The 57,671-nt window shown below is 73.2% G+C and carries 52 protein-coding genes and 1 pseudogene (1 of these 53 cut by a window edge); 44 read left to right on the top strand and 9 right to left on the bottom strand.

What is annotated here, in order from left to right:
- Both OCT49_RS06310 and OCT49_RS06305 read left to right on the top strand, forming a co-directional pair.
- Positions 1–781, top strand: partial view of an HAD hydrolase-like protein gene (locus tag OCT49_RS06310; protein ID WP_283850903.1) — the 3' portion only. 248 nt of this gene lie to the left of the window's left edge; 781 of the gene's 1,029 nt are visible here — the last part of the coding sequence; its start codon lies beyond the left edge, outside the window; its stop codon occupies positions 779–781.
- A gap of 231 nt (positions 782–1,012) precedes the next feature.
- The gene (locus OCT49_RS06305; RefSeq protein ID WP_283850902.1) at positions 1,013–1,852 is read left to right on the top strand and encodes an ABC transporter ATP-binding protein; all 840 of its coding nucleotides are present in this window, start codon (positions 1,013–1,015) and stop codon (positions 1,850–1,852) included.
- Positions 1,853–2,018: 166 nt separating this feature from the next.
- On the opposite strand, the gene OCT49_RS06300 is transcribed toward OCT49_RS06305, so the two are convergent.
- Entirely contained in the window at positions 2,019–2,366 is a 348-nt protein-coding gene (locus tag OCT49_RS06300) for an SCP2 sterol-binding domain-containing protein (protein ID WP_283850901.1), read from the bottom strand.
- Between the two features lie 42 nt (positions 2,367–2,408).
- On the opposite strand from OCT49_RS06300, the gene OCT49_RS06295 reads away from it, so the two are divergent.
- The 6 genes from OCT49_RS06295 to OCT49_RS06270 all read left to right on the top strand — a co-directional run bounded on the left by OCT49_RS06295 (position 2,409) and on the right by OCT49_RS06270 (position 8,489).
- Positions 2,409–2,738: a hypothetical protein gene (locus OCT49_RS06295; RefSeq protein ID WP_283850900.1), complete on the top strand. Its 330-nt coding sequence runs from the start codon at positions 2,409–2,411 to the stop codon at positions 2,736–2,738.
- Between the two features lie 7 nt (positions 2,739–2,745).
- Positions 2,746–3,561: a TlyA family RNA methyltransferase gene (locus tag OCT49_RS06290; RefSeq protein ID WP_283850899.1), complete on the top strand. Its 816-nt coding sequence runs from the start codon at positions 2,746–2,748 to the stop codon at positions 3,559–3,561.
- Between the two features lie 17 nt (positions 3,562–3,578).
- Positions 3,579–4,484, top strand: a complete 906-nt coding sequence (locus OCT49_RS06285) for an NAD kinase (RefSeq protein ID WP_283850898.1) — start codon at positions 3,579–3,581, stop codon at positions 4,482–4,484.
- Positions 4,485–4,610: 126 nt separating this feature from the next.
- A complete protein-coding gene (recN, locus tag OCT49_RS06280) occupies positions 4,611–6,338 on the top strand; it encodes a DNA repair protein RecN (protein ID WP_283855687.1) in 1,728 nt (575 codons plus the stop codon).
- Positions 6,339–6,439: 101 nt separating this feature from the next.
- Positions 6,440–7,180, top strand: a complete 741-nt coding sequence (locus OCT49_RS06275) for a hypothetical protein (RefSeq protein ID WP_283855686.1) — start codon at positions 6,440–6,442, stop codon at positions 7,178–7,180.
- A gap of 208 nt (positions 7,181–7,388) precedes the next feature.
- Positions 7,389–8,489, top strand: coding sequence for a glycosyltransferase family 4 protein (locus OCT49_RS06270; protein WP_283850897.1), 1,101 nt, complete (start codon positions 7,389–7,391; stop codon positions 8,487–8,489).
- An 8-nt stretch (positions 8,490–8,497) separates the two neighbouring features.
- Here OCT49_RS06270 and OCT49_RS06265 read toward each other — a convergent pair whose 3' ends face one another.
- Positions 8,498–10,123 carry a PucR family transcriptional regulator gene (locus OCT49_RS06265; RefSeq protein WP_283850896.1) on the bottom strand — a complete coding sequence of 542 codons (1,626 nt, stop codon included), beginning with the start codon at positions 10,121–10,123 and terminating at the stop codon, positions 8,498–8,500.
- A gap of 190 nt (positions 10,124–10,313) precedes the next feature.
- Here OCT49_RS06265 and OCT49_RS06260 point away from each other — a divergent pair, with 190 nt between their 5' ends.
- Positions 10,314–11,204, top strand: coding sequence for a sulfurtransferase (locus tag OCT49_RS06260; RefSeq protein WP_283850895.1), 891 nt, complete (start codon positions 10,314–10,316; stop codon positions 11,202–11,204).
- Between the two features lie 81 nt (positions 11,205–11,285).
- Here the strand turns inward: OCT49_RS06260 and OCT49_RS06255 are convergent, their stop codons facing one another.
- Entirely contained in the window at positions 11,286–13,112 is a 1,827-nt protein-coding gene (locus OCT49_RS06255) for a glycoside hydrolase family 15 protein (protein ID WP_283850894.1), read from the bottom strand.
- Between the two features lie 378 nt (positions 13,113–13,490).
- Between OCT49_RS06255 and pyrG the strand changes: the two genes are divergently transcribed.
- The 14 genes and pseudogenes from pyrG to OCT49_RS06185 all read left to right on the top strand — a co-directional run bounded on the left by pyrG (position 13,491) and on the right by OCT49_RS06185 (position 29,114).
- On the top strand, positions 13,491–15,152 hold the full coding sequence (gene pyrG / locus OCT49_RS06250; protein ID WP_283850893.1) for a CTP synthase: 1,662 nt from the start codon (positions 13,491–13,493) through the stop codon (positions 15,150–15,152).
- 89 nt (positions 15,153–15,241) lie between these two features.
- The gene (locus OCT49_RS06245) at positions 15,242–15,868 is read left to right on the top strand and encodes an NUDIX domain-containing protein (RefSeq protein ID WP_283850892.1); all 627 of its coding nucleotides are present in this window, start codon (positions 15,242–15,244) and stop codon (positions 15,866–15,868) included.
- Between the two features lie 234 nt (positions 15,869–16,102).
- Positions 16,103–18,169 carry a tetratricopeptide repeat protein gene (locus tag OCT49_RS06240; protein WP_283850891.1) on the top strand — a complete coding sequence of 689 codons (2,067 nt, stop codon included), beginning with the start codon at positions 16,103–16,105 and terminating at the stop codon, positions 18,167–18,169.
- 134 nt (positions 18,170–18,303) lie between these two features.
- Positions 18,304–19,428: an alanine dehydrogenase gene (gene ald, locus OCT49_RS06235; protein ID WP_349632780.1), complete on the top strand. Its 1,125-nt coding sequence runs from the start codon at positions 18,304–18,306 to the stop codon at positions 19,426–19,428.
- A 402-nt stretch (positions 19,429–19,830) separates the two neighbouring features.
- Entirely contained in the window at positions 19,831–20,949 is a 1,119-nt protein-coding gene (locus OCT49_RS06230) for a ParA family protein (protein ID WP_283850890.1), read from the top strand.
- Positions 20,946–21,535: pseudogene (locus OCT49_RS06225) on the top strand (hypothetical protein). The gene OCT49_RS06230 and the pseudogene OCT49_RS06225 overlap by 4 nt, the downstream one beginning before the upstream one ends.
- A gap of 435 nt (positions 21,536–21,970) precedes the next feature.
- Positions 21,971–22,921 carry a segregation and condensation protein A gene (locus OCT49_RS06220; RefSeq protein ID WP_349632823.1) on the top strand — a complete coding sequence of 317 codons (951 nt, stop codon included), beginning with the start codon at positions 21,971–21,973 and terminating at the stop codon, positions 22,919–22,921.
- Positions 22,918–23,565, top strand: coding sequence for an SMC-Scp complex subunit ScpB (gene scpB / locus OCT49_RS06215; protein ID WP_283850888.1), 648 nt, complete (start codon positions 22,918–22,920; stop codon positions 23,563–23,565). The genes OCT49_RS06220 and scpB overlap by 4 nt, the downstream gene beginning before the upstream one ends.
- Positions 23,565–24,668, top strand: coding sequence for a pseudouridine synthase (locus OCT49_RS06210; RefSeq protein ID WP_283850887.1), 1,104 nt, complete (start codon positions 23,565–23,567; stop codon positions 24,666–24,668). Before scpB ends, OCT49_RS06210 begins: the two co-directional genes overlap by 1 nt.
- 123 nt (positions 24,669–24,791) lie before the next feature.
- Complete coding sequence (gene pnuC / locus OCT49_RS06205) at positions 24,792–25,445, top strand: nicotinamide riboside transporter PnuC (protein WP_283850886.1); 654 nt, start codon at positions 24,792–24,794, stop codon at positions 25,443–25,445.
- Complete coding sequence (locus OCT49_RS06200) at positions 25,442–26,521, top strand: AAA family ATPase (protein ID WP_283850885.1); 1,080 nt, start codon at positions 25,442–25,444, stop codon at positions 26,519–26,521. Before pnuC ends, OCT49_RS06200 begins: the two co-directional genes overlap by 4 nt.
- A complete protein-coding gene (locus OCT49_RS06195; RefSeq protein WP_283850884.1) occupies positions 26,518–27,303 on the top strand; it encodes an NUDIX hydrolase in 786 nt (261 codons plus the stop codon). The genes OCT49_RS06200 and OCT49_RS06195 overlap by 4 nt, the downstream gene beginning before the upstream one ends.
- Positions 27,300–28,322, top strand: a complete 1,023-nt coding sequence (locus OCT49_RS06190; RefSeq protein WP_283850883.1) for an ADP-ribosylglycohydrolase family protein — start codon at positions 27,300–27,302, stop codon at positions 28,320–28,322. Before OCT49_RS06195 ends, OCT49_RS06190 begins: the two co-directional genes overlap by 4 nt.
- A 3-nt stretch (positions 28,323–28,325) precedes the next feature.
- A complete protein-coding gene (locus OCT49_RS06185; protein WP_283850882.1) occupies positions 28,326–29,114 on the top strand; it encodes a nucleotidyltransferase domain-containing protein in 789 nt (262 codons plus the stop codon).
- A 69-nt stretch (positions 29,115–29,183) separates the two neighbouring features.
- On the opposite strand, the gene OCT49_RS06180 is transcribed toward OCT49_RS06185, so the two are convergent.
- Positions 29,184–29,894, bottom strand: coding sequence for a nucleotidyltransferase domain-containing protein (locus OCT49_RS06180; protein WP_283850881.1), 711 nt, complete (start codon positions 29,892–29,894; stop codon positions 29,184–29,186).
- 144 nt (positions 29,895–30,038) lie between these two features.
- On the opposite strand from OCT49_RS06180, the gene OCT49_RS06175 reads away from it, so the two are divergent.
- The 6 genes from OCT49_RS06175 (at position 30,039) to der (ending at position 35,121) form a co-directional block, all read left to right on the top strand.
- Positions 30,039–30,488 (top strand): YidB family protein, encoded by a 450-nt coding sequence (locus OCT49_RS06175; protein WP_283850880.1) that lies wholly within the window; start codon positions 30,039–30,041, stop codon positions 30,486–30,488.
- Between the two features lie 156 nt (positions 30,489–30,644).
- Positions 30,645–31,007 (top strand): chorismate mutase, encoded by a 363-nt coding sequence (gene aroH / locus OCT49_RS06170; protein ID WP_283850879.1) that lies wholly within the window; start codon positions 30,645–30,647, stop codon positions 31,005–31,007.
- Positions 31,004–32,089 (top strand): prephenate dehydrogenase, encoded by a 1,086-nt coding sequence (locus tag OCT49_RS06165; RefSeq protein WP_283850878.1) that lies wholly within the window; start codon positions 31,004–31,006, stop codon positions 32,087–32,089. Before aroH ends, OCT49_RS06165 begins: the two co-directional genes overlap by 4 nt.
- A 131-nt stretch (positions 32,090–32,220) precedes the next feature.
- Entirely contained in the window at positions 32,221–32,922 is a 702-nt protein-coding gene (gene cmk, locus OCT49_RS06160) for a (d)CMP kinase (RefSeq protein WP_148833871.1), read from the top strand.
- Positions 32,880–33,587 (top strand): lysophospholipid acyltransferase family protein, encoded by a 708-nt coding sequence (locus OCT49_RS06155; RefSeq protein WP_502963339.1) that lies wholly within the window; start codon positions 32,880–32,882, stop codon positions 33,585–33,587. Before cmk ends, OCT49_RS06155 begins: the two co-directional genes overlap by 43 nt.
- A 64-nt stretch (positions 33,588–33,651) precedes the next feature.
- Entirely contained in the window at positions 33,652–35,121 is a 1,470-nt protein-coding gene (der, locus tag OCT49_RS06150) for a ribosome biogenesis GTPase Der (protein ID WP_283850876.1), read from the top strand.
- 68 nt (positions 35,122–35,189) lie between these two features.
- Here der and OCT49_RS06145 read toward each other — a convergent pair whose 3' ends face one another.
- On the bottom strand, positions 35,190–35,537 hold the full coding sequence (locus OCT49_RS06145; protein WP_283850875.1) for a hypothetical protein: 348 nt from the start codon (positions 35,535–35,537) through the stop codon (positions 35,190–35,192).
- A gap of 137 nt (positions 35,538–35,674) precedes the next feature.
- Positions 35,675–36,457 carry a DUF8842 C-terminal domain-containing protein gene (locus tag OCT49_RS06140; RefSeq protein ID WP_283855684.1) on the bottom strand — a complete coding sequence of 261 codons (783 nt, stop codon included), beginning with the start codon at positions 36,455–36,457 and terminating at the stop codon, positions 35,675–35,677.
- 357 nt (positions 36,458–36,814) lie between these two features.
- Between OCT49_RS06140 and OCT49_RS06135 the strand changes: the two genes are divergently transcribed.
- The 4 genes from OCT49_RS06135 (at position 36,815) to OCT49_RS06120 (ending at position 40,885) form a co-directional block, all read left to right on the top strand.
- Entirely contained in the window at positions 36,815–38,098 is a 1,284-nt protein-coding gene (locus tag OCT49_RS06135) for a glycosyltransferase family 4 protein (protein WP_283850874.1), read from the top strand.
- A complete protein-coding gene (locus OCT49_RS06130; RefSeq protein ID WP_283850873.1) occupies positions 38,095–38,949 on the top strand; it encodes a transferase in 855 nt (284 codons plus the stop codon). The genes OCT49_RS06135 and OCT49_RS06130 overlap by 4 nt, the downstream gene beginning before the upstream one ends.
- Positions 38,950–39,271: 322 nt before the next feature.
- Positions 39,272–40,249 (top strand): helix-turn-helix transcriptional regulator, encoded by a 978-nt coding sequence (locus OCT49_RS06125; RefSeq protein ID WP_283850872.1) that lies wholly within the window; start codon positions 39,272–39,274, stop codon positions 40,247–40,249.
- A 420-nt stretch (positions 40,250–40,669) separates the two neighbouring features.
- Entirely contained in the window at positions 40,670–40,885 is a 216-nt protein-coding gene (locus OCT49_RS06120; protein WP_283850871.1) for an I78 family peptidase inhibitor, read from the top strand.
- A 217-nt stretch (positions 40,886–41,102) separates the two neighbouring features.
- Here the strand turns inward: OCT49_RS06120 and OCT49_RS06115 are convergent, their stop codons facing one another.
- On the bottom strand, positions 41,103–42,128 hold the full coding sequence (locus tag OCT49_RS06115) for a phosphatase PAP2 family protein (protein WP_283850870.1): 1,026 nt from the start codon (positions 42,126–42,128) through the stop codon (positions 41,103–41,105).
- 533 nt (positions 42,129–42,661) lie between these two features.
- Here OCT49_RS06115 and OCT49_RS06110 point away from each other — a divergent pair.
- Together OCT49_RS06110 and OCT49_RS06105 are read left to right on the top strand one after the other, a co-directional pair.
- A complete protein-coding gene (locus tag OCT49_RS06110; protein WP_283850869.1) occupies positions 42,662–44,383 on the top strand; it encodes an MFS transporter in 1,722 nt (573 codons plus the stop codon).
- Between the two features lie 73 nt (positions 44,384–44,456).
- Positions 44,457–45,668, top strand: coding sequence for an acyl-CoA dehydrogenase family protein (locus OCT49_RS06105; protein ID WP_283850868.1), 1,212 nt, complete (start codon positions 44,457–44,459; stop codon positions 45,666–45,668).
- 109 nt (positions 45,669–45,777) lie between these two features.
- Here the strand turns inward: OCT49_RS06105 and OCT49_RS06100 are convergent, their stop codons facing one another.
- Entirely contained in the window at positions 45,778–46,218 is a 441-nt protein-coding gene (locus tag OCT49_RS06100; RefSeq protein WP_283850867.1) for a cell division protein SepF, read from the bottom strand.
- A 307-nt stretch (positions 46,219–46,525) separates the two neighbouring features.
- Here OCT49_RS06100 and OCT49_RS06095 point away from each other — a divergent pair, with 307 nt between their 5' ends.
- The 7 genes from OCT49_RS06095 (at position 46,526) to OCT49_RS06065 (ending at position 55,228) form a co-directional block, all read left to right on the top strand.
- Positions 46,526–47,758 (top strand): DUF5685 family protein, encoded by a 1,233-nt coding sequence (locus tag OCT49_RS06095; protein ID WP_283850866.1) that lies wholly within the window; start codon positions 46,526–46,528, stop codon positions 47,756–47,758.
- A gap of 530 nt (positions 47,759–48,288) precedes the next feature.
- Positions 48,289–50,142 (top strand): FAD/NAD(P)-binding protein, encoded by a 1,854-nt coding sequence (locus OCT49_RS06090; RefSeq protein WP_283850865.1) that lies wholly within the window; start codon positions 48,289–48,291, stop codon positions 50,140–50,142.
- 51 nt (positions 50,143–50,193) lie between these two features.
- A complete protein-coding gene (locus OCT49_RS06085; RefSeq protein WP_283850864.1) occupies positions 50,194–51,261 on the top strand; it encodes an LLM class flavin-dependent oxidoreductase in 1,068 nt (355 codons plus the stop codon).
- Complete coding sequence (locus OCT49_RS06080) at positions 51,258–52,559, top strand: NtaA/DmoA family FMN-dependent monooxygenase (protein ID WP_283850863.1); 1,302 nt, start codon at positions 51,258–51,260, stop codon at positions 52,557–52,559. Before OCT49_RS06085 ends, OCT49_RS06080 begins: the two co-directional genes overlap by 4 nt.
- Before the next feature lie 4 nt (positions 52,560–52,563).
- A complete protein-coding gene (locus tag OCT49_RS06075; protein WP_283850862.1) occupies positions 52,564–53,379 on the top strand; it encodes a DUF1684 domain-containing protein in 816 nt (271 codons plus the stop codon).
- Positions 53,380–53,636: 257 nt separating this feature from the next.
- Positions 53,637–54,536: a S1 family peptidase gene (locus tag OCT49_RS06070; RefSeq protein ID WP_283850861.1), complete on the top strand. Its 900-nt coding sequence runs from the start codon at positions 53,637–53,639 to the stop codon at positions 54,534–54,536.
- Between the two features lie 212 nt (positions 54,537–54,748).
- Positions 54,749–55,228 (top strand): hypothetical protein, encoded by a 480-nt coding sequence (locus OCT49_RS06065; protein ID WP_283850860.1) that lies wholly within the window; start codon positions 54,749–54,751, stop codon positions 55,226–55,228.
- 96 nt (positions 55,229–55,324) lie between these two features.
- Here OCT49_RS06065 and OCT49_RS06060 read toward each other — a convergent pair whose 3' ends face one another.
- Entirely contained in the window at positions 55,325–56,251 is a 927-nt protein-coding gene (locus OCT49_RS06060) for a DUF4231 domain-containing protein (RefSeq protein ID WP_283850859.1), read from the bottom strand.
- 281 nt (positions 56,252–56,532) lie between these two features.
- Here OCT49_RS06060 and OCT49_RS06055 point away from each other — a divergent pair, with 281 nt between their 5' ends.
- Together OCT49_RS06055 and fxsA are read left to right on the top strand one after the other, a co-directional pair.
- A complete protein-coding gene (locus tag OCT49_RS06055) occupies positions 56,533–57,222 on the top strand; it encodes a hypothetical protein (protein WP_283850858.1) in 690 nt (229 codons plus the stop codon).
- Positions 57,223–57,473: 251 nt separating this feature from the next.
- Positions 57,474–57,641, top strand: coding sequence for an FxSxx-COOH cyclophane-containing RiPP peptide (fxsA, locus tag OCT49_RS06050; protein WP_283850857.1), 168 nt, complete (start codon positions 57,474–57,476; stop codon positions 57,639–57,641).
- Positions 57,642–57,671: the final 30 nt, after the last annotated feature.

Here is a 57,671-nt window from a genome sequence, read left to right as displayed (position 1 = left end):
CGACGTGATCACCTCGGCGCAGGCGGTGGCGCGGCTGATGGCCGACCAACTGCCCGCCGGGGCGAGGGTGTTGGTGGTGGGCGGTGAGGGGCTGCGGGTCGCGCTGCGGGAGCGGGGCCTGGTGCCGGTGGAGTACGCCGACGACGAACCGGTCGCGGTGGCGCAGGGGTACGGCGGGCCGGACATGGCCTGGGGGCGGTTCGCCGAGGCCGCGTACGCGATCGCGCGCGGGGCGGTGTGGTTCGCGTCCAACACCGACCTGACGATTCCGGGTGCCCGGGGCATCGCGCCGGGCAACGGGGCGGCGGTGGAGGTCGTACGGATCGCCACCGGGGCCGAACCACAGGTGGCCGGGAAGCCGCTGCCGCCGATGCACCGGGAAACGGTGCTGCGGACCGGGGCCGAGCGCCCGCTGGTGGTCGGGGACCGGCTGGACACGGACATCGAGGGTGCCTTCAACGGCGGTGTGGACTCCCTGCTGGTGCTCACCGGAGTGACGGACGCGGCGCAGCTGGTGGCCGCCGGGCCGAGGCACCGCCCCACCTACGTGGACGCGGACCTGCGGGGGCTGCTCACCGCCCAGCCCGAGGTGACGGAGACCGGCCGCGGCTTCGTGTGCGGGGACTGGACGGCGTCGGCGCGCGGGGACGAGCTGGTGCTGGAGGGGGACGGGGACGCGCTCGACGGACTGCGGGCGCTCTGCGGGGCGGCCTGGTCGCACGCCGGGGACGGCTCGTGCGGGCTGGATGCCGGCAAGGCGGTCTCGCGGCTGGGATTGTGATGGGGGCCGGGCCCGAGAGCAGGAGCAGGACCGGGAGCGGGAGCGGGGCGCGAGGGCGGCCCGGAGCCAAGACCTGAGAGAGGGTAGGCTAACCTAACTTCGCTCTGTTGGGTGGGGCCTCGTCCGGACGACGACCCGCCGCGCGGGCGGAACCGGGTCCGGCCCGGCCGCCGCCCGGGTGCGAAGGACGCCCCCTCGCACCCGCCCGCCTCCGACTCCGGGAGTACGACCATGCAGCGCCTCACCGCGGACTCGGTGACCCTCGGCTACGACCGGCGGGTCATCGCGGAGAACCTGTCGGTCGAAATACCCGACAACTCGTTCACGGTGATCGTCGGCCCCAACGCCTGCGGCAAGTCGACCCTGTTGCGGGCGCTGGCCCGGATGCTGAAGCCGGAGAGCGGGCGGGTGCTCCTGGACGGGCAGGCGATCCACTCGATGCCCGCGAAGAAGGTCGCCAGAACGCTGGGGCTGCTGCCGCAGTCTTCCATCGCGCCGGACGGCATCACCGTCGCCGACCTCGTCGGGCGTGGCCGGTACCCGCACCAGGGGCTGTTGCGCCAGTGGTCGCCGGACGACGAACGCATCGTCGGGGAATCGATGGCCGCGACGGGGGTCGACGCGCTGGCGGATCGTTATGTCGACGAATTGTCCGGCGGGCAGCGGCAGCGGGTGTGGATCGCCATGGCGCTCGCCCAGCAGACACCTTTGCTGCTGCTCGACGAGCCGACGACGTACCTCGACATCCAGCACCAGATCGATGTCCTCGACCTCTGCGCGGAGCTGCACGAGACGCAGGGGCGCACCTTGGTGGCCGTGCTGCACGACCTGAACCACGCCGCGCGGTACGCCACTCACCTCGTCGCGATGCGGGACGGCGAGGTGGTCGCCGAGGGGGCGCCGGGCGAGGTCGTCACCGCGGAGCTGGTGGAACGGGTCTTCGGGCTGCGGTGCCAGGTCATCGACGACCCGGAGACCGGGACCCCGCTGGTCGTGCCCGCCGCGCGCAGGCCGCGCGGCGGCGGGGTGGAGGTGTCCGGAGCGCCGGCCGGGGCGGTCGCCGGGGGCTGAGGCCCCCGCACGGGCCCTTCCCGGCCCTTCGCACCGCACCCGCCCCATCGCCGTGGCTCCGGCCGTCGTCACAGCGGCCGCAACAGTGACCCGCGGCCGCAGCAGTGACCGTGGCCACAGCCGTGATCTGCCGCCGCAGCAGTGACCCGTCGGCGCAAGCGAGGCGCTACAGCAGGGATCTGAGCCTCAGCAGGTCCCGGAAGCCGGCTTCCAGCCGGACCCGGCCCGAGCCCCAGGCCCTGGCGAAGTTCAGGTCGCCGTCCACCATCGCCACCAGGTCGTCCCCGGTCATAGCGAGCCGGATCTCGGCCTTCTCCCGGGGCGGACCGTCCACCGTGTCCAGGACCTGGATCCGGCCATCGGCCAGCCGGCCGGTGAACGTGACGTCGAGGTCCTTGATGTGGCAGCTCAGCGAGCGGTCGAGGGCCGCCGCGGCGCGCACGTCGCCGTCGGCCCCCGAGAGGTTGTCGGAAAGTCTGTCGAGCGCGCTGCGGCACTCAGCCATGGTCGCCATCGTGACCGACGGTACCCCAGCCCTTCGCGGTAGCGTTTCCGCATGAGCGACTCGATGCCGGAACAGGGGACGACCACAGCGCCGACGGCGTCCGGGGGAGCGGCGCGGGGCCCGTCCGGCGAGGACCCGGTCCCCGGCGCGGGGGCGCCGCTCGACCCGGCCGCGCCCGCCCCCCTCGGCGTCCCGCGCACCGCCACCGGCGACGCCGGGGTGGACGCGGGGCTGGAGCGTCTCGCCGACGCGGACCACCTCCCGACGGAGGGACACGTCGAGGTGTACGAGGATGTACACCGCGGACTGCGCGAGACGCTGACCGCGCTGGACGCCGGGCCCGTGCCCGCGCCGGTCCCCCCGTACGACCACAGGAGCTGAACCGAACGTGGCAGGAGTGGCACGTCGCCGTCTCGACGCCGAACTGGTGCGCCGCAAGCTGGCGCGCTCGCGCGAACACGCGAGCCAGTTGATCGCCGCCGGGCGGGTGACCGTCGGCGGGAACACCGCGACCAAACCCGCCACCCAGGTCGAGACCAGTGCGGCCGTCGTCGTCATCAAGGACGACAGCGACCCCGAGTACGTCTCGCGCGGCGGGCACAAGCTCGCGGGCGCCCTCGCCGCCTTCGTGCCCCTCGGGCTGACGGTCGAGGGACGGCGGGCCCTGGACGCCGGGGCCTCGACCGGCGGCTTCACCGACGTGCTGCTGCGGGCCGGGGCCGGCCATGTCGTCGCCGTGGACGTCGGCTACGGGCAGCTCGCCTGGTCGCTCCAGTCCGATGCACGCGTCACCGTCAAGGACCGTACCAACGTCCGGGAGTTGACGCTGGAGGCGATCGACGGGCAGCCGGTGGACCTGGTGGTCGGCGACCTGTCGTTCATCCCGCTGGGCCTGGTCCTGCCGGCCCTGGCGCGCTGCGCCGCCCCCGACGCGGACCTGGTCCTCATGGTCAAGCCGCAGTTCGAGGTCGGCAAGGAACGGCTCGGCAGCGGCGGCGTGGTGCGCAGCCCCGAACTGCGGGCCGAGGCGGTCCGGGAAGTGGCGCGCCGGGCCTGGGAGCTGGGGCTCGGGGTGCGGGGAGTGACGGCGAGCCCGCTGCCGGGCCCGTCGGGGAACGTCGAGTACTTTCTGTGGCTGCGGGCCGGAGCACCTGAACTGGATCCCGCGGATGTCGACCGTGCAGTGGCGGAGGGGCCTCGTTGACGACGAATGCAGCACGAATGACGACGAACACGGCACGAACCGTTTTTCTTCTGGCACACACCGGCCGTCCGGCCGCGATCCGCAGTGCCGAACTGGTCGTACAGGGACTGCTGCGCAACGGCCTGGGCGTACGGGTGCTGGCCACCGAGGCGGCCGATCTGCCGCTGCCGCCGTCCGTCGAGACGGTCACGGACACCACGCCCGGGGCCGTGGACGGCTGTGAGCTGCTGATCGTGCTCGGCGGGGACGGGACGCTGCTGCGCGGCGCCGAGTTCTCCCGCGCGTCCGGGGTGCCGATGCTCGGGGTCAACCTCGGCCGGGTCGGTTTCCTCGCCGAGGCCGAGCGGGACGACCTGGACAAGGTCGTCGACCGGGTCGTCACCCGGGCGTACCAGGTCGAGGAACGCATGACCCTCGACGTCCTCGTGCACAGCAACGGAGACCTCGTCCACACCGACTGGGCGCTCAACGAGGCGGCCGTGCAGAAGGTGTCGCCCGAGCGGATGCTGGAGGTCGTCCTGGAGATCGACGGCCGCCCCGTGACCGGATTCGGCTGCGACGGGATCGTCTGCGCCACCCCGACCGGATCGACCGCCTACGCCTTCTCGGCGGGCGGCCCCGTCGTCTGGCCCGAGGTGGAGGCGCTGCTGATGGTGCCGATCAGCGCCCACGCGCTGTTCGCCAAGCCGCTGGTGACCTCGCCCACCTCGGTGCTGGCCGTCGAGGTCCAGCAGCACACCCCGCACGGGGTGCTCTGGTGCGACGGGCGCAGGACCGTGGAGCTGCCCGCCGGGGCGCGGGTCGAGGTGCGCCGCGGCGCGGTGCCCGTACGGCTCGCCCGGCTGCACCACGCCTCGTTCACGGACCGGCTGGTCGCGAAGTTCGCCCTGCCGGTCTCCGGGTGGCGGGGCGCACCGCACTGAGCGACGGACATTCCCCCGGAGGTGTTGCGAATCCTTCGTGTACACACGGGAGAGTGAGGGCACGGGGGCGGGGTCCGTCGCACATCGGGGCCCGGACCTCGTAAGGTCGTCTCCGTGTTGGAGGAGATGCGGATACGGTCGCTCGGAGTCATCGACGACGCGGTGGTGGAGCTGTCACCCGGCTTCACCGCGGTGACGGGTGAGACCGGCGCGGGCAAGACCATGGTCGTCACCAGTCTGGGGCTGCTGCTCGGCGGGCGCGCCGACCCGGCCCTGGTACGGATCGGGGCCAAGGCCGCCGTCGTCGAGGGCCGGATCACGGTGTCCGAGGGCGACGCCGTCGCCCTGCGGGCCGAGGAGGCCGGGGCCGAGATCGAGGACGGGGCGCTGCTGATCAGCCGCACGGTTTCCGCGGAGGGGCGCTCCCGGGCGCATCTCGGCGGCCGGTCCGTGCCGGTCGGGGTGCTCTCCGAACTCGCCGACGAACTCGTCGCCGTGCACGGCCAGACCGACCAGCAGGGGCTGCTCAAGCCCGCCCGGCAGCGGCAGGCGCTCGACCGGTACGCGGGCGACGACGTCGCCGTGCCGCACGCCGAGTACGCCGCGGCGTACCGGCGGCTGCGGGCCGTCGTCACCGAACTCGACGAGCTGACCACCCGGGCCCGGGAACGCGCCCAGGAAGCGGATCTGCTGCGCTTCGGGCTGAACGAGATCGCCGCGGTCGAGCCCCTGACCGGTGAGGACGCCGACCTGGCGGCCGAGGCGGAGCGGCTCGGTCACGCCGAGGCGCTCGCCTCCGCGGCGTCCCTCGCGCACACCGCGCTCGCGGGCAACCCCGAGGACCCCGAGGGCATCGACGCGACGACCGTGGTCGCGGCGGCGGGGCGGGCCCTGGAGGCGGTGCGCAACCACGACCCGGCCCTGGCGGCGCTCGCCGACCGGATCGGCGAGATCTCGATCCTGCTCGCCGACGTGGCGGGCGAACTGGCCGGTTACGCCGACCAGTTGGACGCGGACCCGTTGCGGCTCGCCGCAGTCGAGGAGCGCCGCGCCGCGCTCACCGCGCTCACCCGGAAGTACGGCGAGGACATCACCGCCGTGCTCGCCTGGGCCCGGGAGGGCGCCGCCCGGCTCACCGAGCTGGAGGGGGACGACGACCGCATCGGCGAGCTGACGGCGGAGCGGGACGCGCTGCGCGCCGAACTCTCCGTCCTGGGGCAGTCGTTGACCGATGCGCGCAACCGTGCCGCGGCGCTCTTCGCCGAGGCCGTGACCGCGGAGCTGGCCTCGCTCGCCATGCCGCACGCCCGGGTCTCCTTCGCCATCCGGCAGATCGAGGCGCCCGACGAGGCGTCCGGCATCGAGATCGACGGCCGGAGCGTGGCCTACGGACCGTCCGGCGCCGACGAGGTCGAACTGCTGCTGGCCCCGCACCCCGGGGCCCCGCCGCGGCCGATCGCCAAGGGGGCCTCGGGCGGCGAGCTGTCCCGGGTGATGCTGGCGGTCGAGGTGGTCTTCGCGGGCGCCGACCCCGTGCCCACGTACCTCTTCGACGAGGTCGATGCGGGTGTCGGCGGCAAGGCCGCGGTCGAGGTCGGACGGCGGCTCGCCAAGCTCGCCAGGTCCGCGCAGGTCGTCGTGGTCACGCACCTGCCGCAGGTGGCGGCGTTCGCGGACCGGCAGCTGCTGGTGGAGAAGACCGTCGACGGGGCGGTGACCAGCAGCGGGGTCAAGGTCCTGGAGGGCGAGGACCGGGTACGGGAGCTGTCGCGGATGCTCGCGGGCCAGGAGGACTCCGAGACGGCACGGGCCCACGCGGAGGAACTGCTGGCCGCGGCACGGGTGGAGGGCTGAGGCGCCCCGTGCGCGGTTCCATCGGTGCCGGGCACGACCGACGCGGGCCCGGCGTCGCCCTGCGCGGCCCGGCGCGCAGGGGAGGGGCGTTCGGCGGGGTCATGGTGTCCGGCGCGGCCTCGGCGGCCGTCGCGACGGGCGTGTACCGGGCGTTGCGGCTCCGGCCGCGCGGGCGCTGGCAGCGCGTCAACCAGGCGGGCCGGACCGTCGATCTGTACGCCGGACCCGCCGCGGTGCTCGGTACCGCGGCCGGAGCGGCGCTGCTGCCCCGGCCGGCCCGCACCCGGTGCGCCGCCGTGCTCGCCGTACTGGCGGCCGGTGGCTGTGGTGCGTACGACGACTTCGCGGGTGCGGGCGACCCGCGCCGCGGATTCCGCGCCCACCTGGGCGCGCTGCGCGACGGCGAGGTGACCAGCGGCGCGGTGAAACTCCTCGGGATCGGGGCCGCCGGGCTCGCGGCCGGTGCGCTGCTCCGGGAACGGCCCGTCGACCGGGTGCTCGCCGCGGTCGTGATCGCCGGGAGCGCACACCTCGTCAACCTGACGGACGTACGGCCCGCGGCCGCCGCCACGACCGTGCTCGCCCTCGGCGCGCCGGGGCTGTGGCGCGGCGGGCTCACCGCCGCACCGCTGGGGGCCGTGGCGGCGCTCGTCGCCGACGACCTGGGAGAACGGACGATGATCGGGGACGCCGGGGCCCACGCCCTGGGGGCGGCCCTCGGGGTCGCGGCCGTCGCAGCCGGGGGCCGGGCCGGACTCGTCGCCCACGCGGCCGGGCTCGTCGCGGCGGCGGTGCACGGGGACCGGATCAGCCGGCTCGCCCGGACGCTGCCGGACCGCTGACGGAGGGGGTTTCTCCCGTCGGCGGGACCCGTCCTCCTGACCACTGGTCAACATTGCGCCAATTTCTCGCCCGTGAGGGTGATAGGGCGTGTGCCGTTGTTGCGATGTGGGCAGGAACGGCGCCTCGACCGTGCCGGAACGTGCGTACGGACTGGCATCCTTGGCGGTGCAATCACCGCCGACTCGGGAGCCCCGGGAGCCATTCAACGTGTCACAGCTGCGTACGGTCCAAGTCCTGGGGGGCGGCAGCGCGGGCAGCAGTGCCCACGTCGGTTCGCTGACCGCGGGACTGGTGGCGAGGGGCGTGCACGTCACCGTCTGCGCCCCCTCCGAACTGGACCGCACCCACGACTACTCCGGCACGGGAGCCCTCTTCGCCCCCGTGCCGCGACGCAGCGACCCCGCCGCCGTCGCCGCCCTGCGCGCCGCCTGCGCGACGGCGGACGTGGTCCACGCGCACGGCCTGCACGCCGCCGTGCGCGCCTCCCTCGCGCTCGGCGGCCTGGACATCCCCCTGGTCGTCACCTGGCACGCCCGGGCCCTCGCCGGGGGCGCCCGCGCCCGGCTGCTGCGCCTGATGGAACGAAGGGCCGCCCGCGCGGCCGCGGTCGTGCTCGGCACGACGTCGGAACTGGTCGACCGGGCGCGGCGCCGGGGCGCGCGCGACGCCAGGCTCGCCCCCGTCTCCGCCCCCGCGCCCCGCCGGCCCGAGCCGAACTCCGGGGAGGCCGACAAGGCGAGGGCCGAACTCGGCGTGGTCGAGCGGCCGTTGATCGTGTCGTACGGGAGCCTCGTACCGCATCACGGGTACGGCACCCTGCTCGACGCCGCGCGGCTGTGGTGCGACCTCGATCCCGCGCCGCTGCTGGTCATCGCGGGCGAGGGGCGGGAGCGGGCCGCCCTGCAGCGCCGGATCAGGAACGAGGAGCTGTCCGTCCGGATCGTCGGCGACCACGACGACCCCACCGGGCTCCTCGCCATGGCCGACCTGGCCGTGCTGTCCAGCAGCTGGGAGGCGCGTTCGGTGCTGGCCCAGGAGGCGCTGCGGCTCGGGGTGCCGCTGGTCGCCACCGCGGTCGGCGGGGTGCCCGAACTCGTCGGCGACGCCGCGGAACTCGTGCCGTGCGAGGACCCCGGGGCGCTCGCGCGGGCGGTGGCCGGACTGCTCTGCGATCCGCGCCGGCGCGCGCAACTGGCGGCGGCGGGGCCGGTACAGGCCGCGACCTGGCCCACCGAGGACGACACCATCGCCCAAGTGCTCAGCATCTACGACGAGTTGACCCAGCCACTGGCGACGCGGGGGCGATGACCCCGGTCCTAGGGGGTGTGGCGGCGGGCCCGCAGGGCCAGGCTCAGGGCCAGCACCGCCTGCGGGTCGTCCAGATCGGTGCCGAGCAGCTCGCCGATCCGGGCCAGCCGGTTGTACAGCGTCTGACGGTTCAGATGCAGCTCCCGCGCGGTCTCCGCCTTGCGGCCCGCGTGGGCCAGGTACGTCTCCAGCGTCGGCAGCAGCGGGGGGCGCGAGGTGCGGTCGTGATCGCGCAGCGGACCGATCGCCCGGTCCACGAACGCCGCCAGGTCCGGGTGGTCCCGCAACCGCCACAGCAGCAGGTCGATGTCCAGGCGCCGGGCGTCGTACCAGGGCCGGTCGCCGAGCCCGTGCGCGGCCGTCGCCGTCTCCGCCGCGTGCCGCAGCCCCGCACCGGCCGCCGCCCAGCCGCCCGCCACCCCCACCACCACGACCGGCGGATGCGACCCGGCGCGCTCCAGACCGGCCCGCTCCACCCCCGCCCGCAGTGCCGCCGCGACCCGGTCCGCGACCGCCGTGCGCTCCGTCTCGGACCGCAGCCCGAGCAGCACCGGGACCCGGCCCTCCACGGGGCGCACGCCGAGCAGCACCGGCACCCCCACGGACGCGAGCTCCTCCAGCACCGCCCGCGCCAGCAACGCCCAGTTCCCCGACACGGACAGCTCGGGCGCCAGCCGCATCACGACCGGCAGCAGCGGTATGTTGCCCGGCTTGAAGCCCAGGACGCGGGCCTGCGCCGGGGCGTCCTCCGGGGTGATCCGGCCCTCGGCGAGATCCGTGAGGAAGTCGCCCCGGCCGCGGGCCGCGAGCTCCTCCTCCTGACGGGCCTGCATCAGCACGACGGCCAGGATCCCCGCCGCCCGCTCCGCCGCCATCCGGTGCACGGTCACCAACGGCCCGGACACCGCCAGCAGCACCAGCCGGGCCCGTACCGAACCCGTCCCGGGGCCGCCGCCCGGCACGTCCACCAGCACCGAACCGGTGGGCGGGGTCTGCCGGGCCGCCCGGTCGCCGCGCATCCCCTCCCACACCTGGAGCGGATCGGCGCCGACCGTGCCGGAGCCGGGGCCCGCCGCGTACAGCAGCTGGCCGTCCGCCGTCTCCAGGAAGACCGGGTTGGCGGTGAAGTCCGCCAGGATGCCCAGCACCTGGGGCACCCCGCCACCGTCGAGGAGCGCCTCCGTGCACCGGCGGTGCACGTCCTCGGCCTGCCGCAGCAGGGCGTAGTGGCCGTTGACGATCTCGGTGTGGATCTCCTCGGTCACCGTCACGAACGGCACCTCGCGGTGCAGCTGCACCAGCGGCAGCCCCGCGGCCCGGGCGGCGTCCACTATCGACGCGGGCAGCCTGCTGAAGCGCGGCCCGAGTTCGACCACCAGGGCGGCGATCTTGCGCTCGGCGAGCCTGCGGACGAAGGCGCGCTGCTCGGCGGGGCGGGTACCGAGCCCCAGGCCGGTGGTCAGCAGCAGCTCACCGCCCTTGAGCAGCGAGGCGATGTTGGGGACCTCGCCCGCGTGCACCCAGCGCACCGTACGGTTCAGCCGGTCCGCGCCGGCCACCACCTCCGGGAGCCCGCTGCGCAGCCCCGGCAGCTCCAGGGCCCGCTGCACGGTGATTCCGCCTTGCGTCTCCACTGCCTCTGGCCTCGCGCTTCCACTCGGATCGGACGGGCGATCGCCCTGCTCAGGAAGGTACCCGGTTCCGGACGGCCGGGGGACGGGAGAGGCCGGGGAGGCTGTTGACAGGGGCGGGCACCGCTGCGATCTTGTGACCCCCGCCCGGTTCCGGCCGAGCGGCCCCATCGGGAGCGGACCTGGAGCAGACGTGGACGACGACGCACCGGCGGGCACGAGCGGCCCGGGGCTCTTCGGCCCCCTGGTCGGAGCCGACTGGCTGGGGCCGCGGCTGAACCGGCCGGGACTGGTGGTCCTCGACGCCTCCGTGGGCGCGCACCGGGGATCGGAGCTGCGGATCCCGGGCGCGAGGACCTTCGACATCGACGGGGCGCTGTCCGACCACGACGGACCCCTGCCCCACACGATGCCCGCCCCCGACCGGTTCACCGAGGAACTGCGCTCCCTGGGCGTGCACGACACCGACACCGTCGTCGTCTACGACTGCGCGGGCATCTACTCCAGCGCCCGCGCCTGGTGGATGCTGCGCGCGATGGGCTTCGACCGGGCCGCGGTGCTCGACGGCGGCCTGCCCGCCTGGACGGACGCCGGACTGCCGGTGGAGGCCACGGAGCCCGCGGGGTCCGGCCCGGCGGTGGCCCGCGGCGACTTCACCGCCCGGCCGCGCCCGGAGCTGTTCGCCGACGGCGCGCAGGTGGCGGCGGCCCTGTCCGACCCCGGCGCGGCCGTCCTCGACGCCCGGTCCCGGGAACGGTTCGCCGGCATGGTCCCCGAGCCCCGGCCGGGACTGCGCGCCGGACACATGCCGGGCGCGGTCAACCTGCCCTTCGACGAGGTCCGGCGCGAGGGCCGGATGCGCCCGGCGGACGAACTGCGCGCGATGTTCACCGCCCTCGCCGGGGAGCGCGAGCGGCTGCTGTTCAGCTGCGGATCGGGCGTCACCGCGTGCGTCGTGGCGCTCGGCGCCGTACTGGCGGGCTACGACGACACGGCCGTGTACGACGGGTCCTGGAGCGAATGGGGGCTGCCGTCGGAACGCCCCGTCGTGACCGGGACGGACGACGCCGCCCCACTGCGCTGAGCCGCACCCCCCGCCCCGTCGGCCGTGCGGTGGACGTCACCGGGGCCGACCGGGCAGGGGGTACGGACAGTCACCGCCGGTTCAACCGGCGTACGCCCCGCTCGCCGTCAGCCGCAGCGCGGTGTCGATCAGCGGCACGTGGCTGAACGCCTGGGGGAAGTTGCCCACCTGGCGCTGGAGCCGGGGATCCCACTCCTCCGCGAGCAGGCCCAGGTCGTTGCGCAGGGCCAGCAGCCGCTCGAAGAGCTGGCGCGCCTCGTCGACCCGGCCGATCATCGCCAGGTCGTCCGCCAGCCAGAACGAACAGGCCAGGAACGCGCCCTCGTCGCCCTCCAGACCGTCGACGCCCGCGTCCTCGCCCGCGGTGGGGTAGCGCAGCACGAAGCCGTCCTCGGTGGACAGCTCGCGCTGGATCGCCTCGATCGTGCCGATCACGCGCTTGTCGTCCGGCGGCAGGAAGCCCATCTGCGGGATCAGGAGCAGGGAGGCGTCCAGCTCCCGCGAGCCGTAGGACTGGGTGAAGGTGTTGCGCTCGGGGTCGTAACCCCGTTCGCAGACGTCCCGGTGGATCTCGTCGCGCAGTTCCCGCAACCGCTCCAGCGGGCCCTCCGCGTCCCCGGACTCGATCAGCTTGATGGTGCGGTCGACGGCGACCCAGGCCATCACCTTCGAGTGGACGAAGTGCCGGCGCGGGCCGCGCACCTCCCAGATGCCCTCGTCCGGCTCGTCCCAGTGCTTCTCCAGGTACTCGATCAGCTTGAGCTGGAGGCCGGTCGCGTAGTCGTTGCGGGTCAGCCCGGTCATGTGGGCGAGGTGGAGCGCCTCGGTGACCTCGCCGTACACGTCCAGCTGGAGCTGGCCCGCCGCGCCGTTGCCGACCCGGACCGGGGCCGAGTTCTCGTAGCCGGGCAGCCAGTCCAGCTCGGCCTCGCCCAGCTCCCGCTCGCCCGCGATCCCGTACATGATCTGCAGGTTCTCCGGGTCTCCGGCTACCGCCCGCAGCAGCCACTCGCGCCAGGCACGGGCCTCTTCCCGGTAGCCGGTGCGCAGCAGCGAGGAGAGGGTGATCGCGGCGTCGCGCAGCCAGGTGTAGCGGTAGTCCCAGTTGCGGGAGCCGCCGATGTCCTCCGGCAGCGAGGTGGTCGGCGCGGCGACGATGCCGCCGGTCGGTGCGTACGTCAAAGCCTTGAGGGTGATCAGGGAACGGACCACGGCCTCCCGGTAGGGCCCGTGGTACGTGCACTGTTCGACCCACTCGCGCCAGAAGTCCGCGGTGGCGTCCAGCGACCCCTCCGGGTCCGGCAGGCCCGGCGGCTCGCGGTGCGAGAGCTGCCAGCTGATCGTGAACGCGATCCGGTCGCCCGGCGCGACGGTGAAGTCGGAGTACGTCGTCAGGTTCTCGCCGTAGGTGTCGGCGGGGGTGTCCAGCCAGACGGAGTCCGGGCCCGCGACGGCGACCGTGCGGCCGTCGACCTTGTGGACCCAGGGGGTGACCCGTCCGTAGCTGAACCGCATCCGCAGCTCCGAACGCATCGGCACGCGGCCGCTGATCCCCTCCACGATCCGGATCACCTGCGGCGCTCCGTCGCGCGGCGGCATGAAATCGGTCACCTTCACCGTTCCGCGCGGTGTGTCCCACTCCGATTCCAGGATGAGGGAGTCACCGCGGTAGCGACGGCGGTCCGCGGCCTGCGGTTCGGCGCCGTCCGCCCGCGCGGGACCCAGGCGCCAGAAGCCATGCTCCTCAGTACCCAGCAGTCCCGCGAAGACGGCGTGTGAATCGAAGCGGGGAAGGCACAGCCAGTCCACTGTGCCGTCCCGGCAGACCAGGGCGGCGGTCTGCATGTCTCCGATGAGTGCGTAATCCTCGATGCGCCCGGCCACGTGCGTCTCCAGTCGAACGGCCATGTCGCCCCGTAGGGCATTACTGCGGGTCAAGAGGTCGTCGCAAGGGGTGTGGTGGGAACCTGCGAACGTGTCACCTCGCCCGGGGCAAGTGTCCGAGCAGGATACGACGCACTCCGATGATCTGCGCGACTGTCTTGACAACCGGGCTGACCCGAACGGGTGTGTGCGCGGACACTCGTGGTGATCATGCGAGGTGGGGGTCGGGGCGACGCCGGAAGCGGGCCCCCCGCCGCGCTGATACCCTGGTAGCCCGTGGACCGGTGGTCGTCCGCAACCGCAGACGAGGCCCCCGAACCGCAGCGACGGCACCTCCGGAGTCTCCGGACGAGAACGCCGGTACGCACCTCACGATCGCGACCACGGGAGCCCCCTTTGGCTATGCAGCCCACATCCACGACGACCAAGCACATCTTCGTCACCGGGGGTGTCGCCTCTTCCCTCGGCAAGGGTCTGACTGCCTCCAGCCTCGGTGCCCTGCTCAAGGCGCGTGGCCTCCGGGTCACCATGCAGAAGCTCGACCCGTACCTGAACGTCGACCCGGGCACGATGAACCCGTTCCAGCACGGTGAGGTGTTCGTCACCAACGACGGCGCCGAGACCGACCTGGACATCGGCCACTACGAACGCTTCCTCGACGTCGACCTCGACGGTTCCGCCAACGTCACCACCGGCCAGGTCTACTCGCAGGTGATCGCCAAGGAGCGGCGCGGCGAGTACCTCGGTGACACCGTGCAGGTCATCCCGCACATCACCAACGAGATCAAGCACCGCATCCGCCGCATGGCCACCGACGACGTCGACGTCGTGATCACCGAGGTCGGCGGCACGGTCGGCGACATCGAGTCGCTGCCGTTCCTGGAGACCGTCCGCCAGGTCCGCCACGAGGTCGGCCGGGACAACGTCTTCGTCGTGCACATCTCGCTGCTGCCCTACATCGGCCCGTCCGGCGAGCTCAAGACCAAGCCGACCCAGCACTCCGTCGCCGCCCTGCGCAACATCGGCATCCAGCCCGACGCCATCGTGTTGCGCGCCGACCGCGACGTGCCGACCGCCATCAAGCGCAAGATCTCGCTGATGTGCGACGTCGACGAGGCCGCCGTGGTCGCCGCCATCGACGCCAAGTCGATCTACGACATCCCGAAGGTGCTGCACACCGAGGGCCTGGACGCCTACGTCGTGCGCAAGCTCGACCTGCCGTTCCGCGACGTCGACTGGACGACCTGGGACGACCTGCTGGACCGCGTCCACAACCCCGACCACGAGATCACCGTCGCGCTCGTCGGCAAGTACATCGACCTGCCCGACGCCTACCTCTCGGTCACCGAGGCCATCCGGGCCGGCGGCTTCGCCAACAAGGCGCGGGTCAAGGTCAAGTGGGTCGCCTCGGACGACTGCAAGACCCCGGCCGGCGCCGCCCGGCAGCTCTCCGACGTCGACGCGATCTGCGTCCCCGGCGGCTTCGGCGACCGCGGTGTCAACGGCAAGATCGGCGCCATCCAGTACGCCCGTGAGAACAGGGTGCCGCTGCTCGGCCTCTGCCTCGGCCTGCAGTGCATCGTGATCGAGGCGGCGCGCAACCTCGCCGGGATCCCCGACGCCAACTCCACCGAGTTCGACGCCGCCACCGCGCACCCCGTCATCTCGACGATGGAGGAGCAGCTGGCGTACGTCGAGGGCGCGGGCGACCTGGGCGGCACCATGCGGCTCGGGCTGTACCCGGCGAAGCTCGCCGAGGGCTCGGTGGTCCGCGAGGCGTACGACGACCAGCCGTACGTGGAGGAGCGCCACCGCCACCGCTACGAGGTCAACAACGCCTACCGGGCCGAGCTGGAGAAGAAGGCCGGTCTGGTCTTCTCCGGCACCTCCCCGGACAACAAGCTCGTCGAGTACGTCGAGTACCCGCGCGAGATCCACCCCTACCTGGTCGCCACCCAGGCCCACCCGGAGCTCCGCTCCCGCCCGACCCGCCCCCACCCGCTCTTCGCGGGCCTGGTCAGGGCGGCCGTCGAGCGCAAGGTCGCCGCGGCCTCGGGCAAGTAGTCCGGCGCCGCACAGGCATTAACGTTGACCGGGGTACGGATCCACCGAGGATGCGTGCCCCGGTTTCTGTTTTTCGTGGGAGGACGTAGATGGGTTTCCAGGACACGCCCGAGGAGTGGCAGGTCATCGCGACCGAGACACCCTTCACCGGCAACAAGACCAGCGTCCGCACCGACGAAGTGGTGATGCCGGACGGCACGGTCGTGCGCCGCGACTACCAGGTCCACCCGGGCTCGGTCGCCGTGCTCGCGCTCGACGGGGAGGGCCGGGTCCTCGTCCTGCGGCAGTACCGCCACCCGGTGCGCCACAAGCTCTGGGAGATCCCGGCCGGACTGCTCGACGTCCCCGGCGAGAACCCGCTGCACGCCGCCCAGCGCGAGCTGTACGAGGAGGCGCACGCCAAGGCCGAGGACTGGCGGGTGCTGACCGACGTCTACACCACGCCGGGCGGCTGCGACGAGGCCGTACGGATCTTCCTGGCCCAAAACCTCTCCGAGGCCGACGGGGAGCGCTTCGAGGTCTCCGAGGAGGAGGCGGACATGGAGCTGGCCCGGGTGCCGCTCCAGGAGCTGGTGCGGGGCGTGCTCGCGGGGGAGCTGCACAACAACTGCCTCGTCGTGGGCGTCCTCTCGCTCGCGGCGGTGCTCGCGGGCGACGGGATCGACTCGCTGCGCCCGGCCGAGGCGCCGTGGCCGGCCCGCCCGTTCGAGGCCTGACGGGGCGCGGACAGCGGGCCGCGGCCACCGGGGCCGATCGCGGGCCCGGGGTGTCCGGGCCCCGGTGCTCCGCCGCACGGGCCGACGAAACCCCTTGATCGGAAAAGATGATGATCCGATCGAGGGACCTCCGCGCCCTGCTCCACCGAAATCGCCCACGCGTCTGAACTACGCTCGGAACGCCCTGTCCGGAGCCCCGGCGGGCGACGCGTGCAGCGAAGTGGAGCGTGGCCCGTGACGGATCAGGCGGTGGACACCAGCGGCCCGGCCGAGGCGGCGGGCAGCGAGGAGCCGTCCGGCACCGCCCCGCCCCGACTCCTGGGCCGCGAACGCGAGTTGAAGCAGCTGCGGGCCGACATCGAACGGACCGGCCTGGACACCCTGGCCGGCCGCAAGGCCGCCCGCGCCCGGGTCCTGCTGATCGCCGGACGCCCCGGCTCCGGACGCACCGCGCTCGCCGCCGAACTCGCCCGCGGGCTGCTCGCCGACGGCGGCCACCCCGACGGACTGCTCCGCGCCAGACTCACCGACCCCGACGGCATGCCGGTCCCCACCGAGCGCACCGCCCGCGAACTGCTCGGCCGACTGGGAGTGACGGGGCCGCCCGGCGCGGACGGCGACGAACTCTCCGAGCTGCTCCGCCGGGAGCTCGCCGGCCGCCGCGTCCTGCTGCTCCTGGACGACGCGGCGGACGCGGAACAGGTGGACCCGCTGCTGCCCGACAACCCGGACTGCCTGGTCGTCGCCACCTCCGGGGGCCCGCTGACCGGGATTCCCGACGTCCGCCCCTGCACCATCGGCGGTCTGGACCCGGGCGCCGCCGTGAAGATGCTCGCCCGCACCATCGGACAGGTCAGGATCACCGTCGACCCGCGGACCGCCGAGAGCCTGGCCGAGGAGTGCGGCGGGCTGCCGGCCGCCCTGGTCATGGTCGCCGGGCTGCTCGCCGCCCAGCCCATGGCGTCGGTCGCCGACATCACCGGACAGCTGCGCGAGCTGCCGGAGGAGGACACCGACCGGTCCGCCGGCTCCCGCCCGCTGGCCCGGGTCTTCCGGCTGGTCCACGAATCCCTGCCGGCCACCGCCGCCCGGATACTGCGCCTGCTCGCCCTGGCCCCCGCCGGACTCGTCGACGCCCACACCGCCTCCGCGCTGGCCGGCTGCTCGGTCTCGGCCGCCCAGCGGACCCTCGACGACTTCGTGGCCCTGGGACTGCTGCACAGCAACGGGGCCGGCCGGCCGCAGTACGAGCTGCCCGGCTGCCTCACCCCGTTGCTGCGGACACTGCTGGAGACCCGGGAGCGCCCGGCGGAGATCCAGCTCGCCGGGGCCCGGCTGCTGGAGCGGACCGTACGGCTGCTGCAGTCCTGCCGGGCGACCACCGACCCGGAGGGCTCCCCGGCCCGGCGCAAGCTCGCCGGGCTGCCGCGGTCGCTGCGCTTCCCCAACCCCGAGGCGGCCGCCGAATGGCTGCGGACCCGCCGCCCGGCGCTGCTGGCCTCGGCTGCGATGGCCGTCGAGGACGGCGAACTCGACACGCTGGCGCGGCGGTTGGTGGCCGCCCTGGTGCGGGCGCTGGCCGCGCACCAGGGCACCGAGGCGGCCGCCCCCGACCTGTACGGGCTGCACGGCCTGGTGCTGGCCGTCGCCGAACGGCGCGACCTGCCGCGCGAGCGGGCCGCAGCGCTCCTCAACCTCGCCGACCTCGACGCCGGGACCGGCCGCACCCGGGAGGCGCTGGCCCGGTACCGGGCCGCGCTGGACGCCGGACGGGAGGCGAAGGACCCGTACGCCACCGGCCGCGCGATGGAATCCGTGGGCGGCGCCTACGCCGAGCTGGGCGACTACCAGCGGGCCGCCGACTGGTACGGCCGGGCGCTGGCGCAACGGCTCACCCGGGAGGAGCGGGCCGACGAGGCACGGCTGTACGGGCGGCTCGGCGCCGTCCACACCTACGCCGGGCGGTACGGCGAGGCGCTGCGGAACTGGCGGGCCGCGGCGGCCGGGTACCGCAGGCTCGGCGACGTGCCCGCCCAGGCGCGGGCGCTGAGCGAGGCGGCCCGCGTCCAGGAGTACGCGGGCCGGCCGCGCGAGTCGCTGCACACCTGCCGGGAGGCCGTGGAATGGGCCAGGCGGGCCGGTGACGTGCGGCTGCAGGCGGCGCTGGAGCTCCGGCTGGCCGACACGCTCGACCGGCTCGGCGACCCGGCCGCTGCGGGCCTGCACCGGGGCGTGGCGGACAGATTGCTGGACCAGCAGGGCTCGACCTGCGAAATCCGTAGTGCAGCGACAGAAAAATAATGCTTTGTAAGGCTAGACAGTACGAAACCCTTCATTAGACTGGCTGTGCCGCGTGTGTTCGCGGTATCTCCATTTACGTAGTGTCTATCCGGGTATGTATGGGTATGCCCGGGTAACCCTCTGAGTCAAGGACCGTGATCGACGTGAAGGTCGGCATCCCCCGCGAAGTCAAGAACAACGAGTTCCGCGTGGCGATCACGCCTGCCGGTGTGAACGAGCTCGTCCGTCACGGCCACCAGGTCGTCGTCGAGCAGAACGCCGGTGCCGGCTCCTCGATCACGGACGAGGAGTACGTGGCCGCGGGGGCGCAGATCCTGCCCACCGCCGACGAGGTCTGGGCCACCGCCGACCTGCTGCTCAAGGTCAAGGAGCCGGTCGCCGAGGAGTACCACCGCCTGCGCAAGGACCAGACCCTCTTCACCTACCTCCACCTCGCCGCCTCCCGCGAGTGCACCGACGCGCTGCTGGAGTCGGGCACCACCGCCATCGCCTACGAGACGGTCGAGACCGCGAACCGCGCGCTCCCGCTGCTCGCCCCGATGTCCGAGGTCGCGGGCCGGCTGGCCCCGCAGGTCGGCGCCTACCACCTGATGCGCTCGGTCGGCGGCCGCGGCGTGCTGCCGGGCGGCGTCCCGGGCACGGCGGCCGGCAAGGCGGTCGTCATCGGCGGCGGCGTCTCCGGCTGGAACGCCACCCAGATCGCCGTCGGCCTCGGCTTCCACGTCACGCTGCTCGACAAGGACATCAACAAGCTCCGCGAGGCGGACAAGATCTTCGGCACCAAGGTGCAGACGGTCGTCTCCAACGCCTTCGAGCTGGAGAAGGCGGTCCTCGAGGCCGACCTCGTCATCGGTGCCGTGCTCATCCCCGGTGCGAAGGCCCCGAAGCTGGTCACCAACGAGCTCGTCGCCAGGATGAAGCCCGGAAGTGTCCTTGTCGACATCGCGATCGACCAGGGCGGCTGCTTCGAGGACTCGCACCCCACGACCCACGCCGAGCCGACCTTCAAGGTCCACAACTCGGTCTTCTACTGCGTCGCGAACATGCCGGGCGCGGTGCCGAACACCTCCACGTACGCCCTCACCAACGCCACGCTGCCGTACATCGTGGAGCTCGCCAACCGCGGCTGGGCCGAGGCGCTGCGCCGGGACGCCGCGCTCGCCAAGGGCCTCAACACCCATGACGGCAAGGTCGTCTACCGCGAGGTGGCCGAGGCCCACGGTCTGGAGCACGTCGAGCTGAGCTCGCTCCTCGGCTGACGTCCTTCCGGCGACCCGAAAGGTCGCGGCGGGGAGGCGCCCCACCTCCCGTCAACCTCATGCGTCCGGCCGGACCTTGCCGAGCAAGGTCCGGCCGGACGCATGTCGGCACCCGCGCGGAGCGCGTTCAACTCGTCTCGAACGTAACTCTTCAACCGATTCGTACACCGGTTAAAAGTGCGCCGTGATGGCCACATGCCCTTGACAGGGAGGTGTTCGATTGCCGACACATCGGGCCGGGTCCGGCGGATTGTGTTGCTGCGAAGCGGTGACACGCCATAGAGTCGCCAATCGTCGGCATGGTGCCACGCTGACCTATCGATAAGTTTCCTGGTCACATCCAAGGAGGTAAGACGACTTGTGAATGAGTCGACATTTACTCCCGGGGGTGTACAACCAGGGATGCCTGCGCGGGGCCAGAGCCCGAACGGGCTGGAGGCTGTCGGCTCCGTCGCTGTCCGCGCCTTCTCCACCCCACAGCACATGACGACAGCCCCCCAGATGATGGACGGCCTACACGTGAACGCCATGGCCGGCAACGAGAGTGGCCGGGAGACCGCCCGCTTCGCCGACTTCGACGAGGTGCCCCAGGGGCACTTCTACGACCCCGACGCCGAGTACGAGCCCGACCCGGAGTACGCGGCCACCCTCGCGCCCGACGCTGCCCGCCAGCGCCGCGAGCGGATCGGCCCGACCGGTCGGCCCCTGCCCTACTTCCCGATCCCGGGCCCGCTGACCGACCACGGTCCCGCGAAGATCATCGCGATGTGCAACCAGAAGGGCGGCGTCGGCAAGACCACGTCGACCATCAACCTGGGTGCCGCGCTCGCGGAGTACGGACGCCGGGTCCTGCTCGTCGACTTCGACCCGCAGGGAGCCCTGTCGGTCGGGCTCGGCGTCAACCCGATGGAACTCGACCTCACGGTCTACAACCTGCTCATGGAGCGGGGCATGTCGGCCGACGAGGTCCTGCTGAAGACCGCGGTCCCCAACATGGACCTGCTGCCCAGCAACATCGACCTGTCCGCCGCCGAGGTGCAGCTGGTGAGCGAGGTCGCCCGGGAGTCCACGCTGCAGCGCGCCCTGAAGCCGCTGATGGCCGATTACGACTACATCGTGATCGACTGTCAGCCCTCGCTGGGTCTGCTCACCGTGAACGCCCTGACGGCCGCCCACAAGGTCATAGTGCCGCTCGAGTGCGAGTTCTTCGCGTTGCGCGGTGTGGCATTGCTCACCGAGACCATCGAGAAGGTCCAGGAGCGGCTCAACCCCGACCTGGAGCTCGACGGCATCCTCGCCACCATGTACGACTCCCGCACGGTGCACAGCCGTGAGGTCCTCGCGCGCGTCGTCGAGGCGTTCGACGACCACGTCTACCACACGGTCATCGGGCGCACCGTGCGCTTCCCGGAGACCACGGTCGCCGGCGAACCCATCACCACGTACGCCTCCAACTCGGTCGGTGCCGCCGCCTATCGCCAGCTCGCCAGGGAGGTGCTCGCCCGGTGTCACGCCGAGTGAGTCTGCCCGGGGCCGACGAACTGTTCCGTACCACCGGGGGGATGGGGCTGCAGGCCTCCTCCCCCGGGGACCGGCGGCGCAAGGCGAACGGCGAGGCCCGGGTGCCGGGCCCCGCCGGTGAGAGCGACGCCGGGGCGGACGGAACCGGGACGGACACCGCGCAGGAGAGCACGGCCGCACCGCGCGAGGAGCACTCCGCGGCGGACGCCGACGCGGGGAGTCGCGCAGCCGCGGCGGCGAGGGCGGCCGGGTCGCGGCGGCCGCCCAGGCGGGGCGCAGGTCCCCGCAGCCGGCCCCGTCGGCCGCGCAGGAGGCGGCGTCCGCGATCCAGCCGCAGCGCAGGCGCGGCGGACGCGGGGCGAACCGCAGGCCCAGCGGCCGCGAACGCCACGACGAGAAGATCACCGTCTACGTCTCGGCCGAGGAACTGATGGACCTGGAGCACGCCCGCCTCGTGCTGCGCGGGGAGCACGGGCTGGCCGTCGACCGCGGACGGATCGTCCGCGAGGCGGTCGCCGTCGTCCTCGCGGACCTGGAGTCGCGGGGCGACGCGAGCATCCTCGTACGGCGGCTGCGCGGCCGCTGAGGGGCGCAGCCGCAGGGCGGGGCCGCCGTCCCGTACCCTGGCGGGCGCACGACGGCGCCGCCGAGACGCCGGAGACGTCCCGGCACGGCCGTACGCGGACGTCCCGGCCCGCGGCGCGCCGCGTCCGACGCCGCGCGCCGCGCCGCCGGGGACCGCAGGGCAGCCCTTAGCCTGCTGAGGGGCCGCCGGTCGAGCGGCCCGGCCCCTTCCGTACGGCCACGCCCGTGTCCCGCAGCCCCTGGACCCTCATGCCGACGACCGACGAGCCCGCCCGCCCCCTCGCCGCCCCCTGGGGCGCGGCCCGGGAGCAGGCCCGTGCCGGAACGGGCGGGCGGCCCGGACACCGGCGCCGAACCGCCCGCCCCGGCCCTCCCCGCCGAGGGGGCGGCGCCCGCGCACCCGGCGACGGACCCGGAAGCACCGGGCGTACCGGATGTGCCGGAGTCGGCAGAGGCCCCGGAGACGCGAGAGGTACTGGGGACGCCAGAGGCCCCGGGGACGGCCGAGGCACCGGAGGCGTCGGAGCCTGAGGCTTCCGGGGAGCCCGAGGCGCCCGAAGCGGAGGGCGAGGCCGTCGAGGACGGGCGGTTCACCGTTCGGCTGGCGAACTTCGAGGGGCCCTTCGACCTGCTCCTCCAGCTCATCTCCAAGCACAAGCTGGACGTGACCGAAGTCGCGCTGTCCAAGGTCACCGACGAGTTCATGGCGCACATCCGGGCCATGGGACCGGACTGGGACCTGGACCAGACCACCGAGTTCCTCGTCGTCGCCGCGACCCTGCTCGACCTGAAGGCCGCCCGGCTGCTGCCCACCGCCGAGGTGGAGGACGAGGCGGACCTGGCCCTGCTGGAGGCGCGCGACCTGCTCTTCGCCCGGCTGCTCCAGTACCGTGCGTACAAACACATCGCGGAGATCTTCAGCGAACGGCTGGAGTCGGAGGGACGCCGCTTCCCGCGGACCGTGGGCCTGGAACCGCACCACGCCGAGCTGCTGCCCGAGGTCGTGATCAGCATCGGGGCGGAAGGATTCGCCCGGCTGGCGGCGAAGGCGATGCAGCCCAGGCCCGAGCCGCAGGTGTACGTCGACCACATCCACGCCCCGCTGGTCAGCGTGCGGGAGCAGGCCGGGATCGTAGTGGCGCGGCTGCGCGAGGCGGGGGAGACCACTTTCCGGGCGCTCACCGAGGACGCCCCGGACACCCTGACCGTCGTCGCCCGGTTCCTCGCGCTGCTGGAGCTGTACCGGGAGAAGGCCGTCGCGCTCGACCAGGACGAGGCGCTCGGGGAACTCCTGGTGCGCTGGGCCGGGGGAGAGGGGGACGAACCCGTGGTCACGGACGAGTTCGACACCGAGGCGCAGGACGCCCAGGAGGATGTGAAGGCATGAGGCAGCAGGACACCACCGGCTCCACCGTCGCGGATCTCGACCTCAAGCCCGCGCTGGAGGCCGTCCTCATGGTCGTCGACGAGCCCGCGACCGAGGAGCACCTCGCCAAGGTGCTGGAGCGGCCCCGCCGGGCGGTCGCCGACGCGCTGCGCGAGCTGGCCGACGAGTACACCGTGCAGCGCCGGGGCTTCGACCTGCGGCTGGTGGCGGGCGGCTGGCGCTTCTACACCCGCCCCGAGTACGCGGAGGCGGTCGAGGGCTTCGTCCTGGACGGCCAGCAGGCCCGCCTCACCCAGGCCGCGCTGGAGACCCTCGCCGTGGTCGCGTACCGCCAGCCGGTCAGCCGGTCGAGGGTCTCGGCGGTGCGCGGAGTGAACTGCGACGGGGTCATGCGCACCCTCCTGCAGCGGGGCCTCGTCGAGGAGGCGGGCACGGAACCCGAAACAGGTGCGATCCTGTACAGGACGACGAACTACTTTCTGGAGCGGATGGGCCTGCGTGGCCTGGATGAGCTCCCGGAGCTCGCGCCCTTCCTCCCCGAGGCGGACGCGATCGAGGCCGATACACCAGAGGGTGTGCCGTCGTTCGATCCGGACGCACCGGACACCCCGGATACTCACGCAGACGACAAGACGGACTTTTGATGCGAAGCAGTGGCAGGAACAGCGGAAGCGGCGGCGGCAGGAGCGGCGGCAACCGGAATCCCCGGGGTGCCGGCGCCGGCCGTGACGGCCGGCAGGAGCAGCGCCCCCGCAGGCCCAGGCCCGAGGAGCGCCGCTACGATGCCGGCGCCCCCGGTGAGAAGAGCGGCGACGGCCCCCGCAAGGGCCGCGGCGCCGCGGCCCGCGGCGGGGCCAAGGGCGGCCCGAAGGCCGCGCAGGGCAGCGGCAGGAGCGGTGACCAGCGCCGCCGGAGCGCCCCGTCCCGCCCCCGGGAGCTCGACGCCAAGATCGAGCAGCGCAACCGGGACCGGTACGCGAACAAGCCCGAGATCAGGACGCCCAAGACCCACCCCGGCGCCGAGCAGGAGGGCGAGCGGCTGCAGAAGGTCCTCGCCCGGGCCGGCATGGGCTCGCGCCGCGCGTGCGAGGAGCTGATCGAGCAGGCCCGCGTCGAGGTGAACGGCGAGATCGTCGTCGAGCAGGGCATGCGCGTGGACGTGCACAAGGACGAGATCAAGGTGGACGGCCTGACCGTGGCCGCCCAGTCCTACCTCTTCTTCGCGCTGAACAAGCCCGCCGGTGTCGTCTCCTCCATGGAGGACCCGGAAGGCCGCCAGTGCCTCGGCGACTACGTCACCAACCGTGAGACGCGGCTCTTCCACGTCGGCCGGCTGGACACCGAGACCGAGGGCGTCATCCTGCTCACCAACCACGGCGAGCTGGCCCACCGCCTGACCCACCCCAAGTACGGGGTGAAGAAGACCTACCTGGCCGCCATCCAGGGACCGCTCCCGCGCGACCTGGGCAAGCGCCTCAAGGACGGCATCCAGCTGGAGGACGGGTACGCCCGCGCCGACCACTTCCGGGTCGTCGAGAACACCGGCAAGAACTACCTGGTCGAGGTCACCCTCCACGAGGGGCGCAAGCACATCGTCCGCCGGATGCTGGCCGAGGCCGGTTTCCCGGTCGAGCGGCTCGTGCGCACCTCCTTCGGGCCGATCCCGCTGGGTGACCAGAAGTCCGGCTGGCTGCGCCGCCTCACCAACACCGAGGTGGGCATGCTGATGCGCGAGGTCGGCCTGTAGCGGCCCCCGTCCCGCGGCCCGCGGCCGGTTCCCGTCGTCGATGTTCCGGACGGGAACCGGCCGCGGGCCTTTTGCCGTGCCCGTTCCCCCTTTATAGTCAGGGTGACTATTAAGGAGGCGGGCGTGAGTCTCGCGGATTTCCTCGATCCCCTGCAGCAACCCCTGGTGACGGTCCTGGACACCCCGGTCAGCTGGACCGAGGTGCTCGGCTTCGGCAGCGGTGCGCTGTGCGTCTGGCTCGTGGCCCGCCAGCACCTCGCCAACTGGCCGATCGGCATCGCCAACAACCTCTTCTTCATCCTGCTGTTCACCCAGGCCGGTCTGTACGCCGACGCCGGCCTGCAGATCGTCTTCATCGTCCTCGCCTGCTACGGCTGGTGGACCTGGACCCACGGGGGTGGACCAGGAACACCGGACCTGCCGGTGAGGCGGACCACGCGCACCGAATGGACCGGGCTGCTCGTGGCCGGGGCGGTGGGGGCCCTCGCCCTCACCGTCCTGCTCGACCGCGCCACCGACTCGACCGTGCCCTTCTGGGACGCCCTGACGACCGCGCTGTCCCTGACGGCGACGTACGGGCAGTGCCGCAAGCTCGTCGAGTCGTGGTGGCTCTGGATCGCCGCCGACGTGGTGTACATCCCGCTGTACGCGCACAAGGGGCTCTATCTGACCTCGCTGCTGTACATCGGGTTCATGACGCTCTGCCTGATCGGGCTGCGCAACTGGCGGCGCGATCTCGTCGGGCAGCGGCGGGAGCCGGCGGGGGCGACGGCGTGAAGCGCTTCGGGCACGGGCTGGTCCTCGGCAAGTTCTATCCGCCGCACGCCGGCCACCACCACCTCGTCCGCACCGCGCAGGACCGCTGCGAACGGCTGACCGTCCTCGTCTGCGCCGCCTCCGTCGAGTCCGTGCCGCTCGCCGACCGGGTCGCCTGGATGCGGGAGGTCCACCCGGATGCGCGGGTGGTCGGCGCCGTCGACGACACCCGCATGGACCTCCACGACCCGGCGATCTGGGACGCGCACATGGCCGTCTTCACCGCGGCCGTGCCCGAGCCGGTGGACGCCGTCTTCACCTCGGAGTCGTACGGGGACGAACTCGCCCGCAGGTTCGGCGCCGAGTCCGTCTGCGTCGACCCCGGGCGCACCGTCTTCCCCGTCTCCGGAACGGCCGTCCGCAAGGACCCGGTCGGCTGCTGGGACTTCCTGGAACCGCCGGTACGGGCCGCGCTCGCCCGCCGGGTCGTCGTCCTCGGCGCGGAATCCACCGGCACCACCACGATGGCCCTGGCCCTGGCCGACCACTACCGCCGGCGCGGCGGTATCTGGGCCCGGACCGGCTACGTCGCCGAGTACGGCCGGGAGTTCAGCGAACGGAAACTGGCCGATCTGCGCTCCCGGTGGCCCGACGCCCAGTGGGAGGACGTCGTCTTCGGCACGGACGACTTCCCGCTGATCGCCGAGGCCCAGAACGCCGCGGAGGAGAAGGTCGCGCGCATCGGGTCGCCGCTGCTCCTCTGCGACACCGACTCCTTCGCCACCACCGTCTGGCACGAGCGGTACATCGGCGGACGCAACCCGCTCGTCGAGGAGGTCGCCGACCGCGTCACTCACCACCTGTGGCTGCTCACCGACCACGAGGGCGTCGCCTTCGAGGACGACGGACTGCGCGACGGCGAGGAACTGCGCCCCTGGATGACCGACCGCTTCCGGGCCGAACTCACCCGCACCGGAAGACGGTTCGTCGAACTGACCGGACCCCACGAGGAACGCCTGGAGACCGCGGTCGCCGCCGTCGACCGGCTGCTCGCCGACGGCTGGGACTTCGCCGCCCCCCTGCCGGAGAACCGATGAGCACCGGCGTCCCCGCGGGCTACGACCCGCACGCCTTCGAACCCTTCGCGGTCACCGTGGACCTCGCCGTCTTCACGGTCCGCGCCGGCCGGCTGCACGTCCTGCTCGTCGAACGGGGCGAGGAGCCCTACGAGGGCCACTGGGCGCTGCCCGGCGGCTTCGTGCTGCCCCGGGAGTGCGCGGAGGACGCCGCCCGCCGGGAACTCGCCGAGGAAACCGGACTGACGGAGGCCACCGTCGGCGCCCTCCACCTGGAACAGCTGCGCACCTACAGCGACCCGGACCGCGACCCCCGGATGCGGGTCGTCTCCATCGCGTACGCCGCGCTCGTGCCCGACCTGCCCGAACCGCGCGGCGGGGGCGACGCGGCGGGCGCCCGGTGGTGGGACGCGGGCCTGCCGGAGAGGGCGACCGCCACCCCCGGCCGGGCGGGAACCCCGCCCCGGCCCCCGGGCCCGCTCGCCTTCGACCACGACCGCATCCTCGCCGACGCCCACGACAGGATCGGCGCCAAGCTGGAGTACACCTGCCTCGCCACCGCCTTCTGCCCGCCCGAATTCACCCTGGGGGAACTCCAGCAGGTGTACGAGACGGTCTGGGGCGTCGAGCTGGACCGGCCCAACTTCCGGCGCAAGGTCCTCGCCACGCCCGGCTTCGTCCAGGCCGTGGAGGGACCGCCGCGCCGCACCGGCGGACGGGGAAAACCGGCCGCGCTCTACCGGGCGGGTGCCGCCACCGCCCTGCACCCTCCACTCCTGAGACCGGAAGGAAGAAGCACGTGATCGTGACCAGGACCATCACCAAGCAGGCCGCCACCGGCGCGCTGACCGGGCTCGCGCTCGGCGACGCCCTGGGCTTCCCGACCGAGTTCAACAACGTGCCCTCGATCCTCGCCAAGTGCGGTCCGTGGCGCGGGATGGGGCTGCCGAAGCCCGCGATCGTCACCGACGACACCCAGATGACCCTGGCCCTGGGGCGGGGCCTGCGCACCGCCATGGACCGCGGGCTGCTCACTCCGCTGCGGCTGGCCCGGCCGGTGCGCGAGGAGTTCGTCGACTGGTACCACTCGCCCGACAACAACCGCGCCCCCGGCCGCACCTGCATGACCGCCTGCCGCCTGCTCGACAGCGACCGGCCCTGGCAGGAGGCCAGCCGGACCGGTTCCAAGGGCTGCGGCGCCAACATGCGGGTCGCGCCGATCGGACTCGCGCCCGGCCTGAGCGACGAACAGCGCTCCGGCGCCGCCCAGTTGCAGGCCGCCCTCACCCACGGCCACCCCACCGCGCTCGCCGCGTCCGACCTGACGGCCCGCGCGGTGCACCTGCTGGCCCAGGGGGTGGAGCCGATGGGACTGATTGGGCAGCTGCGCAGCTACGCGTACGAGAACAGCGGCCGCTACCTCACGCGCTGGCTCGGCGACCTCTGGCGGTACGCGGGCGACGCCTCGCCCGAGCTGTACATCCGGCGCGGCTGGGAGGAGTGCCTCGCCGTCCTGGCCCGGGTCCAGGACGCCCTGCGCGACCCCTCCCCGGAGACCGACCCCTGCGAGCGGACCGGCGACGGCTGGATCGCGGAGGAGGCCCTCGCCACCGCCCTGCACTGCTTCCTCCTCTTCCCCGAGGACCCCGTCACCGCCCTCCGCCGCGCCGCCTGCACCCGGGGCGACTCGGACTCCCTGGCCTGCCTGACCGGGGCGTTCGCCGGGGCGCACCTGGGGGCGGGGGCCTGGCCCAAGGAGTGGTCGGAGCGGATCGAGTACCGGAGCGACCTGCTGGCGCTGGGGGCGCTCTGGGATTCTTGAGCCATGCGTACGGAAACGATGCCCCTCCAGGAGGCCGGGCTGCCGGTCACGGACTTCGGGCCGGTCCTCGCCGGGGAACACCACCCGCTGCTGTTCGCCACGGTCTCCGGGGCGCATCTCTACGGGTTCCCGTCCCGGGACTCGGACGTGGACCTCCGGGGGGTCCATCTCCTGCCCGCGGAGGACCTCCTCGGGCTGCGCAGGCCCGAGGAGACCCGCTCGCGGATGTGGGACCGGGGTGGGGTCGAGATGGATCTCGTCACCCACGACCTGCGGAAGTTCGTCCAGCTGATGCTGAAGCCCAACGGCTACGTGCTGGAGCAGCTGCTCTCCCCGCTCGTCGTGCACACCAGCGAGCCGCACGCGGAGCTGGTGGCCCTGGCCCCCAAGGTGCTCACCCGTCACCACGCCCACCACTACCGGGGATTCGCCACCACCCAGTGGCGGCTCTTCGAGAAGACCGGCGAGCTGAAACCGCTGCTGTACACGTTCCGGGCGCTGCTCACCGGCATCCACCTGATGCGCAGCGGCGAGGTGCTGGCCCATCTGCCGACGCTCCTCGGGGAGGTGGCGGCCCCGGCCCGGCTGCCCGAGCTGATCGTGGCCAAGGCCGGGGCCGAGCACGGGGGAGCGGAGGGCGTGGACGGCACGGAGGTGGCCCGGGAGGTCGAGGCGCTGCACGCGGTGCTCGACGAGGCGCAGGCGGCGTCACGGCTCCCCGGAGCGGCCGACGGGTTCGACGCACTGCACGACCTCGTGGTGCGCGTCCGGCAGGCGGGGCGGACGCCGTAGTCGCAGTACCCGCCGGGCCCCACGAGGCGGTTCCCCCTGCCGGGCCCCCGCGTGTGTTCCCGCCGGCCCTCATGCCGGGCCCCCGCCGGGCCAGGACGCGGAGGCCCGGCGGGTACGGACCAGGAAGTCCTCCACCCGGGCCCGGTCCGGTCCGGGCGGCAGGGGCGAGCCCGGCAGCGCCCCGTCGCTCTCCTCGGCCAGGCGGTTCATGCGGCGTTCCACCTCCGCCCAGGGCACCTCGCCCCGCTTCACCGCCAGCAGCTCCTCCCGGGCCGGGCCCACCTCGACCGTGAGCTCGCCCGTGCGCAGCAGGTCCCGGACGCTCGCCAGCAGCCGCAGCAGGTGCATGGCGTGCTTCCAGCGCGGGGCCCCGTGCTGCCGGACGTCCGCCTCCAGCTTCCTGCGCTGGCCCACCGCGTAGCGCACGAAGCTTTGATGGACCAGCCGGGAGAGGAACGCCTCGCGCAGCGAGAGGAGCTCGCGGCCCACGGCGTCGACCTGCTCCACCAGCGGCGAGTGCAGGCACTCCAGCACGTTGGGGTTGGCGCGCAGGGCCAGTTCGCAGAAGCGCTCCAGCTCCCAGGAGAACTGTTCCGGCGCCGGTCCCTCGACATGCGTCGGCGGCTTGTCGAACCGCCAGAACAGCGGGGTCGGCGCGAGGAAGACCCCGCGCAGGTCGGTGTCGCTGCCCTCCGTGGCGAGCCCGAAGGCGCGTGAGCCCATCACACAGGAGTAGACCGTGTGGTCGCGTACGAGGGCCTCGGGGTCAGGGGTGATCATGCGGGCGAGGGTACGGGGGAGGAGGCGCGCCGCGCCGGGAGTTTCCCGGTGCGCACGGCCGCGGGAGCCGCGCCGCCCGAGTGGCAGAAGCCCCGGTTCTGGTCGACATTGTCGATAAATCATCCCCTCCGAAAGGGCGGAACCATGGCGGGAAACGACCTCGGCAGCCTGCTGGGCGGACTGTTGGGCGGCGGCAGCGGACAGGGCGGCGGCTCCGGCGGCGCGGGGAACGTCCTGGGCGCCCTGCTGGGCGCGCTCGCCGGCGGCCAGGGCGGCCAAGGGGGCCAGGGCGGCCAGGGCGGCGGCAGCGTGCTCGAAGGGCTGATCGGCATGCTCACCCGGTCCGGCCTGGTCGACCAGGCCCAGTCCTGGGTCGGCACCGGCGCGAACCAGCCGGTCAGCGGCGCCCAGATCGCCGAGGCGCTGCCGGACGAGACCCTGCGGCAGGTCGCCCGGGAGGCCGGGGTGTCCACGGAGGAGGCGGCCGACGAGATCGCCCGGTCGCTGCCGACGGCCGTCGACAAATTGACTCCGTCGGGGGAGGTGCCGGAAGGCCGCTCCATCGAGGACCTGGTCCGCGAGCAGCGACTCTGACCCGGCCCCGCCCGCGAGGGGCGGCAGGACGCACGGCCCGTCTCACTGGGAGAGCACCCGGGGCCGAGGGCCCCGCCGCCCCTCTAGGCTGACCGGGCAGGGGTCGCGCGGGCGGACAGCAGGCGTGACACGCACGAGGGAACCGAGGAGCACGACGTGGCGGTACGAGCGGTCCGCGGAGCCGTCCAACTGGAACGGGACGAGGCCGGGCACATGGAGGAGCGGGTCGGGGCCCTGCTCACCGCCGTCCTCGAACGCAACGGATTCGTCGCGGACGACCTCATCAGCGTCTGGTTCACCGCCACCCCCGACCTGCACAGCGATTTCCCGGCCGCCGCCGCCCGCGGGCTGGGTATCGTCGACGTACCGCTGATCTGCGCCCAGGAACTGGACATCACGGGGGCCATGCCCCGGGTGGTGCGCGTCCTGGCCCACGTGGAGACGTACCTTTCCAAGTCCGAGATCGCACACGTGTACCTCGGCGCCACCGCCGCACTCCGCAAGGACATCGCCCAGTGAGAACCGCCCTCGTCATCGGAACGGGCCTGGTCGGCACCTCCGCAGCGCTCGCCCTCGCCGGGCGCGGGATCCAGGTCCACCTGACCGACCACGACCCCGGATCGGCCCGCACCGCGGCCGCGCTCGGCGCGGGTACGGACGAGGCCCCCGAGGGCCGCGTCGACCTGGCGGTCGTCGCCGTGCCGCCCGCCCACGTGGCCCCGGTCCTGGCCGCCGCCATGCGGGACGGCGTCGCGCGCGGCTACCTCGACGTCGCCAGCGTCAAGGGTGGACCGCGCCGCGAGCTGGAGGCCCTCGGCCTCGACCTCACGCCCTACATCGGTACGCACCCCATGGCGGGCAAGGAGCGGTCCGGCCCCCTCGCCGCCACCGCGGACCTGTTCGAGGGCCGTCCCTGGGTCCTCACCCCGACCCGGGACACCGACACCGAGGTCCTCAACCTCGCCCTGGAGCTGGTCGCCCTCTGCCGGGCCGTACCGGTCGTGATGGACGCCGACGCCCACGACCGCGCCGTCGCCCTGGTCTCGCACACCCCGCAGCTGATCTCGTCGATGGTCGCCGCCCGGCTGGAGGAGGCCGAGGAGTCCGCCGTGCGCCTCTGCGGCCAGGGCATCAGGGACGTCACTCGGATCGCCGCCTCCGACCCCCGGATGTGGGTGGAGATCCTCTCCGCCAACCCCGGCCCGGTCGCCGACGTGCTGGCCGGGGTCGCCGCCGACCTGGACGAGACGGTACGGGCGCTGCGCGGCCTCGCGTCCGGTGACGGCGACGAGCGCCGGAAGGGCGCCGAGGGCATCGAGGACGTCCTGCGCCGCGGCAACGCGGGCCAGGTCAGGGTGCCGGGCAAGCACGGCACCGCACCCGCCGCGTACGAGATCGTGTCCGTGCTCATCAGCGACCGGCCGGGCGAGCTGGCCAGGATCTTCGCCGACGCGGAACGGATCGGGGTCAACGTCGAGGACGTCCGCATCGAGCACGCCACCGGACAGCAGGCGGGTCTGGTCCAGCTGATGGTCGAGCCGAGCGCGGCCCCCGGGCTGAGCGCGGCGCTGCGTGAGCGGGGCTGGTCGATACGGCAGTAGGCCCGGGACGGACGGGGGCGGGAGGGCGTTGTCCACAGGGGTGCGGGGCCCCGCCCCGACACTCGGTAACCTTGTGCGGGGCGGATTCACGCGCGCCCCCCTCCTCCCGCCCGCACCCGTGTACCAGGAAGGTGTCCACCACCGTGGAAACCCGTACGGCCCCGGCCGCAGTGATCGTCGCCATCGACGGGCCCTCCGGCACCGGCAAGTCGAGCACGTCCAAGGCCGTCGCGGCCCAGCTCGGCCTGAGCTACCTGGACACCGGTGCCCAGTACCGGGCGATCACCTGGTGGATGCTGAACAACGGCATCGACGTGCAGGACGCGAAGGAGGTGGCGACCGCCGCCGCCAAGCCGGTCATCGTCTCCGGCACCGACCCGGCCGCCCCGACGATCACCGTCGACGGCGAGGACGCCTCGGGCCCGATCCGCACCCAGGAGGTCACCTCCAGGGTCAGCGCCGTCAGCGCGGTCCCCGAGGTGCGCACCAGGATCACCGAGCTCCAGCGCGCCATCGCCGCCGCGGCCGACCGGGGCATAGTGGTCGAGGGTCGGGACATCGGCACCACCGTGCTGCCCGACGCCGACCTGAAGATCTTCCTCACCGCCTCCCCGGAGGCGCGCGCCGCCCGGCGCAGCGGGGAGATCAAGGGCTCCGACCTCGCCGCCACCAAGGAGGCGCTGATCAAGCGGGACGCGGCCGACTCCGGCCGCAAGACCTCCCCGCTCGCCAAGGCGGACGACGCGGTCGAGGTGGACACCACCGAGCTGACCCTCCAGCAGGTCATCGAGTGTGTCGTCACCCTCGTCGAGGAGAAGCGGGCCGCGAAGTGACCCGAGCCACCACGGGCTCGCCCTCACTGCGCGGCGCCGCGGTCGGACGCGGGATCGGCATCGGGCTGATGTACGGGCTGTGGAAGCCCCGCGTCCTCGGGGCGTGGCGGGTGCCGGCCTCCGGACCCGTCATACTCGCGGGGAACCACTCCCACAACATCGACGGCCCGATGCTGATGGGCACCGCGCCCCGGCCCGTCCACTTCCTGATCAAGAAGGAGGCGTTCGTCGGCCCGCTCGACCCGTTCCTCCGCGGGATCGGGCAGCTGAAGGTGGACCGTACGACCGCCGACCGCACCGCCATCACCCGGGCCCTGGGCGTGCTGGAGGAGGGCGGGACGCTCGGGATCTTCCCCGAGGGCACCAGGGGCGAGGGCGACTTCGCCTCCCTGCGCGCCGGGCTCGCGTACTTCGCGGTGCGCAGCGGGGCTCCGATCGTGCCCGTGGCTGTCCTGGGAAGCACCGAGCGGCGCGGACGGTTGATATCGGCACTGCCGCCGCTGCGCAGCCGGGTCGACGTCGTCTTCGGCGAGGCCTTCGAGGCACAGGAGGGGGCGGGCGGCAGCGGTCGGCGTACGCGCAAGGCGCTGGACGAGGCGACCGTGCGGATCCAGGCCCGGCTGACCGCCCACCTGGACGAGGCCCGGCGTTTCACCGGGCGCTGAGTAAGACTTGAGTAGTGGGCCGCGTGATCGCGGCCCATCGATGATGCAAAGAGGAACGGACTTCATGAACGACCAGATTCACTCCGACGGCTCGGACCACGAGCACGGAGCGCTTGGCGACGCCGAGTACGCGGAGTTCATGGAGCTCGCCGCGGAGGAGGGCTTCGACCTCGAGGAGGTCGAGGGCGCGATCGGCGAGGCCGGTCACGGACCGCTGCCCGTGCTCGCCGTCGTCGGCCGACCCAATGTCGGCAAGTCGACCTTGGTGAACAGGATCATCGGCCGCCGCGAGGCGGTCGTCGAGGACAAGCCCGGCGTCACCCGCGACCGCGTCACCTACGAGGCCGAGTGGGCGGGCCGCCGCTTCAAGGTCGTCGACACCGGCGGCTGGGAGCAGGACGTGCTGGGCATCGACGCCTCCGTCGCCGCCCAGGCCGAGTACGCCATCGAGGCCGCCGACGCGGTCGTCTTCGTGGTCGACTCGACGGTCGGCGCGACCGACACCGACGAGGCCGTCGTCAAGCTGCTGCGCCGGGCCGGCAAGCCCGTCGTGCTGTGCGCCAACAAGGTCGACGGGCAGAGCGGCGAGGCGGACGCCGCCGCGCTCTGGTCGCTCGGCCTCGGCGAGCCGCACCCGGTCTCCTCGCTGCACGGCCGCGGCACCGGCGACCTGCTCGACGCCGTGCTCGAAGCGCTTCCCGAGGCCCCGGCGCAGCGCTTCGGCACCCCGGTCGGCGGACCGCGCCGGATCGCGCTCATCGGCCGCCCGAACGTCGGCAAGTCCTCGCTGCTGAACAAGGTGGCGAACGAGGACCGCGTCGTCGTCAACGAGCTGGCGGGCACCACCCGCGACCCGGTCGACGAGCTGATCCAGCTCGGCGGCATCACCTGGAAGTTCATCGACACGGCCGGCATCCGCCGCCGCGTCCACCTCCAGGAGGGCGCGGACTACTACGCCTCCCTGCGCACCGCCGCCGCCGTGGAGAAGGCCGAGGTCGCCGTCGTCCTGATCGACGCCGGCGAGTCCATCAGCGTCCAGGACCAGCGCATCATCACCATGGCCGTGGAGGCCGGGCGCGCCATGGTGATCGCGTACAACAAGTGGGACACCCTCGACGAGGAGCGCCGCTACTACCTGGAGCGCGAGATCGAGACGGAGCTCGCGCAGGTCTCCTGGGCCCCGCGGGTCAACGTCTCGGCCGTCACCGGCCGCCACATGGAGAAGCTGGTCCCGGCGATCGAGACGGCCCTCGCCGGCTGGGAGACCCGCGTCCCCACCGGCCGGCTGAACGCCTTCCTCGGCGAGATCGTCGCCGCCCACCCGCACCCCATCCGCGGCGGCAAGCAGCCCCGCATCCTGTTCGGCACCCAGGCGGGCACCAAGCCGCCGCGCTTCGTGCTGTTCGCCTCGGGCTTCCTGGAGCACGGCTACCGCCGGTTCGTCGAGCGCCGGCTGCGCGAGGAGTTCGGCTTCGAGGGCACCCCGATCCACATCTCGGTGCGGGTCCGCGAGAAGCGCGGCCGCAACAAGTAGCCGCCACGGGCGTACGACGGAGCCCCGGCCGGTCCCGGATCCGGGACCGGCCGGGGCTCCCTCGTACGTCAGGTCCCTCGCGAGCCGGGCGGCAGCGCGGCCGGCTGGGTGCGTCCGGAGTGACGGCCCACCCGCTGCCAGGAACCGGTGCCGCCACGGGTGCCGGCGGTACCGCCGTTCCCGGTGGTCCCGCCGGTCGCGGACAGCCCGGTGGAGAAGCCCGGGGCGTGGCCCGGACGGGGGCCGGGCGGAAGACGGCTGCCGAAGAGCCCGCTGCCGAAGGACCTGAAGCCGAGATTCTCCTCGCCGCTCCGGTCGCCCGGCAGCGCCCGGAACGAGCGGCGGTACTCGGAGTACAGCGCGTCGTAGATCGGGGTGTGGGACTGACCACCCGAGGGGTCCCGCGTGGGGCGCATGGCGGGGACCGGGCTCGGGCGCTGGTGTGAGGAGTCGTATGAGTGCACGTACGTGCCAACGACCCCGGGGTCCGTCGGATGCGGGCGCGGCGGAGAAATAGCGGTTCGCCGCGGGCGCGAGGACCGGTCGGCCACGATCAGGTCCCGGCCAGCGGCATCGCGGCGGCGACCAGGAGCCCGTCGGCCGCGGCCCTGTCCAGCGCGTCGCGCAGCAGGTCCTCGCGGGGCTGCTGGCCGATCGCCCCCGCCGGGGCGGCGAAGACGAGGACGGTCTGCGACTTGTTGGCCGCGGTCCGCCAGCCCTCGGTGACCTGGAGCGGGGCGTGCGCCTGCCACCAGGCGACCGGGGCGCCGCCGTCGGGACCCGGCTGGAGCACGGCGTGCAGCTTGCCCATGGCGAGCAGGATCGACCAGCCGTGCAGGACGGCGGGGACCCGGTCCATCCGGGGGGCCGGGTGGAAGCCCTGCTCCAGCAGCAGCTGGAGGAACTCGTCCCCCCGGCTGCCGTCCGTGCCCGGCCGGGCGATCGCGCCGGTCGGCTCGACGACGAGGGCCGGGTGGAGCTCGTCGTCGATCAGGACGAGGCCGCTGGTGATCCCGAGCACGGCCTGCTCGGCGGGAAGGTCCTGCGGCTGCTCGGCCTCGTTGCCGGTGATGCTGCGTACGGCACCCTGCAACTGCTCCTCGGCGACCTGGACGACCTGGGAGGGGATGCAGCTGGCGTGGGCGAAGGCGAGCACCGCGGTCTCGTCGCCGACGAACAGCACCGTGCTGGTGCGTTCCTGCTCGGAGTCCCCCGGGGTGCGGCAGGAGGTGCAGTCGTAGCTGCCGGGGGTGTTGTCGCCGACGAGCAGCCGGTCGGCTTCGGCATCGCCGATCTCGGCGCGTACGTCCTCGCTGACGTCGAGCATGCGCGGCACGGGTGGCTCCTCGAACTCGGTGCGTGCGCCGGGCGGTTCCCGGCTCATGAAGATGACAACGGGCGATCCGTGGCCGGGGTCACGCGAGAAGGGGAACGTAATCGAACCATCCGCCACAGAGGGTGAATCCCGGTCTCCGCCGGGGGATTTGTCACCGATTCGTCCCGATGGGGTGTACGACGATGTGGTCGACTCGACGACAGTCCGGCATACAGATACGTCGACAAAACAGGAAAGCGGCCGGGTCGGCGGTCGGCCGAAACTCGTTCCCGTCCGGAGTGAACCTCCGGGTGCCCCGAACCGTCATGGCAAGTGCACTCGCCCACTGACCAGTTGAACCGGGAGACACGGCGTTCCATGCACATTTCCTTCCTGCTCCACAACGCCTACGGAGTCGGAGGCACGATCCGAACGACGTTCAACCTCGCGGAGGAGCTGGCCGGGCACCACGACGTCGAGATCGTGTCGGTCTTCCGGCACCGGGACGACCCCGTCCTGGGCGCGCCCCCGGGCGTGCGCATGAGCCACCTCGTGGACCTGCGGAAGCAGAGCCCGACGTACGACGGCGACGCGCCCGAGCACGCCCGTCCCGCCACGGTGTTCCCGCGCGGCGACAGCAGGCACCGGCAGTACAGCAGGCTGACCGACGCACGGGTGGCGGAGCATCTGCGCTCCCTGGACGCGGACGTCGTGGTCGGGACCAGGCCGGGGCTCAACGTGCAGATCAGCAGGCAGACCCGGCGCGGCCCGGTCCGGATCGGCCAGGAGCACCTCACCCTCGACAGCCACGGCTACCGGCTGCGCCGCGAGATCGGGCACCGCTACGCCCTGCTCGACGCGATCACCACCGTCACCGAGGCCGACGCCCACGCCTACCGGACCGGGCTCAAGCTGCCCGGCGTACGGATCGAGGCCATCCCCAACAGCGTGCCCGCGCCGACGGTCCCGCCCGCCGACGGCGACCACAAGTGGGTGATCGCCGCGGGCCGGCTGCACCGGGTCAAGCGGTACGACCTGCTCGTGCGGGCCTTCGCCGACGTGGTGGCCGCCCGCCCGGACTGGCGGCTGCGCATCTACGGCGGCGGCGACGCCACCGGGAACGAGCGGGAGACACTGGTCGCGCTCATCGACGAACTCGGCCTGCACGAGCACGTGTTCCTGATGGGCCCGGTCAACCCGCTGGAGGCCGAATGGCCCAAGGGGTCGATCGCCGCGGTCACCTCGGACCGCGAGTCCTTCGGCATGACCATCGTCGAGGCGATGCGCTGCGGACTGCCGGTCGTCGCCACCGACTGCCCGCACGGCCCCCGCGAGATCATCGACGACGGCACCGACGGGCGGCTGGTGCCGGTCGGCGACCCGGCGGCGGTGACCCGGGCACTGCTCGGGCTGATCGGTGACGACGAGGCCCGGCACCGGGCGGGGCGCGCCGCCCTGGTCGCCTCGCAGCGGTTCGACCCGGCACGGATCGCCGAACGCCACGAAAGACTCTTCACCGAACTCGCCGCACGGGGCCCGCGCGAGCGCTCGCACGGCGCGATGCGCACCACCCTGCACCGCGCCCGGGGCACGGTGCTCGACGGGGCGTACGCCCTGCGCTACAAGGCAGCCGCCGTGATCCGCAGGGGGAACTCCGCATGACCGCCACCACGTCCCGCCGCACGCCCCGGGCCGACTGCACCGTGGGCCCCGACGGCGGGATCACCTTCGACCTCGACCGCCGCCGCGACGAGGACGGCGAACTGCCCGAACTCCTGCTCCGGCGGCGCGGCGCCAAGGGCGCGGACGGGACCGTACGGCTGGCGCTGAGCCCGCTGCGCGACGGACGGCTGCGCGCGGTGCTGCCGGGCTGCACGGAATCCGCCGAGGGCCGCTGGGACGTCCGTCTGCGGGAGCCGGACGCGGACGACGGCGAGGCGGTGGCCGTCCTGCCCGGGATCAGGGACCTGCGGCTGCTCGTCGACCGCGTCCCGGCCGCCGGGCGGATCGCGGTCCGCATCCCGTACCCGACGCTCGACGGCCGGCTCGCCGTGCGCTGCTGGCTGCGCGCACCGCACGCCGAGGCCGGGCCGATCACCCTGAAGGACGGCGCGTTGACCGTCCGGGGCACGCTGTACGGGACGGAGCTCGGCGCCGACGCCCGGGTCGAGGCGCGGCTGCCCGGCGCGGACGGCCGGGTGCTGCGGGCACCGGTCACCGGGCGGGACGGCACCTTCGCCTGCACGCTCCCCCTCGGCGGGCTGCTCGAGGGGCCGCTCACCGGGCAGCAGATGTGGACGCTCTGGCTGGTCCCGGGGGCCGCGGCCGGCGGACCGGCCGACGGGGTGCGGATCTCCCGCATCCTCGACGACGTCTGGGACCGGAAGAAGATCTTCGTCTACCCGGCCCGTCCCGTCGGGGAGGGGGTCCGGGCCACCCCCTGCTACTCGAGCGACAACGACCTCTGCGTACGGCTCGACCCGGCCCCGACGGAGTCCCCGGCCGCGGGATAGCCCGCCGCCCGGCCGCTTCACCGGCGTAGCGTTCCGCCGTACGGCCGGTGGCCCGGCGCGGGCCCGGGCGGTCCGGCGTGCGGTGGGGCGACCCGGCGCGGGCCCGGGGCCCGGCGGCCGTGTTTGACGCCGCCGTGCTTCAAGGCGCCCCCGCTCCACGTCCGTCACGCCCCGGCCGTCGCGCCGCGCGGACCAGCCACGGAATCGGACCGTCCGCAGAATCGGATCGTCCGCGGAACCGACCCGTCCGCGGAACCGGATCGTCCGAGAGCCCGGACCGGCCGCGGGCCCGGGGCGTTCGGGGTCCTGGCAGACTCGCCCCATGTTGGAGACCTCGGCACGACTGCTGCGCCTGCTCTCGCTGCTCCAGGCGCACCGCGACTGGTCCGGCGCCGATCTCGCCGAACGGCTCGGGGTCACCCCGCGCACCGTCCGGCGCGACATCGACAAGCTGCGCGGCCTCGGCTACCCGGTCGACGCCAGCCCCGGCACCGGTGGCGGCTACCAGCTCGGTGCCGGGGCCCAGTTGCCGCCGCTGCTCCTCGACGACGACGAGGCCGTCGCCGTCGCCGTCGGGCTGCGCACGGCGGCGGGCAACGGCGTCGAGGGCATCGGCGAGACCTCCGTACGCGCGCTGGCCAAGCTCGAACAGGTGCTGCCGAACCGGCTCCGGCGCCGGGTGAACGCGCTGAACGCCTTCACCGTGCCGCTGTTCCGCGACCCCGGCGCCTTCGCCGCCGACCCGGCCGTCCTGACCGAACTCGCCGCGGCCTGCCGGGACGCCGAGCGGCTGCGCTTCGAGTACCGCGACCACGCCGGTTCCGCATCGCGCCGCACCGTCGAGCCGCACCGGCTGGTGTGCGCCGAGCGCCGCTGGTACCTCGTCGCCTGGGACCTGGACCGGGCGGCCTGGCGCACGTTCCGCGCGGACCGGATCACGCCCACGCCGCCGCACGGCCCGCGGTTCGTCCCCCGCGACCCACCGGCCGACGACCTGGCCGCCTACGTCTCCGAGGGGCTCTCCACCACCGCGTACACCACGCGGGCGGTGGTCCGGCTGAAGGTGGGGATCGAGCGCGCGGCCGCGAGGACCTCGCCGTTCTCCGGGACCCTGGAGGCGATCGACGCCGACAGCTGCCTGCTGCGCACCGGAGCGGCGAGCCCGGACGTGCTGGTCGTCCACGTCATGATGCTGGGCTTCGACTTCGAGGTCGTCGAGCCGCCGGAGTTCGAGGAGGCGATCAGGACGGCCCGGGACCGGCTGTCCAGGGCTCTGGACCGAGCCCCGGCCGCCGGGTGACCGGTTCCCCGCGGAGGGGCGTCGGCCGCCCTCCGCAGGGCGATGACCGACCGCTATAGGAGTGCCGGACAGCCGTCTCCGTCCCCTGCCGCGAATATTGTGACCAAAGGATAAGGGTGCCATAAGGAAGCGTGAATTCCTGGTGGCATTCTCATTTATCAGGGTTATTTCTTAAAGAAATTGTGAACGGGGCGAACGAGGTATTCCGTTTGGTTTCCCCGGCTTCCGTGTGATCATTTCCGACTTTGTGTGATTACTGTGTGTCGGGTCCCCCGGGCGGGGGCCCGGGTCTCACGGCACGGAGGGTGCGCGTGTCGTGATCCTGTGACACAAGCGTGACCGGCGAGGGACGTGGGGATGCCGTGCGGCGGCCGCCTCCCCGGCTTCCGTCCGGGTCCCCGGCCGCCTACGGTGAGAGGCATGGCACCCATACCGACCCCCTCCGCCCAGCCCGACGACCCGCCCGGTGCGTATGTCGGCCTCGCCGCCGACGCGGCCGAACGACGGGCCCGCAGCCATGGCTGGGCCACCGTCAGATCCCTGCCGCCGGGCGCGATCATCACCATGGAGTTCCGGAGCGGGCGGATCAACTTCGAGGTCGACGACGCCGTCGTCACCCGCTGCTGGGTGGGCTGAGCCCGCAGCCCGCAGCCCGCAGCCCGTCGTCCTGCCGCCCCGCAGCCCCGTCGCACGGCCGCCCCGACACCCCGCGGTCCCGTCGCCCGGCTGCCCGCAGCGCGGTCCCCGGGCGCGAGGAGGGCTCCGGGGACATGAGAAAGGCCCCGACCTCGGTCGGGGCCTTTCTCGCGTGCGGCGGGGGAGCGGTGGTGCGTACCGGCTCCGCGTCCGGGCCTCAGCCGCCCGCCACCGGGCTGGCCGGGCTCGTGCCGCCGCGCGGGGCGCGGTCGGCGTGCGGCGGGCGCCGGCTGCCGGTCGGCGTGACCGGGGACCGCTCCGAACGCACCAGGTGCTGCGAGGGGTGCGACGGGTGCGCGGGGTGGGAGCGCGGGCAGGAGGGGCCCGGACCGCCCGCCGCCGCGACGGCCGGCTCCAGCGCGGGCTCCTGCGCCACGGCGTCCTCGTCCTCCGCGTACGGGAGCGCCGCGGTCCGGGGCCCCCCGGCCGCGACGGGCACGGACGGAACGGGGCCACGTCCCCGCAGGTTCTCGCGCTGGGCGAAGATCCACGCCTCGGCCCGGGTGATCAGCGGCTCGACCCAGGGCAGGCCCAGCATGATCAGCAGCCCCGCGGCCCAGCCCAGCAGGACGTCGCTGAGCCAGTGCGTACCGAGGTAGACAGTGGTGAGGCCGACGCCGAGCGAGACGATGGCGGACAGGGCCGACAGATAGCGCCGGGCGCGCGGGGTGGTGGCCAGATAGGCCAGAATCCCCCAGGTCACGACCGCGTTGGCGGTGTGACCCGAGGGAAATATGTCCCCGCCGGCGAAGAGCTCGGCGGAGCCGATCTGGGTCGCGTAGTGCGGGCCGAGGCGCCCCAGGCCGATCTTGACCGCGCCGACCGAGACGTTGAGCAGCAGCAGTGCCGCGCCCAGCGTCAGCAGCGGACGCAGCGTGTGCTGCCGCCAGGAGCGCCAGCCGAGCCAGCAGGCGACCATGGTGGCGGTGGGGCCGCGCTGGCCGAGCACGATGTAGTAGTCGAGGAAGGCGTGGATCTCCGGCCACTGCTGATACGGCCTGAAGAGCATGACCTTCCAGTCCAGGGCCACCAGCCAGGACGAGACCAGGACGGCGACGACGATGGCGAGATAGAACGCCAACGTCCCGCCGAAGAGAGCGATGCGGTGACGACTCATCCGCGGTGGCTCTATCTTCGGCGGCTCCGGCTCCCGGTCCAGCCGGGCAAAGATGTCGGTACGCACCCAATCGACGTTACAGCGAGTTAGCGAGCGACCAGGACGATCCGGTCTCTTCGTGATGACGATGTGATGTGGGCTATGTCTCGGACGGGCCTTAATTCCTGATCGGCGGAAGCGTCCCGAAGGCCCTCCGCGCTATTGATTTCGCACGCATTTCGGAAGGGTGTTTGGCTCCGGACAGAAAAGCACAGGAGGCGCCGGTATGAATTTCTCCGGACGGGAGAAGGGCGGAACGGACGGTGCCGGTGCGGTCACCGACCGCGCCCGCCCCGGGCCCCGCCGGACGCCGCCCGGGGGGTCTTGGGTACCGTCCTGTGCCGGGTGCGGGGTGAGTCCGTGCAGGTCCGGGCGACGGCGTGGCGTGGCGCACGCCACACCGCGAGGCCCGACGGGGCGGGGAGTGGACCACGCGTGAGGGTGCCGAACTCGCGTACGCTGACGGATCACTCGCCCGTCGATGCCGGGCCATGAGGGACAGCGAACCCCTGTCACCCCGGTTGGCCCGCCGAGCGCGAGGGACCTTTGGAGGTACATGCATGTCCGGGACGACCACAGCCCGATTCCGGCTGCGCCCAGCCGCCGCCGGGGCCAACCGATGGGTCGTCCTCGTCGTTCTCTGCCTCAGCCTCCTGCTGGTGGCGCTCGACTCGACCGTGCTCCACGTCGCCGTCCCCGCCGTCACCGAGGACCTGCGCCCCAGCGCCGTCGCCCTGCTCTGGATCGTCGACGCCTATCCGCTGGTCTGCGCCTCGCTGCTGGTCCTCTTCGGCACCCTCGGGGACCGGGTCGGCCGGCGCCGCATCCTGCTGCTCGGCTACGCGCTCTTCGGGGCGGCCTCCGCGGTCGCCGCCATGGCCGACGGTCCCGGGGTGCTCATCGCGGCGCGGGCCCTGCTCGGCGTCGGCGGCGCGATGATCATGCCCGCGACCCTGTCGATCCTCCGGCAGGTCTTTCCCGACCGGCGCGAGCGGGCCGTGGCGATCGGCATCTGGACCGCCGTCGCCGCCGTGGGCGCCGCCACCGGACCGGTCGTCGGCGGCTTCCTCGTCGAGCACTTCTGGTGGGGCTCGGTCTTCCTGATCAACGTGCCGCTGATGGCGCTGGTCCTGCCGGTCGGCCGGCTGCTGCTGCCCGAGTCGCGCGGCGGCGACGACGGTCCGTGGGACGTGCTGGGCGCGCTGATGGCCGCGGCCGGGGTGCTCGGGGTGGTCCTCGGGGTCAAGCGCGCGGGTGCCGGCGAGGTGCTGGGCGCGGCCACGCTCGTACCGCTGCTGATCGGGGCCGTGCTGCTCGTCGCGTTCGTGCGCCGGCAGAGGCGGCGCGCACATCCGCTGATCGACATCGGGCTGTTCTCCAGGCCCGCCTTCTCCACCTCGGTGGGCTGCATCGTCATCGCGATGCTGGCCCTGGTCGGGCTGGAGCTCATAGCCGTGCAGTACCTCCAGCTCGTCCTGGGCCTGAGCCCGCTGGAGACCGGCCTGCGGCTGCTGCCCCTCACCATCGCGGCCATGGTCGCGGGCGCCTTCGGATCGCACACCCTGCGGCTGCTCGGCCCGCGCCGGATGGTCGGCTGGGGCTTCGTGCTCACCGCCCTCTCGGTGCTGGTCCTGACCGCGATGGGGCAGCACGACCGGCCCGTCCTGCTGACCACGGCCTTCGTCGCCCTCGGCTTCGGACTGCAGACCACCCTCTTCGGGGCGTACGAATCCATGCTCAGCGAGGCCCCGGCCGACCGTGCGGGCGGCGCGGCGGCGATCGGCGAGACCTCGTACCAACTGGGTGCGGGCATGGGGATCGCCCTGCTCGGCAGCGTCATGAACGCCGCCTACACCCCCGGCCTCTCGGAGCTGCCCGGCAAGGGCGTCCCGGGCTGGGCCCGCACCGCGGCCACCCACTCGCTGGGCGAGGCGTACCAGGTGGCGGACCGGCTGGGCGGACCGCTGGGCCCGGTGCTGCGCACCACCGCCCGGCACGCCTTCGTCTCCGGACTGCGCGTCACGCTGCTGGTCAGCGCGGCACTGCTGCTGCTGGGGGCGCTCGCCGCGCTGCGCCTGCCGCGGGGCATGGAACACGCGGCGCCGGCCCCGGACTCCCCGGCGGACGAGGTGCGCGAACCGCTGCGGGCCGAGGCGGACGGCGCGCGCGAGTCCCGTACCGCGCACGACGCGCCCGCCGCGGAGTGCGCGCCGCACCCGATACCCCGCCCCGCCCGGCGCCGACCCGCCGGGGCGACCGGCTCTGGACGGGCGGCGCACTGAGCCGTAACGTCGGTGCGACGCCATAACTAACACCGCTAGTTTTAGCATCGTGCGAGCCGCCGGAGGCACCCTCATGTCCACCACCGAGTCCTCGAAGCTCCCGCCCTTCGACCCCGCCGACCCCCTCGGCATCGACGACCTGCTCGGCGCCGAGGACCTCGCGATCCGCGACACCGTCCGGAGCTGGGCCGCCGACCGGGTAATGCCGCACATCGCCGAGTGGTACGAGAACGGCGAACTGCCCGGCATCCGCGAACTGGCCCGCGAACTCGGTTCGATCGGCGCGCTCGGGATGTCCCTGCAGGGCTACGGCTGCGCGGGCGCCACCGCCGTCCAGTACGGGCTGGCGTGCCTGGAGCTGGAGGCGGCGGACTCGGGCATCCGCTCCCTGGTCTCCGTGCAGGGCTCGCTGGCGATGTACGCCATCCACCGCTACGGCTCCGAGGAGCAGCGCCGGCAGTGGCTGCCGGGCATGGCGGCCGGCGAGATCATCGGCTGCTTCGGCCTCACCGAGCCCGACCACGGATCCGACCCGGCCGGGATGCGCACCCACGCCAGGCGGGACGGGGACGACTGGGTGCTCACCGGCCGCAAGATGTGGATCACCAACGGTTCGGTCGCGGGGGTGGCCGTCGTCTGGGCGCAGACCGACGAGGGGGGTCCGGGCCGCGGGATCCGCGGATTCGTCGTGCCGACCGATGCGCCGGGCTTCTCGGCACCCGAGATCCGGCACAAGTGGTCCCTGCGGGCCTCGGTCACCAGCGAGCTGGTCCTCGACGGGGTGCGGCTGCCCGCCGGCGCCGTGCTCCCCGGCGTCACCGGCCTGCGCGGCCCGCTCAGCTGTCTGAGCCACGCCCGTTACGGCATCGTCTGGGGGGCCATGGGCGCGGCGCGCGCCAGCTTCGAGGCGGCCCTGGAGTACGCGAGGACGCGGGAGCAGTTCGACCGGCCGATCGGCGGCTTCCAGCTCACCCAGGCCAAGCTCGCGGACATGGCCGTGGAGCTGCACAAGGGCATCCTGCTCGCCCACCATCTGGGGCGGCGGATGGACGCGGGGAGGCTCCGCCCGGAGCAGGTCAGCTTCGGGAAGCTCAACAACGTGCGGGAGGCGATCGACATCTGCCGCACTGCGCGCACGATTCTCGGCGCCAACGGGATCTCGCTGGAGTACCCGGTCATGCGCCACGCGACGAATCTGGAGTCGGTCCTCACCTACGAGGGGACCGTGGAGATGCACCAGCTGGTGCTGGGCAAGGCGCTCACGGGTCTCGACGCGTTCCGCTAGGTCCGCCGGGGCCTTCCCGGCCGGGCGGGACTTCCGGAACACGCCGCGGGACCGCGACCGGCGGGGGGCTGCCGGAAGGGTTGCGGGAACGGGCCGAGGAGCGCCCTGCTCAGCTCTGGTTGAAGAAGCCGTCGGCCGGCCGGCCGACGGCTTCGCCGCTGACCACCTGGGTGTCGGCCGGGGTCAGCAGGAAGACCCGGGTGGCCACGCGCTCGATCGAGCCGCGCAGGCCGAAGGTGAGGCCGGCCGCGAAGTCCACGACGCGCTTGGCGTCGGTGGGGTCCATGGCCGTGAGGTTGACGATCACGGGAACCCCCTCCCGGAAGAGCTCGCCGATGGCCCGCGCGTCCCGGAAGCTGTCCGGGGTGACGGTGGCGATCCGGCGGCCCGTCTCCTCGGCCGTCTCGGACGCGATCTGCACCCGGGGGTCGGTCACCCACGCCTGGGCCGCCCCGGTCTGGGGGCCCTCGGCGTACTCGTCGTCGTAGTACCGCTCGTCGTTGTCCTCCACGAGGCCCAGCCAGGCACTCGCCTTGCGCACCGATCCCATGGACGCCTCCTCTCACCGCGGTTCCGTGATGTTCCGCATCTCTTTCGTATCCCTATGGTCGTCCATGATGCGGATCGTGCGCCAAGTGGATAGTCGGCGCGCAGGGGGTTCGTGACGGTACTGGTGCAGAAGATGTGGCGTTTCGTCAGGGTTCCTCCCGTATAAAGGGAGTGAAAGAAAGAAAATATGATGCCCCGGTCCGTACGGGTGACATGGGGGACGTACGGGTGAACGGGGTGCTCGGTACGATGCACGTCGCGCGGTCGCACGACCCGGCGCGAAGGCGGAAAACTCTCGGGGGATCGTCGTGTTCGGAATCGTCAGGCCCTGTACCCATCGGTTGTCCGAGGGGCTCAGGACCGAATGGATGGCCCATCTCTGCGGGCTCTGTCTCGCCCTTCGCTCCGACCACGGGCAATTCGCCCGCATAGTGACGAACTATGACGGCCTGATCGTCTCCGTCCTGACGGAGGCTCAGTCCGAGCGCACCACCGGCCGGCGACGCACCGCGGGGCCCTGCCCGCTGCGCGCCATGCGGACCGCCCCGGTCGCCCGCGGCGAGGGCGCCCGACTGGCCGCCGCCGTCTCGCTGGTGCTGGCCTCGGCGAAGGTCCGGGACCACGTCGCCGACGGGGACGGCCTGTTGAGGCGCCGCCCGGTCGCCGCGGCGGCCCGCCGGGTCGCGGCGGGCTGGGACCGCGCCGGGGCGCGCACCGGCGCGCAGCTCGGCTTCGACACGGCGCTCCTCGTCGACGCCGTCGACCGGCAGACCGGCATCGAACTGGCCGCCGGGCCCGGCACCCCGCTGCTCACCATCACCGAGCCCACCGAGACCGCCACCGCGGCGGCCTTCGCCCACACCGCGGTGCTCGCCGGCCGGCCGCAGAACGCGGAACCGCTCGCCGAGGCGGGCCGGCTCTTCGGACGCCTGGCGCACCTGCTGGACGCCGTGGAGGACCAGGAGGCCGACGCCGCGTCGGGCGCCTGGAACCCGCTCACCGCGACCGGCACCTCGCGCGCCGAGGCACGCCGGCTGTGCGACGACGCGCTGCACGGCGTACGGCTGGCCCTGCGCGACGCCGAATTCACCGACGGCAAGCTGGCCCACGTGCTGCTGGCCCACGAGCTGCGGCAGTCGGTGGACCGGGCGTTCGGCACCACGGCGTGCTCGCACCAGCCGGGCGCGGTGCTGCTGGACGGAACGGCCACCGCCCCGACCGGGGCGTACGGCCCGCCCCCGGGCAATCCGTACGCGCCGACGAACCCCGGCGGCCCCGGCGGTCCCGGGCAGCCGCCCGAGCCGCCGCGCGACCGGCGCGGCCTGATCATGGGCTGCCTGGTGTGGGCGGGACTGGCCTGCACCTGCCAGATGTGCTGCGGGACGTTCGAGGACCCGTGGAGCCATCAGCGCCGCGAGGGCCTCTGCCACCAGTGCGACTGCGGCAACTGCGGTGACTGCTGCGAATGTTGTAACTGCTGCAGCAACTGCGGCGGTGAGGACGGCGGCTGCTGCAACTGCGACTGCGGGTGCGACTGCTGAACCGCCCGCCCGGTTCCGGGTGATCCGGCCGGATCACCCGGAACCGGGCGGGGTGGAACGAGGGGAGGGGAAAACGGCGTTGGGCACGCGTGGGCACGCGGGAGAACTGCTCGGACGCCGCGCACGGGGCGGGGCGCAAGAACGCGAGGACGCAGGGGGTCGGCTCAACAGGAGGCGGACCACACGCGACCGAAGTCGATGTGGGAGCGCTTGACCAGCCACTGCTGCGCATGCATGGCCCAAGTGGAACAGGCATCCGGTGACCCGTCAACCGGGCCCGGACGCCCGGCTCACAGTGTGGACGGGCTTGACAGCCCCCGGTGAACGGCGATTGTCTCGGATCGGACCGGTGCTGAGGGGCCCGGTCCGCGTTGTGTTCACGTCGAAGGCACGCCCCGTGTCCGATCTCTGCATCCACGGAGCCTTCGCATGCCCGCGCAGCCCCTTCCCCTTCCCCTTTCCCTGCCCCGCCCTCCCGCCGGGAGCCCTCCGACGGCCGGTGCCCGCCCGCACCGCACCGCGGGCCTCCGATGAGCCGGGCCCCGGTGCTCGTCGTCATAGGCGCGGGCCCGCGCGCCACCGGCCTGATCGAGCGCATCGCCGCCAACGTCCCCGAACTGTACGGGGACCGCCCCCTGGACATCCGGATCGTCGACCCGTACCCGCCCGGCGGCGGCCGGGTCTGGCGGCACGACCAGTCCCCGCTGCTGTGGATGAACTCCATGGCCGAGGACGTCACGATGTTCACCGACGAAACGGTCCGGCAGGAGGGTCCGGTACGCCCGGGGCCCGCCCTGCACACCTGGGCGGCGGACATCCGGGACGGACGCCTGCCCCTCCCCGACGAGGCCGGCGCCGAGCCCGGACTCCGCGCCGAGATCGAGGCGCTGACGGGCGACACCTTCCCGAGCAGACGACTGCAGGGCGTCTACCTGCGCTGGGTGTACGGGCGGGCGGTGGCCGCGCTCCCGGCGGGCATCGACGTCACCTGGCACCGCGGCCGGGTCCTGCGGATCACCGGACCGCGCGAGGGCCGCCAGCGCGTCTGGCTGGAGGGGCACGGCACCCCGCTGCTCGCCGACGCCGTCGCCGTCACCATCGGCCATCTCGACGCCGAACCGGAGCCGGAACACGCCGGGCTGGCCGAATTCGCCGACCGCCACGGACTCGTCCACCTGCCGCCGGACTTCACCGCCGACAGCGACCTGTCCGTGCTGCCCGCGGGCGAACCGGTCCTCGTCCGGGGCTTCGGCCTCGCCTTCGTCGACCTCATGGTGCTGCTCACCGAGGGACGCGGCGGCCGGTACGAGAACGGCGAGTACGTGCCCTCCGGCAGGGAACCCGTGCTGTACGTCGGATCGCGCCGCGGCGTCCCCCACCACTCCAAGATCGGTTACGCCTGGGAGGGCGAACGCCCGCCGCTGCCGCGCTTCCTCGGCCCGGACTGGACCGAGGCGCTGCTGAAGGCGGACGGACCGGTCGACTTCCGGCGGGACGTGTGGCCGCACGTGGCGAAGGAACTCGGCCACGCCCACTACCACCGCCTCTTCACCGCCCACCCCGAACGCACCAGGGGCGACCGGGCCGCCTTCGAGGCGCGGTACGCCGCCGCGGACCCGGCCGGGCCCGAACTGCGCGCCCTCGTCGAGGCCGCCGTGCCCGACCCCGCGGACCGCCTCGACCTCGAGGCGCTCGACCGCCCCCTGGACGGGGTGCGCCACTCCTCGTACGACGCGCTCCAGAAGGGGATGCGCGACCACATCACCGCCGACCTGGAACGCCGCCACGACCCCGGCCACAGCCCGGACCTCGCCGTCTTCCTCGGACTGCTCTCCGCCTACGGGCAGCTGCTCCGGCTCGGGGACACCGGGAACTGGTGGCACGGCTTCTTCAGCCACCTCGCCTCCGGCCCGCCGGGCCCCCGGCTGCGCGGACTGCTCGCCCTCTCCCGGGCCGGCCTCGTCCGCTTCCTCGGCGCCGGGATGACCGTCGAGACCGACGAGCGAAGGGGCCTCTTCGTGGCGGGCAGCGCCACCGTGCCGGGGCTGCGGACGACGGCCCGCGCCCTGGTCGAGGCCCGCCTGCCGGACCCCGCCCCGGAACGCGTCCGCAGCACACTGCTCCGGGAGCTGTACGCGGACGGCGCCGCCGCCACCGGCTCCGGGCTGCTCTCGGTCGACCCCGACGACGGCCGCGTCCTGCACCGCGACGGCCGCCCCCACGCGCGCCGCTTCGCACTGGGCCCGCTCACCTCCGCCCGCACCGGCGCGGCGTTCACCCGGCCGCGCACCGGCGGCCCGGCCTTCCGGCAGAACGACGCCACCGCGCGCACGGCGCTGCGCCTGCTCCGCGACCTCGCCCGCGACGACGGCCCCCGCACCTGACCGGACCCCCGTCCGAAACCGCCCGGCCCACCTCCCCGAAAGGTCACCCCCATGTCCGCGACCGCCCCCCTGCACCTGGCCGCCGAGATCGGCGGCCCGCCCCGTTACGACCCGGCGCACTACATCGACCTCGCCCGGCTCGCCGAGCGCGGCGCGCTCGACTTCGTCACGCTCGGCGACTCCTTCCTCAGGCCGGGGCTCGACGCGCTCGCCGTGCTCGCCCGGGTCGCGCCCGCCACCCACCGGATCGGCCTCGTGCCCACCGTCACCACCACCCACACCGAGCCCTTCCACGTGTCGTCCGCCGTGGCCACCCTGGACTGGGTGAGCCGGGGCCGGGCGGGCTGGTACGTCGACGTGTCGACCACCGGGGCCGAGGCCCGGCTGTTCGGCCGGCGCCCGGCGGCACCCGCCGACGAGCTGTGGCAGGAGGCCGGTGAGGTCGCCGACGCGAGCGCCCGGCTGTGGGACAGCTGGGAGGACGACGCCGAGATCCGGGACGCCGCCACCGGGCGCTTCGTCGACCGCGACAAGCTGCACCACATCGACTTCGAGGGCGCCTTCTTCTCGGTCCGGGGCCCCGCGATCGTGCCCCGGCCCCCGCAGGGGCACCCGGTCGTCGTGGTCGACGGGACGGGCGGCCCGGCCGCACGGGTCGCGGCCCGCCACGCCGACGTCGTCCTGGTACGGGCCACCGCGCCCGAGCGGGCTGCCGCGCTCCGCGCCGAACTGCGCCGGCGCGCCGCGGCGCACGGACGCGACCCCCGCGCACTCCGGGTGCTGCTCGCGCTCACCGTCGACCTCGGCGACATCGAGACCGCTCCGGAACCGGGCCTGGAGAGCGGCCCCCCGCTCTCGGCCGGCGGCTCGTACTACCGGGGCGGCCCGGTCGACCTCGCCGAACTGATCACCCGCTGGCACCGCGGCGGGGCGGTGGACGGCTTCCACCTCACGCCCATCACCCCCGGCCGCGACCTCGAACGGATCGTCAACGGCACCGTGGCCCTGCTCCAGCACCGTGGCCTGTTCCGCACCTTCCACCCCGGCGGCACCCTGCGCGAGCACCTGGGCCTGGCCCGCCCCGCCAACCGGTACGCCCAGGAAAGGGGACGCGCATGACCACCACGACCCGGCCGATGCACCTCGCCGCCCACTTCCCCGGCGTGAACAACACCACCGTCTGGACGGCCCCCCGGGCCGGGAGCCAGATCGACTTCTCCTCCTTCGAACACCTCGCCCGCACCGCGGAACGCGGCCTGTTCGACTTCTTCTTCCTCGCCGAGGGGCTGCGGCTGCGCGAGCACCACGGCCGCATCCACGACCTGGACGTGGTGGGTCGGCCCGAATCCCTCACCGTGCTGGCCGCGCTGGCCTCCGTCACCCACCGGATCGGCCTCGCCGCCACCGTCAACACCACCTTCAACGAGCCCTACGAACTGGCCCGCCGCCTCGCCACCCTCGACCACCTCAGCGGGGGCCGGGCGGCCTGGAACGCGGTCACCTCGCCGGACGCCTTCACCGGGGAGAACTTCCGGCGCGGTGGCTACCTCGACCGCGCCCACCGGTACACCAGGGCCGCCGAGTTCGTCGCCACCGCCCGCGAACTGTGGGACACCTGGACCCCCGACGGCACCCCGCGCCCCTTCGCGCACCACGGCCGGCACTTCGGCATCGAGGGCGAGTTCACCGTCCCGCGCTCCCCGCAGGGCCACCCGGTCGTCATCCAGGCGGGGGACTCCGCGGAGGGCCGCGAGTTCGCCGCGTCCGCCGCCGACGTGATCTTCACCCGGCACGGCACCCCGGAGTCGGGCCGCGCGTTCTACGCCGACGTCAAGGCGCGGCTGGCGAAGTACGGGCGGGAACGGGACGAGCTGAGGATCATGCCCGGGGTCACCTTCGTGCTGGGCGACACCGACGCCGATGCCCAGGAGCGGGCGGCCGAGATCCGCCTCCAGCAGGTCTCCCCGCAGAACGCGATCCTGGCCCTGGAACAGGTCTGGGGCCGCGACCTCTCCGGCCACGACCCCGACGGCCCGCTCCCCGCCGTCGACCCGGACCCCACCGCCTCGGCGACCCGGGGCCGGGTGGCGCACGGCGACCCCCTGGAGACCGCGGCCCGCTGGCGCGCGCTGTCCGAGCGGAAGGGGCTCTCCACCCGGCAGACCGTCATCGAGGCGACCGGCCGGCAGTCCTTCGTCGGCAGCCCGCGGACGGTCGCGGAGCGGCTCGTCGAGTTCGTCGCCGCCGACGCCGCCGACGGGTTCGTCCTCGTGCCGCACCTCACCCCGGGCGGGCTGGACGAGTTCGTCGACCGGGTCGTCCCGCTGCTCCAGGAACGCGGCGCGTTCCGCTCCGAGTACGGCGGTCCCACGCTGCGGTCCCACCTCGGGCTCGCCGAGCCGGTGTGGAAGGGTTGAGCGCATGAGCACGGACGCACAGCAGCCGCACGGCCCCGAGCAGGCGGCGCAGGACTGGAAGCACTGGCACGAGGAGCGCACCGCCGCGGTCGCCGGACCGTACGGCCCCCTCTCCCTCACCGGCACCCACTGGCTCTCCGACCACCCGGAGGGCCGCCTCCCCGGGATTCCCGGTCAGTGGCGGGAGGACGGCGACGCGGTGGTGCTCGACGCCACCGACGGGGACGGGCTGACCGTCGACGGCGAACCCTTCACCGGCCGGGTGCGCCTCACCGCCGACCGGGGCCCCATCGACGGCTCCCGCGTCGCGCACGGCGCACGGCGACTGGTCGTGCTGAGCCGCGAAGGGCTGTGGGCGGTACGGGACTTCGACCCGGACTCCGCCGCGCGGCGCGCCTTCCGGACCATCGAGGCCACCCCGTACGACGCCCGTTGGGTGCGGCCGGGCACCTTCCGCGCGTACGACGCCTCCCGCACGGTCCGGGTGGCGAACGCCGACGGGGTCGAGCGCGGCCTCGGACTCGCCGGCGAGATCGCCTTCGAGCTCGACGGCACGGAGCACACCCTCCAGGTGGCGGTCGAGGCCGACGGCTCGCTCTGGGCCGTCTTCGCCGACGCCACCAGCGGCCGGAGCAGCTACCGCTTCCGCTTCCTGCGGCCCGCCGCCCCGGCCGCCGACGGCGGCGTGACGGTCGACCTCAACCGGGCGCTGCTGCCGCCCTGCGCCTTCGCGGACCACTTCATCTGCCCCTTCCCGCCGCCCGGCAACACCCTTTCCGTCGCCGTCGAGGCGGGGGAGCGCAACCGCGTCGACCACTGACGCACCGCGCCGGCACGCCCCGGGGCGCGATACCCCGGTGTCCCGAGCGGCACCGGGGCACCCGCACGGGGCGTGACGGGTTCGGGCCATGGGGCCCTCTTGCGCCACAAGTTGAACGCCTTGAATACTTCCGGGACAGCGCTTGTCAGGAACACGGCAGATCCGCATCGCGGACCCCTGCCGCGCGAACGACTGCGCCTCACGGGTCCGGCCACCCCACAGGCGGACCCCCGATTTCCCCCTGGGAGGAATGAAAAGTGAGGATCAAGCGCACCGCCCCCCTCCACGGCACCGCCAGACGCGCCAGGGCCGTGGCCGTCGCGGCGGGCCTCGTCTCCGTCGCCGCGCTCGCCGTCCCCAGCGCCCGGGCCGACACCGCCACCACCTTCAGCACGGCGCAGCTCTCCGCCGCCAGTGATGCCGTCCTCGGCGCCGACGTGGCGGGCACCGCCTGGAACATCGACCCGGCCACGGGCAAGGTCGTGGTCGCCGCCGACAGCACGGTCTCGCAGGCCGAGATCGCCCACATCAAGAAGACCGCCGGGGTCAACGCGGGAGCCCTGAAGATCGAGCGCCTCCCCGGCAAGCTCAGCAAGCTGGTCTCGGGCGGCGACGCGATCTACGCGCCCAGCTGGCGCTGTTCCCTGGGCTTCAACGTCCGCAGCGGCTCCACCTACTACTTCCTGACCGCCGGCCACTGCACCGACGGCTACCCGGACTGGTACGCCAACTCCGCCAAGACCACGAAGATCGGTCCGACGGTCGGCTCCAGCTTCCCGACCAACGACTACGGGCTGGTCCGCTACGACAACGCCTCGGTCGCCCACCCGGGCACCGTCGGCAGCGTCGACATCACCAGCGCGGCCAACGCCACGGTCGGCATGTCCGTCACCCGCCGCGGCTCCACCACCGGCACCCACAGCGGCTCCGTCACGGGCCTCAACGCCACGGTCAACTACGGCGGTGGCGACGTCGTCTACGGCATGATCAAGACCAACGTCTGCGCGGAGCCCGGCGACTCGGGCGGTCCGCTCTACTCCGGCTCCAGGGCGATCGGCCTCACCTCCGGCGGCAGCGGCAACTGCTCCTCGGGCGGCACGACGTACTTCCAGCCGGTCACCGAGGCGCTCAGCGCGTACGGGGTCAGCGTCTTCTGACGTCCCGGCACACCGGTCCGGTCCCCGGACGCGTGGTCGGCCCGGACGGAGCCCCTGCCCGAAATCCCGGGCGGGGGCTCCCGCACACCCCGCGGCTTTTGAGAGGATGTGGGGGTACAGGTCGGTCACGCAGGAGCACACGGGGGCGGTCGTACCGCCGGGGGTCACCCCGGGCCGGGCCCCCGGCAGACACCTCAGGGGGTTCCAGGTCCGTGAAACGCATCGGAGTGACCGGTCATCGCAGCATCCCGCAGGAGGCCCACGCCCATGTGCTCGCCGGCCTGCGGGCGGCCTTCCTCGGCCTGGAGGGCTCCCTGGAGGCCTTCTCCAGCCTGGCGGTGGGGGCCGACCAGCTCTTCGCCGACGTCGCCCTGGCCCGCGGCGCCGCGCTGACCGTGGTCATCCCCAGCGGCGACTACGAGTCCTCCTTCGCCGACGCCGGCGAACTCGCCCGTTACCGGGCCCTCAAGGACCGGGCGGTCCGGGAGGTCAGGCTCGACTACCCGCACTCCACCGACGAGGCGTACTACGCCGCGGGCGCGTACATCGCCGACCACTGCGACCGGCTGCTCGCGGTGTGGGACGGCCGTCCCGCCCGCGGCCTCGGCGGCACCGGCGACATCGTGACGTACGCCCGCAGCCTGGGCCGTCCCGTCACGGTGATCTGGCGCGAGGGCGTGGAACGCGGCTGACCGACGGGCGCGGCCGCCCGCGCCCCCGGCGTCACCCCATGCGTGCGCCGCGGCCCATCCGGGGCCGCGACACGTCACGTCCGGTGCCGCCGCGCGTCACATCTGGTGCCGGGCCAGCCAGTCGGTGTGCTGCGGGGAGACGATGCGCTCGGTCTCGAAGACCGCCCGCGGCCACTGGCGTTCGGTCAGCGTGGTCTCCATCGCCACCTGCATCGCCTCCAGGTCCTGCTCGACCAGCGAGTGCGCCGAGATCAGCGGGTGGTGCCGCCGCATCTCGTTCCACGCCAGACAGGCCGCGGCCGCCGCCGACAGCACCCCCGTCAGGGCGAAGGACTGGGTGGCGGAGAACATCCTCAGCAGGGCGAAGACCAGGGCGAGCGCGGTCAGCGCGGCGATGGTGGTCGACCAGACGAGGGTGGCCCGCCGCGACACCTCCTGCCGCCTGCGGTACCAACTCCTCTGCTCGATGAGCCGGTCCCGCACGTACGTCTCCTTGCGTACGGTGAACGCCTTCCCGCGCAGCTCGCGCATGGAATCGGTGATGAGTCCGCCGGAATCCGCCGTCAGGTCGCGGGGGTCGGCCCAGCCGACCTTCCGGAGCTCCTGGAGCCCCTCCTCCAGCCGGTTGGCGAACACCGCCTCCGGATGCTGGGTGCCGGTGTCGAAGGGCGCCCCGTGCACCGAGTAGCGCCAGCACATGGATTTGATGAACTCCGCCGCCGAGCGGTTGAGTTGCCATTGCGACTTTGCTTTGCGCCGGGCGGAGAGGTACGTCGTGATCAGGACGCCCAGATAGGCCAACACGCCTGCGGCATCGATGAGTTGAAACGTGTCACCGACCGTGACGTGCCACGGAACCGCGGCCGGTGCGGTGCCCACGACCAGCAGGATCAGTTGGACGCGGGTGGTGTTCACGGCCTCCCGCTGGCTCGCGATGGCGATCTCGTCCGTGTGGTGGAAGAGCGCCGGAAGGTCGGCGTTCCTGAAGACCATGCTCTGGAGCGGCCCGGGAAGCGCGGTCATGTTCACTCCCGTCTGCGGTTGAGGGCATGCCCCGCTCGGCCTGCCGAGCGGGGCATGAGCGTAGGGGGGCGCCGACGGCGCTGCAATGGCGCCCGGGGGCGTAGCGATGCTTTTCGGCCCCTCGTGCGGGGCTCTCGCGTGATCCGACGGGTTGTGGGAATCTTTCTCAACTGACCATTTTCTGCGGTGGGTTGCTGATGTATCCACTCATCGGCACTCATGGGCACTCATCGGCGTGCGGGGGGACGGGGATGGGCCGAGCGGACCGGAGGGACGGTTGCGTGCCGTCCGACGTCCAGCGGCGGATACGGCGGAGTCCGCTGTTGTTCACCACTCCGCTGGTGCTTCTCGTCCTGCTGGCCGGCGTGCTGATCTGGGAGATGATCCGGGTCAACGTGTCGCCCGGGGCGCGTGCCGAGTGGCCGTGGCGGCTCCAGCTGATCGACGTCCAGATCCTGGGGAGCCTGTTGGCGGTCGCGGCGGGAGCGGTGCTGGCGCGGGCGCAGTTCGCCCGGGCGATGCGGCCGCACATCGGCTGGCGGGGGGCCTGGGTGAAGGGGCAACTGGCGCCGGACGTCCCCGCATGGCGCGTCGGGATACTCAATGGCGGCCAGCACTTGGCCGTGATCGAGTCCTGGAGCTGCCGGGTGGTCATGAGGGGCATGGGGGACGACGCGGACGGCGACCCGAGGTGGGCCGATGTCCATGACACCGTGGCCGAACTGACCGGGGCCGGACTGGTCGTCGGCGAGGACTTCCGGCTCATCGGCTTCGGAGCCGGCTTTCCGCTGGTGGGAGGCGGGGGCCACGAGACCGTGCTGGTGGGGGCGTTCTCGGAGAACTTCACCGAGCGGGTCCAGGCGCTGTACGTGCGCGCGAGGTTCACCGACGTGGTGGGCGACACCCATGAGCGGATCATGGACTGCATGAAGGGCCTGCAGCCGTCCGGCACCGTCTCCGCGGTGGACTGACGGCCATTTCCGGACCCGGGGCGTGCCGGGTATTCGATGGAGTGGACCGGGCTGCCCCTCCACCCGTCTCCCGGGCGGGGTTCCGCCGTCCGTTACGGAGAATGAGCGGTTGCGCAGTCATCCGTCCGCCATGTGGATCTCTGCAGTTGCCTTGCCCGATGAGGGTAGTAAAGTCATTCTGCCGGGCACTGTGGACATACAGGGACTGGCTGATTCATCCACAGATTCGGAACACTCCCTCAAGGACGGCCGTGAAGACCTCTGAATCCCCCCGTGCCTTCGCTGTTGCGAAGAAGAGCCCCGTGTCGCTCGCCGAGATCGACACTCGCGGAGCTGAAGCCACCAGGAAGCTCGGCCGAGTGCTCTCGGCCCCTGCCGACCGCCACACCCAGGCATCGACCTTCAGTTCCGCGCTCTGAGACGTGTTGCATGCTGGCTAGACTGAGGGA

The organism is Streptomyces sp. ML-6 (genome assembly GCF_030116705.1).
Taxonomy (GTDB): domain Bacteria; phylum Actinomycetota; class Actinomycetes; order Streptomycetales; family Streptomycetaceae; genus Streptomyces.
This window is presented reverse-complemented; position numbering and strand designations above follow the sequence as displayed.

Excerpts from the sequence above, each read along its gene's own strand:
- OCT49_RS06305 (WP_283850902.1), top strand. The coding sequence starts at position 1,013 with ATGCAGCGCCTCACCGCGGACTCGGTGACCCTCGGCTACGACCGGCGG.
- OCT49_RS06300 (WP_283850901.1), bottom strand. The coding sequence starts at position 2,366 with ATGGCGACCATGGCTGAGTGCCGCAGCGCGCTCGACAGACTTTCCGAC.
- OCT49_RS06295 (WP_283850900.1), top strand. The coding sequence starts at position 2,409 with ATGAGCGACTCGATGCCGGAACAGGGGACGACCACAGCGCCGACGGCG.
- OCT49_RS06285 (WP_283850898.1), top strand. The coding sequence starts at position 3,579 with ATGACGACGAACACGGCACGAACCGTTTTTCTTCTGGCACACACCGGC.
- recN (WP_283855687.1), top strand. The coding sequence starts at position 4,611 with ATGCGGATACGGTCGCTCGGAGTCATCGACGACGCGGTGGTGGAGCTG.
- OCT49_RS06275 (WP_283855686.1), top strand. The coding sequence starts at position 6,440 with ATGGTGTCCGGCGCGGCCTCGGCGGCCGTCGCGACGGGCGTGTACCGG.
- OCT49_RS06255 (WP_283850894.1), bottom strand. The coding sequence starts at position 13,112 with ATGGCCGTTCGACTGGAGACGCACGTGGCCGGGCGCATCGAGGATTAC.
- pyrG (WP_283850893.1), top strand. The coding sequence starts at position 13,491 with ATGCAGCCCACATCCACGACGACCAAGCACATCTTCGTCACCGGGGGT.
- OCT49_RS06245 (WP_283850892.1), top strand. The coding sequence starts at position 15,242 with ATGGGTTTCCAGGACACGCCCGAGGAGTGGCAGGTCATCGCGACCGAG.
- OCT49_RS06230 (WP_283850890.1), top strand. The coding sequence starts at position 19,831 with ATGCCTGCGCGGGGCCAGAGCCCGAACGGGCTGGAGGCTGTCGGCTCC.
- scpB (WP_283850888.1), top strand. The coding sequence starts at position 22,918 with ATGAGGCAGCAGGACACCACCGGCTCCACCGTCGCGGATCTCGACCTC.
- OCT49_RS06210 (WP_283850887.1), top strand. The coding sequence starts at position 23,565 with ATGCGAAGCAGTGGCAGGAACAGCGGAAGCGGCGGCGGCAGGAGCGGC.
- OCT49_RS06195 (WP_283850884.1), top strand. The coding sequence starts at position 26,518 with ATGAGCACCGGCGTCCCCGCGGGCTACGACCCGCACGCCTTCGAACCC.
- OCT49_RS06185 (WP_283850882.1), top strand. The coding sequence starts at position 28,326 with ATGCGTACGGAAACGATGCCCCTCCAGGAGGCCGGGCTGCCGGTCACG.
- OCT49_RS06180 (WP_283850881.1), bottom strand. The coding sequence starts at position 29,894 with ATGATCACCCCTGACCCCGAGGCCCTCGTACGCGACCACACGGTCTAC.
- OCT49_RS06175 (WP_283850880.1), top strand. The coding sequence starts at position 30,039 with ATGGCGGGAAACGACCTCGGCAGCCTGCTGGGCGGACTGTTGGGCGGC.
- der (WP_283850876.1), top strand. The coding sequence starts at position 33,652 with ATGAACGACCAGATTCACTCCGACGGCTCGGACCACGAGCACGGAGCG.
- OCT49_RS06145 (WP_283850875.1), bottom strand. The coding sequence starts at position 35,537 with ATGCGCCCCACGCGGGACCCCTCGGGTGGTCAGTCCCACACCCCGATC.
- OCT49_RS06135 (WP_283850874.1), top strand. The coding sequence starts at position 36,815 with ATGCACATTTCCTTCCTGCTCCACAACGCCTACGGAGTCGGAGGCACG.
- OCT49_RS06130 (WP_283850873.1), top strand. The coding sequence starts at position 38,095 with ATGACCGCCACCACGTCCCGCCGCACGCCCCGGGCCGACTGCACCGTG.
- OCT49_RS06125 (WP_283850872.1), top strand. The coding sequence starts at position 39,272 with ATGTTGGAGACCTCGGCACGACTGCTGCGCCTGCTCTCGCTGCTCCAG.
- OCT49_RS06120 (WP_283850871.1), top strand. The coding sequence starts at position 40,670 with ATGGCACCCATACCGACCCCCTCCGCCCAGCCCGACGACCCGCCCGGT.
- OCT49_RS06110 (WP_283850869.1), top strand. The coding sequence starts at position 42,662 with ATGTCCGGGACGACCACAGCCCGATTCCGGCTGCGCCCAGCCGCCGCC.
- OCT49_RS06105 (WP_283850868.1), top strand. The coding sequence starts at position 44,457 with ATGTCCACCACCGAGTCCTCGAAGCTCCCGCCCTTCGACCCCGCCGAC.
- OCT49_RS06100 (WP_283850867.1), bottom strand. The coding sequence starts at position 46,218 with ATGGGATCGGTGCGCAAGGCGAGTGCCTGGCTGGGCCTCGTGGAGGAC.
- OCT49_RS06090 (WP_283850865.1), top strand. The coding sequence starts at position 48,289 with ATGAGCCGGGCCCCGGTGCTCGTCGTCATAGGCGCGGGCCCGCGCGCC.
- OCT49_RS06085 (WP_283850864.1), top strand. The coding sequence starts at position 50,194 with ATGTCCGCGACCGCCCCCCTGCACCTGGCCGCCGAGATCGGCGGCCCG.
- OCT49_RS06080 (WP_283850863.1), top strand. The coding sequence starts at position 51,258 with ATGACCACCACGACCCGGCCGATGCACCTCGCCGCCCACTTCCCCGGC.
- OCT49_RS06075 (WP_283850862.1), top strand. The coding sequence starts at position 52,564 with ATGAGCACGGACGCACAGCAGCCGCACGGCCCCGAGCAGGCGGCGCAG.
- OCT49_RS06060 (WP_283850859.1), bottom strand. The coding sequence starts at position 56,251 with ATGACCGCGCTTCCCGGGCCGCTCCAGAGCATGGTCTTCAGGAACGCC.